We start from the raw sequence: 57671 nt of genomic DNA, 5'->3' as shown, positions 1-57671 counted from the left end.
TCCGCAGTCCGGCGAGGCGCGCGGCGTGGACAGCCAGGGGCAGCCGCCGGTGACCTTTGTCGATTTTATCCAGAACCACGATCAGGTCGGCAACCGGGCGCAGGGAGACAGGCTGATCTCCCTGGCCGGGGCCGACCGCAGCAAAGTGATGCTCGCCATGCTGCTGCTGTCCCCGCACATTCCGCTGTTGTTTATGGGGGAAGAGTACGGTGAGACCCATCCTTTCCTGTTCTTCACCGACTTCCACGGCGACCTGGCCCGAGCGGTACGCGAAGGCCGGGCAAGGGAGTTTGCCGGCCACGCCGGGCATGAAGGTGAAAGCGTGCCCGATCCGAATGCGGAACAAACCTTTATTGCTTCCAGGCTCGACTGGCACAAGCCGGAAACCCCGGAAGGTCAGGCGTGGATGGCACTGACCCGCCAGCTGCTGACGCTGCGTCAGCAGTATATTGTGCCGCTGCTGGCCCGCGCGGGCGGCCATAGCGGAAACGTGGTGAAAACGGCATCCGGCTTCCTCGCCGTCAGCTGGACGTTCCCCCAGGGGACGCTGTCGATGGCGGTAAATATCGCTGCCACTCCGCAGCCGCTGCCGGATTTGCCCGGCGAGACGATCTTTGCCTGGCCCGATCGGGGCGAGGATCTGCCGCCGCATTCCATTCTTGTTCGCCTTCTACCGGGAGATGCAACGTGACTATACCTGTCGCCACTTACCGTATTCAGTTTCGCAACGGCATGACCTTTGACCGGGCGGCGGCCCTGGTGCCGTACCTGCAGCAGTTGGGTATCTCGCATCTTTATGCCTCGCCGATCTTTACCGCCACCCGCGGTTCCACGCACGGCTATGATGTGACCGATGCCAACGAGATTGAGCCGTCCATCGGCGGCCGGGCGGGCTTCGACCGCATGGTCAGCACGCTGAAACAGGCGGGGATCGGCCTGATCCTCGACATCGTGCCCAACCACATGGCCGCCTCGCTGGAAAATGCCTGGTGGCATGACGTGGTTGAACATGGCGAAAAAAGCCGTTATGCCCGGCATTTTGATATCGACTGGTCGCGCCGTCTGACGCTGCCGTTCCTCGGTGATGACTTTGAAACCGTGCTGGACAACGGGGATATAGCGGTTAAAGCCGACCCGGTAACGGGCAGGCCCGCCCTCGCCTGCTATGATGCCTTTTACCCGCTGACGCCTGACAGCTGGCAGGGCCGCGAGGCGGGCGTGCTGGCCATCACCGATAAAGCAGACATCAACGCGCTCCACCAGCAGCAGCCGTGGCGGCTGATGTGCTGGCGGGACGCCGCGCAGGATCTCTCCTACCGGCGCTTCTTTGAAATCACCGGTCTGGTGGGGGTCCGCGTAGAAGACGAAGGAGTCTTCGAAGATACCCACCGTCTGATCCTTGAGCTGGTGCATTCCGGCGCGGTTGACGGCCTGCGGGTGGATCATGTCGACGGGCTGGCCGATCCACAGGGCTATCTTGACCATCTGCGTCAGCAGGCCGGAGCGGACTGCTATATTACCGTGGAAAAAATCCTCGGCGAGGATGAGCACCTGCCTGACGACTGGCCGGTCTCGGGCACTACCGGCTACGAATTTATGGCCGCGCTCTCCGATGCACTGGTGGACGGCAGTCAGCTGGCTAACCTGCGTAAAATCTATAATGAGGTGGTCGATCGCCCGGTAAATATGGCCGCCGAGCTGCGCGCTGCCAAGCTGCTGATGGCCGATAAGAACTTCGCCGGAGAGTTCTCCACCCTGCTCACTCTCGCCGTCGGCCTGGCCGGGACTGAACGCGCCACGCCAGATGAGAATGCCCTGCGTCAGGCGCTGCGCGAACTGCTGGTTGCCTTCCCGGTGTACCGGACTTACGGTACCGCCAGCGGCATGCCGGACGCCGATCGGCAAAGGCTGCACACCGTGGCCACCAGAGTCAAAAGCAGCGCCAGCGCGCCCGATCCTGCGGCGCTGGATTTTCTTCTGCGTATCCTGACCGGCGAAGTCTCTGACGCATCCCACCAGCAGGCCACAACGTTCCGTACCCGCTTCCAGCAGCTGACAGGGCCGCTGATGGCGAAATCCGTCGAAGATACGCTGTTCTTCCGCCAGCACATGTCGCTGGCGCTGAATGAAGTGGGTGCTGAACCGCTGCCGCGTTCGTTCTCTCCGGCGCGTTTTCACCGGGAAATGGCGACCCGCCTGGAGCGCCAGCCGGATGCGCTCTCCGGCACCACGACCCATGATACTAAACGCGGAGAGGATGCCCGTGCGCGGCTGTATACGCTGTCGGAAGCGCCGGAACACTGGGCGGCCTGCGTAACGCGCTGGCGCGAAATGAATCAGGAAAAAGTGGCCCATCTGAATGACGGCCCGGCACCCCGGCCCGCCGTCGAGTGGATGCTCTATCAGGCGCTGGCCGGCGTCTGGCCCGCCACGCTGCAACCAGGGGACACGGCCGGTCTGGCCGCGCTGGAAGAACGCTTTCTCACTTACGTGCAGAAGGCGCTGCGGGAGGCCAAACAGCGCACCAACTGGACCGCCGTGAACGATGATTATGAGAATGCGGTGCTCGACTATGCCGCTCACCTGCTCGCGCCGTCAAATCAGGCTTTTCTGCGTGACTTTACCGCCGCGCTTCAGCCATTTATTCGCGCCGGGTTGATCAACAGCCTGACCCAGACCGTGGTCAAGCTGACCGCGCCGGGCGTGCCGGATATCTACCAGGGCAGTGAGACGCTGGACTTCAGCCTGATCGACCCTGACAACCGTCGTGAACCTGACTTTGCCACGCTGCAGCAGATGCTGGCAGAGCACCGGATCCCGCTCGACACCTCTGCGCCGCGCTGGCTGAGCGGTCAGCTTAACCAGCATGTGATAACCAGCCTGCTGCGTTTACGTCAGGCCCGTCCACAGCTGTTTCGTCGGGGAAATTACCTGCCGCTGCACGCGGAAGGCCAGGGCGAAGAGCACATCATCGCCTTTGCCCGCTGCGACAGCGCGGACGCGCTGATTGTGGTCGCTCCCCGTCTGATGCTCAGTCTCAGCGGGAAGCCGGCGACCGCTGGTGACAGCACAATCGCGCTGGATGCGCCTCTCGCCCGGCGACGTTACCGTAATATTCTTAACGGGGAAGTCACTTTCCTGACGGACCACCTCAGCCTGCAGCCGGACAGCCAGGGCGTACCGCTGATACTGGCCAGTGAATAATGACTTTGAACCATGGACGTCATGCCTTACCGCTGGCGATTCACTCTGCAACAGGATAAAAAAACACCATGTCAGATAATCAACCTTTTGCAATAGAACCGGGACTAAGCCACCAGCTGGGGGCCAACTTTGATGGTGAAGGGGTGAACTTTGCCTTGTTCACCGCGCATGCCGAGCGCGTGGAGCTGTGCCTGTACGATGAGAGCGGTACGCAGGAAATTGCCAGGCTGACGCTGCCTGAATACACCCATGAGGTGTGGCATGGCTATGTGCCAGGCCTGCGGCCGGGGGCGCTGTACGGCTACCGGGTTTATGGCCCGTACGATCCGGAAAACGGACACCGGTTTAACCCGAACAAGCTGCTGATTGACCCCTATGCGCGCGAGCTGTCGGGCGACATCGAGTGGAACGAAGCCCACTTTGCCTATGACCTGTACGATGATGATAAAGATCTGACCTTTGATACGCGCGACAGCGGGCCGTTTACGCCCAAATGCCGCGTTATCGATCCGGATGAATTTCACTGGCATGATGAAAACCGCCCGGTTATCCCCTGGTCACACACGGTGATTTATGAAACCCACCTGAAAGGGTTTACCCAGCTGAATACGGCGGTGCCGGAGGCGCTGCGCGGCACCTATGAAGGCATGGGGCATCCGGCGTCCGTGGAGTATATAAAGAGCCTGGGCGTCACATCGGTCGAACTGCTGCCCGTTCACTGGTTCCCGGACGATCAGCACCTGCTGGACAAAGGACTGAAAAATTTCTGGGGGTATAACACCCTGGCCTTCTTCTCGCCTGCGTCGCGCTATTTCGGCCCCAACGGTATTCAGGGGTTCCGAGATATGGTGCGCGCCTTCCACGATGCCGGAATCGAGGTGATCCTTGATGTGGTTTACAACCACACCGCTGAGGGTAATGAGCTGGGCCCTACGCTCTCCTTTAAGGGCATCGATAACTTCTCCTATTACCGCACCCTGCCCGATCAGCACCGTTACTATATTAACGATACCGGCACCGGTAATACCGTCAACACTTCCCACCCGCGCGTGCTGCAGATGGTGATGGACTCCCTGCGTTACTGGGCGCAGTCGATGCACATCGATGGTTTTCGCTTCGACTTAGGTACCATTCTCGGCCGTGAACCGGGCGGTTTCGATCCGCGCGGCGGCTTTTTTGACGCCATCATGCAGGATCCGGTGCTGTCAAAGCTGAAGCTGATCGGAGAGCCGTGGGATATTGGTCCGGGCGGCTATCAGGTGGGCGCTTTCCCGCCGGGCTGGGCCGAGTGGAACGACAAGTATCGTGATACGGTGCGGGAATACTGGAAGGGAGACAATGTGTCGACCGAGTTTGCCGCCCGCCTGCTGGGATCGGGCGATCTGTACGATCAGCGCGGCCGACGCCCCTGGGAGAGCGTGAATTTTATTACCGCACATGACGGTTTTACGCTGAATGATCTGGTCTCTTACAACGAAAAGCATAACGATGCCAACGGTGAGGACAATAACGACGGTCATAATGATAACCGGTCATATAACTATGGTGCGGAAGGCCCTACGGAGGATGAAGGCATTAATGCGGTGCGTGAACGTCAGAAACGTAATTTTCTCGCCACCCTGCTGTTCTCTCACGGTACCCCGATGCTGCTGGCCGGGGATGAGTTTGGCCGCAGCCAGGCCGGGAATAACAACGGCTACTGCCAGGATAACGAAATCTCGTGGATCCACTGGGACGCGGTGCCGGAAAGTGGTGAAGCGCTGCGCGAGTTTACCCGACAGGTGATTGCGCTGCGCGCCGCACAACCGCTGCTGCGCCGTGAAAGCTGGCGTGATGATATGGAAATCAAGTGGTTCAACGCAGGCGGTGGTTTTCAGCAGCCAGAGCAGTGGGACGAAGGGTCAACGCTCGGGGTCTATATTGGCCGGGCGGATCTGGCCGACCAGGAAGGGATATGGCATGACGTGCTGATGCTGTTTAACCCGTATGAGGGCAATGTGCCCTTCCTGATCCCACAGTTTGGTGAAGGGGGCTGGGTGCTGGAACTCAGCACCTCAGACCGGGCCAGGCCCGGTAAGGTGATCACCAAAGAGAAGAACGTGGAACTGGAAGGTCGCAGCATTGCCCTGTACCGCAGGCCATAACGCGTCAGTCGTATTGATGCACAGGTCAGCTTAGCGGCTGACCTGATGCCCGATCACCCCGCCGATAGCCGCGCCCCCCAGGGTGCCCCAGGTACTGCCCCCGGTCAGAACAGCCCCGCCTACTGCACCCACACCCGCACCAATGGCCGTATTTCTGCCACGGTGAGACATGCCACAGGCCGTGACCGAAAGCGTAATCAGTAATACCATGGCTATTGTACCGCTGCGTTTTAAAAGCATTAAAAACCTCGCCACCATCATGTTGATGGAATGCAAAAAAGTGAGTCTTATTGGTTTTTTACCCTTCTCCGGGTAACAACGGGCGTCCTTCGCAGCAGAATATAATCGTTACCCTGGAAATCCGGCAGGTAAATATTCTTATAAAAAAGCACTATTTTTCAGACCGCCTCCCCCCACTTTATGCCCTGCGGCAGCGCTAAGGTTCGCCCCCCTCTGCCAGATGCTGCAAAATCACCCCTGCTTCCGCCGGTAATCTTCGCTGTGAAACAGCTCACGCTCTGATATGAAACCGGTTGCAGAAATGGATCGCACTGATAGCATGAAATCGGTTTCACCCTCTGTTACATCACTCTCTACCCATAAAAAAAGGTCGAAATAAATGGCAGTTATCAGGGATTACAATAAGTTAGCAACTGATATACTTCACGAGGTTGGTGGCGAAAATAATATCAGTACCTTTTCACGTTGCGCCACCCGCCTGCGGCTGGTGTTAAATGAAACGCCGGAGGGCGCGAAGGCAAAAGTGCAGGGGCTGGCGGGCGTGATTGCGGTCGTGGAGAGCGGCGGCCAGTTTCAGGTGGTCATCGGTACGCACGTGGCCGATGTTTTTAATGCCCTCTCTTCGCTGATAGGTGAGCAGCACGGTGGCGGCCAGGCAAAACAGAAAACACGCTGGCTGGATGCCGTGATTGGCACCATGTCGGCGGTCTTTGCCCCGATTGTCTATATTCTGGCGGCGGCGGGGATCCTGCAGGGAATATTAATCGTCGTCGGCCTGATTGATGCGGATATTAAAACCACCGGCACCTTTGCCATCTTCAACTTTATGTCATGGACGCCCTTTGCTTTCCTGCCGGTGTTTATCGCCATTACCGCCGCCCGACACTTTAAATGTAACCCGTTTATTGCCGTGCTCTGCTGCTGCGCCCTGATCAACCCGGAGTGGACCGCGATGGCAGGCCGCATCGCCGGGGGGGAAACCATCAGCTTCCTGTTTATCCCGCTGGCAAAAACGGTCTATACCTCCTCGGTGCTGCCACCGCTGTTCCTTGTCTGGGCGCTGTCATGGCTTGAAAAGCGCGTTGAACGGCGGCTGCCCGAGGTAGTCAGCGCGCTGTTTACGCCGCTGATTTGCTTCGTGGTGATCGTCCCGCTCACGCTTATCGTCATTGGCCCCATCACCACCTGGGCCGCGATGGGCGTGGCCAGCGGTTATAACGCGCTGTTCGCCTTTGCTCCGGCCGTGGCTGCCGCCGTGATTGGTGGGGTATGGCAGATCATTGTCATTTTTGGCGTTCACTGGGGGATCACCCCGGTGATCATGGCCAACTTCGATACCCAGGGTTATGACTCCTTCCAGGCCTATCAGACCATCGCGGTGATCGGACAAATGGCTGCGGTGTTCGGGGTTTTCCTGAAAACGCGCAACAAAGCGCTCAAGGCGACCTCCCTGTCGGCAGGCGTGACCGCGATATTCGGCATTACCGAACCGGCGATATACGGGGTGACGCTGCGCTTTAAAAAACCCTTTATCTGTGGCTGTATTGGCGGGGCAATCGGCGCGGTCGTCGCCAGCCTGTTTGGCTCACTCTACTATGCCTACGCCGCCCTGCCGGGCCTGTTCACCCTGGTCAATGCCATCAGCCCGGACGCGCCGATGTCGTTTATCGGCGAACTGGCAGGCAGTGCGACGGCGATTATCCTGACTATTGTCATGGTACAGTTTGTGGGCTTTGACGATCCGCTGGCTGAAGAGACGCTAACCGAAACGACGACGTCCCCGTCCCCGGCTCCGGCCGCCGCCGTGCCAGCCCAGACCCGCAGCCTGGATCTGATGAGCCCGCTGCCGGGTACGGTGATATCACTGGAAAGCGTTGCCGACGAAACGTTCGCAGGAAAAATGCTGGGCGACGGCATCGCTATTCGCCCCAGTGAAGGCCAGGTGGTGGCACCGTGCGATGCCGTGGTCGCCACGCTGATCGACTCTCACCATGCAATTGGCTTACTCTGCGATAACGGCGCTGAGCTGCTGATCCACGTCGGGCTGAATACCGTTGCGCTGGAGGGCAGGTACTTCCACCCGCTGGTGAAAGAAGGTGACAGAGTGACGGCCGGGATGCCGCTGCTGGCATTTGATAAGGCTGAAATCGAAGCGGCGGGTTACGACCTCACCACCCCGGTGCTGGTGGTGAACAGCGATGAATTCCGGCTAAAAAAACACCAGTCGCAGGGCGCAATAGAACCGCTGATGCCGCTCATGAGCCTTTCCTGATGATCTCTCGGCAGAGCATACCCGCTCTGCCGTCTCCTGCTTAATGCTTTACGCCTCGCGTACGCCTTCTGCTCATCCCCATTTATTTTCTCTCACCCGCAGATTTACCATGAACGCGTAAAAGAAAATGATTATGATAATGATTACCATTGAACTTTAGCTGAGCCGCCCTGTCCCTCCGCGCTTCTCGCCGCCGGAGGACATGATAAAAAACGGCGATGCTGCATACCCACCTTATTGAAGGGATCTTTCTATGCCGCTCTGCTTCAGGCTTTCGTCCCCCCGTGAAAGTCGTGCCCCGCTGCGCGCTCCGGGTCGCCAGACAGCCCTGTCCGTTTCACTTCTGGCGCTGACGATCCACGCCCTGCTTACCCCGGCCCAGGCCCGCGAGGCCAAGCTGTCAGAAGATCTGGTGGTCGACGCTTCCGTGGACGACACGGCCACGGGCAATCAGCAGGACTATGCGGTGCAGACCACCCGTGCCGGCACCAAAATGCTGATGACCCCGCGCGATGTCCCGCAGTCATTAAGCGTCGTCACTGAGCAGCGGATGCTGGACCAGAATCTGCAAACCGTAGGCGAGGTGCTGGATAACACCACCGGGATCGCCACCCAACTGGTCGACAGCGAACGTTCCAGCTATTTCTCACGCGGTTTCCAGATCACCAACTACACCTTTGATGATATCCCGACGTCGGCGGCAGATAACTGGAACTACGGCGATGCCGGGGAAGACACCGCCATCTATGACCGCATCGAAGTCGTGCGCGGCGCCACCGGGCTGATGAGCGGTGCGGGCAGCCCGTCGGCGTCGGTCAATATGGTACGCAAACATGCCGACAGCAAGACGGTGACCGACAATCTGAGCGCCAGCTATGGCCGCTGGAATACCCAGCGTTACGTAGCCGACCTCTCTGCCCCGCTGAACGAAAAAGGCACCGTACGTGGCCGCGTTATCGCCGGTTACCAGGATCAGGACGGCTGGCTGGATCGCTACCATAAAAGCAAAAAGTTCCTCTACGGCGTGCTGGATGCCGATGTGACCGACAATACCACGGTGTCGCTCGGCTACGACTATCAGGAGAGCAACACCGGCAACCCGACCTGGGGCGGATTGCCGACCTGGTACAGCAACGGTTCGCGCACCCATTACAGCCGCAATCTCAATCCGTCGGCCGACTGGGCGCGTTACAGCCTCGATTCGCGTAAGGTTTTTGCCAACGTCAAACATGACTTTGATAACGGCTGGACCTTCCGCGTCAATGCCACGCACGCTGAGCAGACTTTTGCTGACAAGCTGCTGTATGTGATGGAGTTCCCCGATGCGGTGACCGGTAGCGGAGTCAGCGGCTATGGCAGTCTGGATCGCGGTAAGCGCACGCAGGAATCCATTGATACCTATGCCAGCGGTCCGTTTGAACTGCTGGGGCGTCATCATGAGTTGATGGCCGGCGTCAGCTACAGCCGCCAGCATAACCAGACCTACAGTGTGGACGGTGCGCTGGATTATGCACAGATGGGCAGTTTTGATAACAACTGGAACGGCAACGTTCAGGAGCCGGAATGGGGTAACTGGTATCTGAATGCCGATGACGTGATCCGCCAGAAATCGGCCTACACCGCCGCCCGCTTCTCGCTGGCCGACCCGCTGTCGCTGATCCTCGGCGCGCGTTATACCCAGTGGAGCACCGACGGCAGCAGCGGAACAATGGCCAAAAACCATATCACTCCCTACGGCGGGCTGGTGTACGACATCGATGACACCTGGTCGGCTTACGCCAGCTACACCTCGATCTTCCAGCCACAGACCTACCGTGGCACTGATGGAGCCTATCTGTCGCCAGTGACCGGGAAAAACTATGAAACCGGACTGAAGTCTGACTGGTTTGATGGGCATCTGACCGCCACCTTTGCGGTATTCCGTATTGAGCAGGAGAACGTGGGTCAGGAACTCAGCGGCACCTTTGTGAATGGTTCCAGCGAGCAGGCGTATGTTGCGGCTAAAGGCGCGGTGAGTAAAGGCGCGGAGTTTGAGCTGAACGGTGCCGTCACCGACAACCTGCAAATGACCTTCGGGGCAACGCGCTATGTGGCGCGAGATACCTCCGGCCGCTTCAACAGCAATATGCCGCAGACCTCATTTAAACTCTTCTCCCGCTACCGTTTACCAATGTTGCAGGACCTGACCCTCGGCGGCGGGCTTAACTGGCAGAATCGCACCTTCCAGGACGCCACTGGCCCGGATGGAGAAGTCCAGCGCGTTTACCAGGGAAGCTATCCACTGGCCAGCCTGTTTGCCCGCTATGAGGTCACGAAACAGCTGGCGGTGCAGGCGAACGTCGATAACCTGTTTGACCGCTCTTATTACTCATGGGGCAGCGATTATGTGGTTTACGGCGAACCGCGTAGCTACTCGGTCAACCTGTCGTACGCCTTCTGATAAAAAAGCCCCGGCACGATGCCGGGGCTGATCATGCAGACAGCGCGATGACTGCTGTAATCCCTTTTCTCGTTTACCAGGCCGCGCCTTATCAGCGTGGTAACAATCGATGCGCTGAATCCTTATAACCGACGTGAACACAGTGTGACAGGATGGTGTTATCCGCGCCAATGCGCCCTGTCACCGTCATTAAGGAGTGCCTGTGTCTGCTATCGAATCCCTGGCTGAAGCCACTGAATTTTATGTTAACTCCCCGGAACACTTTGCTCCGCTGCCGCGACCGTCACAGCCTGCGCATATCATAACCAGCGATGCTGAAGCGATTACTGTCGCGAAACGGCTGGCGGAACAGTTTGCACCGGGCGCTGCCCGCCGCGACCGTGATGGTATTTTACCGGTGGCCGAACTGGACGCGTTCTCTCAAAGCGGCCTGTGGGGCATCAATATCCCACGGGAATACGGTGGCGCAGGTGTTTCCTATGCAACGGTCGCGAAGGTGATTGCCATTATCTCCGCTGCGGACTCGGCGCTGGGGCAGATCCCGCAAAACCATCTGGCGGGTGTTGCCCATCTGCTGGAGGACGGTACGGAAAACCAGAAGCAGACGCTGCTGGCCGGCGTCTTGTCCGGATTACGCTGGGGCAACGCCTTCTCAGAAAAAGGCACCGCCACGGTGGCCGATTTCAAAACAACGGTGCGCCAGCATAACGGTGAACTGGTAGTGAATGGCGAGAAGTTCTACGCCACGGGCGCGTTGCTGGCGCATCTGGTGCATACCGTGGCGGTAGATGAAGAGGGTCGCGCCAATCTGGTGGTGCTGGATCGCGATGCAGCGGGCCTGACTGTGATCAACAACTGGTCGAGCTTCGGCCAGCGCACTACTGCGTCCGGCACCGTGCTGCTGGACAATGTTCATGCACCGCAGGAACGACTGATTCCCGTCTGGCAGGCATTTGAACGTCCTACTGCCGCTGGCCCGATTTCACAAATTATTCAGGCGGCGGTGGATACCGGCATCGCACGCGGCACGCTGGCCGATACGCTGGCGTTTGTGCGCGAGAAATCACGCCCGTGGATCGACAGCGGCCAGGAACGCGCCAGCGACGATCCATTCACCATTGCAGCCATCGGCGACCTGCAAATCCGTCTACACGCGGCCGAAGCGCTGCTGTGCCGCGCCGGCGAGCTGATCGACGTTGCTATCACCACACCCAGTGAAGAAACAGTGGCCGCCGCTACCGTCGCCACGGCGGAGGCCAAGGTGCTGTCGACCGAGATCGCCATTCTTGCGGGTAACAAGTTGTTTGAACTGGCCGGCACCCGCTCCACGCTGGCGGAATATCAGCTTGATCGCCACTGGCGCAATGCCCGCACGCACACGCTGCACGATCCAGTGCGCTGGAAGTATTTCCATGTCGGAAATTACTATCTGAACGGCGTTAACCCACCGCGCCATGCGTGGAGTTAATGCAGAAAAAAGCCCGCATCAGCGCTGAGGTATCCCCACAAAAATGAATGGCTGATCATTCGGTTTCAGGTCTGAGGCCAGTTTGCGCAAGCCGGATCGGCAACTGCCGCATCCATGCGGGCCTCGGCACGCGGCGTCCCTGCCGCGTGACGTCCGGCTTACCTCAAACGGGCCCCATCCCCGCAGAACGTCTGCTCGCTGTGGGTACCCACCTTGTGACAGCCTCTGCGGATTGATTTGAATCAGGATTTTGGATCTGGGTTTTGACCTGGATTTTGACGTTGAGGCGGTATTCAGCAGCGCTGAGGAAGCACAGTGAACCAGGACGAACCGCCACGACGGCGGTGAGAGGGAGAGCCGGCACAGGGATGTGCCGTCACGAACGGTGCATCGGTGAACGACGCTTGCGAAGGCATCCACGCAGTGGACGCAGCGCCTGCCGCAAAGCCCGGGTCCCCAGGGTGGGGGCGACTGCCCACCCTGGGTCGCTCAGCCCGCGCAGCGGGAAAGCGAAACGCCCTTGACGTTGACCTGAACCTGGCCATCGTGCATGCCCGCTTCACTGGCCGACCGGAAAAGAAGGTGGCTGCCAAGAATGCAGGTCTTGTTTTGTGGGGATCCCTCAGCGCATCAGCGGGCTTGATGATCAGACGGCGCGTTTCTGACGCAGGGCATTAAGATGTTGCTGTATCCCCTCCTCAAGACAAAACACGCAATTCAGATGTGAGCAGTCTTCCAGTATCTGGAACCGCAGATGAGTGTTGCCATGCTGTTTAGCAAATACCGCCATCGCCTGCGCACTGAACAACTCATCGTCGCCAGCGGCAAACCACGAGGTGGACAACGGTAGCGCCGCCAGCTGTTTTGCAGGATGACGTGGGGTCAGCGCATTCGCCATATTGACACTGTAGTGCTGCACAAAATCCAGCGCGGTAGCCTTCACTTTATCCGGGAAATTCAGCCGCACCGCCGGGTAGTTGCCCAGCAGCCAGCCACCACTCAACGCGTTGATGATAAAAGGCCACTGGCTTACCCTGGCAAAGGGCGCTGAGGTCGTGCGCTGACGTACTTCCGGGGCAAAAGGACCCAGTTCCGGGGCCAGAAAAATCAGGCTGTCAGTTCTTTGTTGCGGAAGGTGCCGCGTAAAATAGTTAATCAGCATACCCGCCCCGCTGGAGTGCCCAAGCAAATGCATCGCGGTATGTGGAAAAAGGGTTCGCATCCAGCTCACCAGCGTATCGACATCACGCCAGACCGAGGCAACGTTCGCCAACTGGCCTTTCGCCCCTGTCGATCCGCCGTGGCCGCGAATATCCACCAGACAAACTGCGATGCTTTCATCCTGTGTTATCTGCCGGGCAAGAATGTCATAGCCAGCATCCAGATGAACGCCGCCACCATGATAAACAATGATCAGATCATTTGGCGTCTGTTCTGACCGATAAAGGCGATAACGCAACCCTTCTCTTTCTAAGGTATTGACCTGCGAAGGCAGCGGTAATGTCGCAGCAAGGTGCTTTGCCTGATCGATAAAATAATCGAAATTAATCATGTTGATCACTCCCTGTGAGATGTCTCAGCTGGGATGCCATCATACGCGACACTTAAAATCATGCCTATTGCCGATGCTGCGTGTTCAAACTGGCTTCAGCCTTTGTCACACCTTTTTACGGTTATACATCGCCAGCCCCCCGCCTGTGAGAAGCAATGCAACAATCGATGTACCGATCACCGAAACAAAGCCACGGCTAAGTTCGATATCTTACTCCGGCAGACGGAAGGATTATCTCGGCTGATCGACGATCTTCGCGTACTCAGCCTGTCCGACAGCGGCCAGCTCTACCTCTACCGTGAAACGCGGCATCTTAAAAAAATACTGACGTTATCTGTCGATTCTTTTCGTGACAAGCTTAAGCAACGTGGGCTTGAGCCGGTGATTAAAGCCGAAGATATTGTCTGTTTTGTCGATGAAGTGCGCCTGCGCCATATGCTGTCTTAGCCTTTTTACGTTGAACATAAAATGTGCGAAGGACAACTTAATCAAAAGTATTCTGAGAAAAAATATGCGTACCGCTAACACAGACGTCTTTTTTTTACGATTTATCGCCTGTAACGCTGTCCCGCACCAAACAGCCTTTCGCGCAGGGTCAGCGGCTGCGCAGGTCGGGGTGCAACGCGTCCGCGGGCTTTCAGCTCCGGTATCACATAGCGGGCAAAATCCTCAAAGCTGCCGGGACTGATGGCATAGCCGATGTTAAAACCGTCCACGCCCGATGCCGCGGCAAACTGTTCCAACTGGTCGGCCACCGACTGCGGGCCGCCCACCAGCGTGGGATGCAGCCCCCCAATCCCGATATAGTGTGCCGCTTCACGCAGCGTCCACTGTCGGCCACCGTCAATACGCGTCAGGCTGGCGAGCGCCGAGCGGCAGGCATCAGTTTCGATATATTCCAGCGGGCGATCAGGATCATAGTCGGCCCAGTCCACCCCCGTCCAGGCGGAGAACAGCGCCAGCGCTGCTTCTTCACTGATGTAACGCTGAAAATCGGCATAGCGTGCCTGGGCCTGTGTGTCATCCGGCCCGGTCACCACGGTGACGGCGGCAATAAAGCGCAGAGCATCGGGATGCCGCCCCTGCTCCACCGCCAGCTGGCGAATGGTGGCAATATCATGGCGAATGGCCTCCGGCGTCAGCCCCGCCATAAAAATCACCTCGGCGTTGGCGGCGGCAAACAGGCTACCACGTGCGGAGGTACCCGCCTGAAACAGCACCGGGGTACGCTGCGGGCTGGGTTCGCTGAGATGCGCATCCGGCACCTGGTAGTAACGACCCTGGTGACGAATGGGGTGAACTTTATGCGGATGGCTGTAAATCCCGCCCTGCTTGTCACGGACGACGGCATCCTCCTCCCACGAGCCTTCCCACAGTTTGCAGGCAACATCGACAAACTCCTGCGCACGATCGTAGCGCTCGTCATGAGGGATCTGCTGAGTCAGGCCGAGATTGCGCGCGGCGGAGTCCAGCATTGAGGTGACGATATTCCACGCCACCCGCCCGTTGCTGAGATGGTCCAGGGTGGTGAATTTCCGCGCCAGCAGATAAGGATGTTCGTAAGTGGTGGAAACGGTCACGCCAAAACCCAGATGCCGGGTGGCGGCCGCCAGCGCGGAGACCAGCAGCAGCGGATCGTTGACCGGCATCTGGGCGGCACCGCGCAGCGCCGCATCCGGCTGCTGTTGATATACATCCAGCTGCCCCAGCGCATCCGCCAGGAACAGCGCATCGAACCCCACCTCGTCCAGCAGCTGCGCGATCTCCACCCAGTAGCGGATATCGGTGTAGCGTGAGGCCTGATCCTCAGGATGACGCCACAGCCCGGCAGAGATATGCCCGACCACATTCATCATAAAACCAAACAGGATCAGCGGCGGCTTCGGTGCACTCATCATGCCCCTCCGCGCTGGCGACGGTTCAGCGCTCCGGCGGCCAGCACCACGAAGATCAGCACCCCGGTCGCCACCTGCTGCCAGTAAAAGTTCCAGCCGATCAACAGTAACCCATTGGCGACAAAGCTGAGCAGGACAACGCCAAGCAAGGTGCCCGGCACGCTGGGCCGCCGCGAGCGGGAGAAGGTGCTGCCAATAAAGGCCGCGCCGATGGCATTCAACAGATAGGCAGTGCCCGACAACGACACCCAGGCTTTCACATTCGATGCCAGCATCAGTCCCACCAGACCAGCGGTAACGGCGCTGATCACAAAGGCCAGCATGATCAGCCGTTTGGTATGGATACCAGAATAGTGCGCCACGCTACTCTGGCTGCCGAAGACGTTCAGCGCCCGGCCATGACGGCTGCGCTGCAACAGCAGATGTAAACCTGTCGCCAGCAGCGCAACGACCCACAGCGGCAGCGGAATACCCAGCCAGCTGCCGTGGCTGATCGCGGAGAAGCCCGGTGGCAGCACCTGAGTCAACAGGTAGATCGGCTGACCGCCGTTCGATGCCAGCTGCTGCACGCTCTGACCAATAAACAGCGTGCCCAGCGTGGCCAGAAAGGGTTCCACCCCGAGTACCGCAATCAGAAATGCGTTAAACAATCCCACACAAAGTGCCGCCAGCAACGCCGCACCGATCGCCAGCGGCAGCCCGACCTGATGCAGCACCAGGGTCACCAGCACCAGGCAGGAAAAATCGATCGCGGTGCCGACGGAGAGATCCACCGCCCCCATCGAAGCCACCACCGTCATCGCCAGGGCGACAATCGCCAGCGGTGCAACATTATTCAGCAGCACACTTTCGATATTACTCAGGGTAAAGAAGCCGGGTGCCGTCAGGCTGAACAACAGCAATAACAGGGCAAAGGCCAGCAGCATCAACAGGCTGAGCAGGTTGCCGCCTGCTCTTGCCGCCACAGGACCTACAGTTAACTCAGACACGGACTTTTCTCCTTTGCTGGCGCTGGCGCAGCAGTGCGGTCAGTGAGACCACCGAGAGGATCAGCACCCCTTCCACACCGTTAATCCAGTAGCTGGACACATTAATTAACTGGAAACCGTTGGCAATCAGGCTGAGAAACAGCACGCTGACCAGGGTTCCAGCCACGGTCGGCACCAGACGCCGTGAAAACACCACGCCCAGCAGCACGGCGGCAATCACCATCAGCAGGTTATCGCCCGCCCCCGGCGAACTGCCGCTGAGCACGGTCACTGAACCGAAAGCGGCTAATGCCGACGCTACGCCACACAGCACATAGCTGGCAGCGATATAGCGCCACACGACCAGGCCATTTGCTCGCGCCGCCAGGGGATGGCTGCCCACTGCCTGTAAGCGCAGCCCGAAGCGGGTGCTGTGTGTCAACAGAATTGCCAGCAGCGCCAGCAGGGCAAAGGCCCAGGCCAGCCAGGGCAACGTCAGCGGACCTGCCGCCAGCAGAGCATCAAACAGCGGCCCACTCACCGGAATGGTGGAGTTCTGCGTCAGCACCATCTCCAGCCCGATGGCGATATTCATGGTGGTCAGCGTTGCCAGTAGCGGCAGAATACGCAGCCACACTACCGCCAGCGCATTCAGCGAGCCGAGGGCGGTACCGCTTAACAGCGCCAGGCCCAGCGCCACTGCCAGGGAATGGCCTGCCGCCAGCTGCGTGGCAAAAACCGCCGCACTCAGCCCCATATTAGCCGCCACCGACAGATCAATCCCCCCGGTCAGAGAATGGCTGCCGCCGCCGGTCAAAACCAGCGTCAGACCAAAGGCCAGCGTTCCGGTCACCGCGGCCTGTTGCAGCACGTTACCCAGATTCCCGAGGGTGAGAAATATCGGTGACAGCACGGCAAACACGGCCAGCACCGCAATAATGATCAGCAGAGCACCGCCCTGCAGCCACTGCGTGGCCTGCCCGGATACCGGCGCCGCAGAGGCAGGCGGGGTCAGCACGGCGTCTTGTGATGTGAGTTCTGTCATGCGGCAGCTCCTTTCGTCAGGTCCTGTGCTGCACCCGAAGCCCAGGCGAGGATGTCATGATGGTCGGCGGAAGCAGTGTCCAACGTTTTGACCAGTTGCCCGCGTGCCAGCACCAGAATACGGTCACACAAGGACTGCAGCTCCAGCAGGTCCGTTGAGAAGACGATCACCAGTGCCCCCTGCGCAACCAGCTGTTGCAGCGCCTGATAGATCTCGGTTTTTGCGCCAATATCGACCCCGACCGTCGGTTCATCAAGCAGGTAGAGCTGTGCATCGGTGTTCAGCCATTTCGCCAGCACCACCTTCTGCTGGTTGCCCCCGGAGAGCGACCGCAGCGGTGCCTCCGCACCCGGCGTGCGGATACCGAGTTGCTGAATATTGCCCGCGACCAGCGCCCTCTCGCGCCCGCGATCGATAAACAGCCGCCGGACCAGGCTTTTCAGTGAAGTCAGCGCAATATTCTCCCGCACGCTGAGATCAGGTGCGATGCCGTTGGCGCGGCGATCTTCCGGTACAAACGCAATGCCCTGCTGCACCGCCTGATGGGGTGAACGTGGCAACAGGGGCCGATCGTTCAGGGTGATGCTGCCGCTCAGGCCACTCTCCAGCCCAAACAGTGAGCGCACCAGCGCTTTACCGCCGGACCCCAGCAGCCCGGTGACGCCGATAATCTCGCCGCGTTGCGCACTGAAGCTGACATCACTGAAACGCCCCGGAGCCGACAGATTGTCCACGCGCAGTAGCGTCTGTTCACGACGCGTTGACGTCGGCCGGGACTGGGTTTGCAGCGCATCGCCGAGCATATCGTGGATCAGCTGCGGGCCGGTGACCTGGCTGACCTGATGCAGTGCCACGTTTTGCCCGTCACGTAATACGCTGACCTGCTGGCACAGTTCGGTGATTTCATTGAGGTAGTGTGAAACGTACAGCACCGCCAGCCCCTGGCCGCGCAGCGTGCGGATAGCGCGAAACAGTGCGTCCACTTCATGGCGGGCCAGCGCCGCCGTGGGTTCGTCAAACACCAGTACGCGCGGCGAGTGCCGCAGCGCACGGGTGATCTGCACAATTTGTTGTTCTGCCACGCTGAGGTCGGCAATCAGGCTGTCCGGATTGATCTCCAACGCAAAATGCTGGCGGATCGCCCGGCGCGCAATCTGGCGCAGGCGACGACGATTCAGCAGACGCACGCCGGGATAAACCGGCTCCTCGCCCAGCAGCAGCGTTTCCGCCACCGTCAGGCTGGGGGCCAGCAGGCGCTCCTGATGCACAATCTCAATGCCCAGCGTCTGCGCCCTGCCCGGCGAATCAATGCGCACCGGCTGACCGTCGAAGCGGATCTCTCCACCATCGGCGGGTTGCAGCCCGCCGAGGATCTTGATGAGCGTCGATTTTCCTGCCCCGTTATGGCCAATCAGGCCGTGAATCTCCCCCGGCGCGAGGCTGAGAGACACCCCGCGCAGGGCCGGTACGCCGTCAAAGGCTTTATTAATCTGATGCAGCGCTAACAGCGGCGGTTTATTTGGCATCGCTCTGACCCAGCGTTTTCTGCACCTCGGCGGCGTTCTCTTTGGTCACCACCAGCGAAGGCACATAGGTTGCTGGCGGCAGGTTACGGTCGCCCGCCAGATAACGTGCGGCGTTTTGTACGGCGGTTTTACCAATCAGATAAGGCTGCTGGGCCACCACCGCCGCTGCGCTGGATTTTGGGTCTTTCACCAGCGACACCACATCCGGGCTGCCGTCGACGGCATAGGTTTTAATCTCACTGCGCCCGGCGGCATCCACCGCCTGCGTGGCACCAATCTGTGGTACATCCCAGGCGGCCCAGATCGCCTGTACCGAGCCTTTCGGATATTTATTTAACAGCTGGCTGATTTGTGAATAAGCATCCTGCACGGTATTCGGGATCACATCGCGCAATTCCGGTTCAATGATTTTAATTTTCGGATACCATTTCAGTACCGCTTTTAACTGGTCGTAACGCATTGCCACCACCGGCACGCCATAAAACCCGTTAAATACCAGGATATTTCCTTCGCCGCGCAGATCGTTAACCAGTTTCAGCGCCAGCTGTTCACCAATATAAAAATTATCTGAGGTGGTGACGTTAATACTGGAGGGGCTGGCGGTGTCCACGGTAAACAGCGGAATACCCGCGGCGCGGATTTTTTTCAGCCAAGGTTCGAGGACCGATGCGGTACCGAGGGTTTCAATAATGGCATCCGGCTTCTGGGCAATAAGCGTTTGAATCTGAGAGATTTGCTGCGCCTCTTTACGCCCGCCATCCAGCGCGATTGGCGTGCCGCCCAGGCGTTTCACTTCATCAATCTGACCCTGATAGGCCTTCAGATCCCAGTAGTGATCGGTGCCCGCCACGGTAATGCCAATGCGTTTCCCTTTTAATGACGGCACATCGGCATCATTATTTTCTGCCTGTGCCGGCAAGGCCATGAATATCGCCGAAGCGACCAGCGCGGCCAGTGAGGCTTTAATCAGTGAGACGATTTTTGTTTTATTATTCTTAGCCATTTTTATGGTATTCCTGTCAGATGAATGAATGCCAAAGTAGCACAGTCATCTGACAGGAATAATGCCGATTTCAACTAAGGATCCGGCAACTTTGGTTATTAAGAAAAACTGAACTTATCTGCTTCTGCGCAGCAGTTCAGCAAGGTCAATCCCTGCACGCAATAAGTGCTGACAGTCCTGTCGGCCGATATAGTGTTGAAGATAATCACGCAACATGCCTAAATACGGCCGTCCCGGAACAAACATCGTGGAGATTGCCTTCAAATGCCTGCGCACTTGCTGCAACTTTTCCTGATAAGTCTCCTGGTCTTCCCTCGCGATCCGATTTAACTCTTTCGCGGGTAAATGTAGAAAATCAATGCGTTCAATCAGGTCATTCAGCACCCTTTTTCGCTCATGAACTAACTCACCACGTTGCAGCGCATAAACGTGGATAGACATGAGCGCCCGCTCATCTCCTGGCGTTCTGGGGTGAATAAGACCTTCTGTATCGTAGGTGAAAAACTGTTCGGGATCGTCCGTGCAGGGATTAATCAGCAGCCGGTAAGATTCTTCAACAAAAACATTTCCCCGATGAGAACGCACGCGGTTGATCTCATTCGATAAGGGAAACTGGCTATCTTTACCGCGCAGCACATGATCAGGCTGGCCGGGAACGCGATGGTCACGCGCCCGGTTACAATCAATACAGGAGATCAGTAAATTGGACCATTCACCCGCCAGCCAGTAGTAGCCCGGTTTAAATGACTGACCGTCCTGTGTCTGTATTTCATTTTTAGGGCGAAAATGTTCAATATCACTGGGAGATACATGGGCAAAAGCGCTTTCACAATAAGCACATTTTTTTTTGAAAATGGTGAATAGTTCCGCCGTGAGTAATTTGTCTTTATAGACTTTAAATGGAAAAGCCGTTGTTGTGAGTTTCTCATTTCCTGCGTAATTAGCCGGATCGGTACAAAATAGGATCGCGCGGTTGCGTTCATCCACCTCACGGGTCATTTTATGGGGTATGCGCCCTTTACTGGCGGTGTGATAGACCGGGATAGCCGGATTTTTCAGGCTACGATTAATCTTTATCATGGTCGGTAAAGGTCTCATTGAGCACGTCATCCCAAAGCGCAGAGATAACCTCTACCACTTCCTCTTTCATCTCATACACCTGAGGGGTTCCACTCTCTCTGTGGTCGGCAATGACCTGATCAACCGCTTCAAACATTAACTGCTCACGTGGGGTGTCTCCCACATAGCGGCGCGCCTTCAGCTCCGATTTGAGTTGCGCCAGTTTTGCATTCTGCGAATCGTCACGTTCGCTCAGAGACAGCAGCGCATAGTATTCGTCAAACAGGACTTCATCCTGCGGATCGCGGGTGGTGTTCAGACCAAAGAACGGCGAGGTAAGAAGCTGATCGACACGTAAATCGGCAGGATCTGGCAAATCCGTATTGGCGGTGACTTTTCCACTATCATCTTTTTCCATCAGGCAGATTTCGCCCTGCTCTAAACCGCGCAAGCAGAGGGGATCGTGGGTGGTGGTAATAAACTGCATACCGGGAAAGGCGCGCCGCAGTCCGCTGACGATGCGCATTTTCCAGGTGGGGTGTAAATGGCAGTCCAACTCATCCAGCAGCACAATACCTTCGGCATTTTCAGGTGAACCCCATAAACGAGTCGCCACACTGATAATATCTACGGTCAGGGCAATTACTGCTTTAAAGCCATCGCTGAGGACCCGTAGCGAGATCTCCTGAGTCGGAGAACTGACCATAATCCGCCCTTTCTGTTTAATGAAAAGAACGCCATCATCCAGCGATAACAGATCTTTTAGCAGCAGCGCTGCCTGGTTAAACAGATGTTCAGGTGCTTTAACAAGCCATTCTTCTGCCGGAATGAGCGTGACAAAAGGATCGAATAAATTATCAATTCGACGATAATCACCCGATGTGATGGCCGGGTATTGATGATTTTTAACAGGCAGTAAACGTGTAGCTCCATAACCCAGCAGCACCTGCTGTTCGTCTTTCGCTTCACGATCCCCGGTAACTTCAGTTTCTCCCTGCTCCCAGGTGACTGTTGCCGTTCGGCCTGCCGGGCGTCTGAACTTGGCTAAACCACGACGTAAAATCAACTCATGCTTGCCGACAAAGCCTGAGAGTTGTATAGAAATAGTGGCTGTGCGCTTGCCCTTTTTAATTAACTCTTGAGGGATGATCAGTTCCTTATCTACCAGATGCCAAAAATGATTTGCACCAGCAATACATAGGGCTATCGCCTGCAACACTGAACTTTTTCCAGCACCATTTTCACCGAGCAGCATTAGCCATTCTGGCTGTACCGATAGCGAAATTTTTTCAATGGATTTAAAGTTGTTAATCTCTATATGTTCAATACTACGTCGTAGCATGCGAGATTTATAATTTCCGATACTATTATTAAGAGAGAAATCTGATAAATAGTCTAAGTAGCCCCTAAATTCATTCTTTACAGATACTATATTTCTTTTACTAATTAATTGGTTATATTCAGACCATTCGAAATGTAGTGAAAAATCTTTTGCTGTGTAAAATCCACTGAGTTCATAAACTAAAAATTGCCGTTTTATCGCGGAATAAGGGGATTTTTTGTCCGTCAAATCCTGAAGATGCCATAGGCAAGTGTTAACAAGTTCTTTATTATCTTCACCATTCTTTTCTGCAAGCAACGCATTTTTAAGTTGTTCTATCCGTGCCAGAATATGCTGAACGGTTTTTTTTCGGTCAATGACAAGTGAAGCACGATTTAAACGTAACTGCGCGATGGTTGTCTGACCTCTTAACGTATCACTGGCAACAAACCCACCTTCATCATAAACGAAATGTTCTGCCGGATTATCAGCCGTAGGATCGAGTAGCAGAGGCTGTTCATAGACTTCGCCCCCGACAATAAAAGCCCGAAGTTTTTCATCTTCAAGCGGGAAACGATTACTCTTAGCGGCGTTACATACCCTGCAAGCCAGAAAAATATTATCCCAGCGGTTGGCCAGCCACCAGTAACCCGGATGCCGGGCATCTTCAGCCACTGACGCCCGCGGTCGAAAATGGTCGATGTCGGCAAGCATACTGATAACGGGGGTTTCACAATAGGCACATTTTTCTGAGAACAGCTGCAAAACAGCGGGGAAAACATCAGTTTTTCGTAAATTACGAAAGTGGAAACGTTGCTGCCGATGCTCTTCTTGCTGGTCAATGAACGTCGATAACTGTGCCAGTTCACGCTCACCCTCCCCACCCGGTAACAGCGAGACAGGGCAATCCACGCTGTTTCTGTCTATGTAAATCATCTCTGTTTCCTGTAGAACAATGCTAATCGACTATTGCGATACATTAGCCGATTTCATCATTTAATTTAATAGCGAAAACACAGATATTTCATCCCATTACGCGATCAACGGTGATTTAACCGCCGCGATAACCGGTCGCCGCACAGCTGTAATACCGTGACCAGCGCCACCAGTACCACAATCACGGTCAGCATCACCTGTGAGTCAAAACGCTGGTAACCGTAGCGATAGGCAAGGTCCCCTAACCCCCCTGCGCCAATCGCTCCCGCCATCGCCGAGGCATTGATCATGGTGACCAGCGTAATGGTAAATCCGCTGACAATGCCCGGGCGTGCCTCCGGCAACAGCACATGCCAGATAATATGCCGTCGGTGAAAGCCCATCGCCTGTGCCGCTTCTATCAGCCCTTTATCCACTTCACGCAGGCTGACCTCCGCAATGCGGGCAAAAAAGGGCGTAGCCGCCAGCGTCAGCGGCACCACGGCGGCCCAGACGCCATACGAGGTACCGACCACCATACGGGTAAAGGGGATCAATGCGACCATCAGGATCAGGAATGGCACCGAACGGAACAGATTCACCACCCAGCCCAGCAGACGGTTCAACAGCGGGTTGGCAAACAGGTTTTGTTTGTCGGTGATCACCAGCACCACCGCCAGCGGCAGGCCCAGCAGCAGCGCGGCCAGTGAGGACACCCCAACCATCATTAACGTATCCAGCAATCCCTGCCATAAACGATCAATCTGCAGTGACATAGCCCAGCACCTCCACACGGTCGGCTAACGATTCAAGTGAGCTGGCGTCAAACGGCGCAGGTCCGGCCGGTTTCAGTACGATCATCTGACCAATCTGCCGATCCTGCACCCACTCCAGCGCACTCTGTATCAACTGCGTTTCACTGCCCACCAGGGCGATAATCGCCGCCAACTGCGGCAGCGCACCCTCTCCGGTCCAGGTCAGGCGCAGCAGCGCCCGGTCATTCGCACTACTGAGTTGCGGACGCAGACGATCGGCCAGCGCGGCAGGCAGCGCATGCTGTTGCGGGCTGAGCAGTACCTGCGTCGTCGGTTGCTGCGGATCGCCGTAAACCTGCCAGACCGGGCCTTGCTCAATCACCTGGCCCTGTTCCAGCACTGCCACCTGATGACAGAGATCGTGTATCACGTTCATCTCATGGGTTATCAGCACAATGGTGATGCCCTGCTGCTGGTTAATCTCGCGCAGCAGCGCCAGAATCGAGGCGGTGGTTTCCGGGTCGAGCGCCGAGGTGGCCTCGTCACACAACAAAAGCTGGGGTTCATGCACCAGCGCACGGGCAATCCCCACGCGCTGCTTCTGCCCGCCAGAGAGTTGGGCGGGCCAGGCATGCTGGCGATCCTCCAGCCCGACCAGTTTGAGCAGCGCATCCACTTTTTGCTGGCGCGCCCGCGCCTCAACCCCGGCGACCTTTAACGGCAGCTCAATATTCTCGCGCACCGTTTTCGCCGACAGCAGGTTGAAGTGCTGAAAGATCATCCCGGTACCCCGCCGCCAGTTCACCAGTTCGCTGTCGCTCAGACGGCCAATATCCACCCCATCCACCACCACGCTGCCTGCCGTCGGGTTTTCCAGTCGGTTAAGGCAGCGGATCAGTGAAGATTTTCCGGCACCGCTGCGGCCAATAATGCCGAAAATGGTGCCACGCGGAATATGCAGATTGATGTTATGCAGGGCATCGGTTTGCTGCCCGGCATAGCGCTTAAACAGGCCGTCGATGGCCACATGCGCCGCTCCCGGCTGACGGGAGACGGTAGCGCTCTGTTCGGCACTGTCCGGCCAGCTCAGGCTGACCATAATTATGGCTTCCAGCCTGGCTGATAGAGCTTGCCGTAAAATTTATCCAGGCTGGCGCGCACCGCCGCGGAATGCTGATAGATATCAACAAACTTTTTCAGACGCGGGTCATCCTGGTGGCCGTCGCGGATAACAAACTGGATCACATACTCCGGGTTTTCCAGCCCGTCGAACAGCAGCGCATTATTCGGGTCAATCACCCCGGACGCGCGCAGATAGTGCGGATAGCCCTGGGCCAGGTCCACTTCTTCCAGTGAACGGGAGAGCTGCACCGCTTCCACTTCAATGATTTTCAGATGCTTCGGATTCTTGACGATGTCATCAACGGTAGATTTCAGGCCAGCCCCCGGTTTGAGAGTAATCAGCCCGGATTTTTGCAGCAGCAGCAGGCCGCGCCCGCCGTTAATCGGGTCATTCGCAATCGCCACGGTGCCACCATCGGGGATCTGGCTGATAGCGGTATGTTTTTTAGAGTAAAGGCCGACATTATTGATGATCGCCGGGGCGTATTTCACCAGGTGGAAACCGCCCTGCTGATTGGCGTTATCCAGGAACGGCTGATGCTGGAACAGGTTCACATCAATGTCGCCATTTTCCAGGCTGACGTTGGGCGCCGTCCAGTCGCTGAACTCGATCAGATCCACCTTCAGCCCCTGCTTTTTCGCCTCTTCAACAGCGGTTTCCAGCGGCGGTGCAAACGCAGCGGTGGTGCCGACTTTCAGCGGCCCGCTGTAGTCGGCAGCATGGGCGCTCACGGTAGTGCTTAACAGTGCCGTCAGCACCAGGGTGTTGAGTAATTTCATTTTTTATCCTTATGTTCCCGGAGGGTTCAGGCATCACGACGCCAGCGCGCCGCCGGGTGGCGAGCGGGCAGACGATCGTGGCTGAACAGTTTGTGACGCAATGTGCCTGGCTGATACGCGGTCTTATAGCGGCCTCGCTGCTGTAATTCCGGCACCACCAGATCAATAAAATCGATATAACTCTGTGGATTGACGATGCGCGTCAGGTTAAAACCGTCAATGCCCGCCTCATCCATCCAGCGGATCAGTGCGTCGGCTACCTGTGACGGGTTGCCGACAATCAGCGGGTAACGCCCGCCCAGGGCGTGCTGCTCCAGCAGGCGACGACGCGTCCAGCCGCTAAAGGTTTTACTGACCGACTCAATGGCGCGCCCCGATCCGCTGTGGATCGGCTCGTCTAACGAGAAGGCGGCCAGATCGAGGCCGATCGAACTGGAAAAGTGGGCGATCCCCGCTTCCGGGCTGGCATAGCGCAAATACTCCTGATGTTTTTCCTGCGCCTCTTTCTCGCTGCCAGCGACGATCACCGACACGCCCATAAACACTTTCAGATCGTCGGCTTCGCGCCCGGCCCCGACCGCAGCCTGACGTAACCGATCGACCTGGCTGCGCATGGCGGCCGGGGTGCTGCCGTTAACAAAGCTGCACTCCGCGTGGCGGGCGGCAAAGCGAATGCCGCGATCGGAACTGCCTGCCTGAAACAGCAGCGGCGTACGCTGGGGAGACGGTGAACTGAGGTGATAGCCTTCCACCTGGTAATACTCGCCGTGATGATGTACCGGGTGGATCTTTGCCGCTTCGGCATAACGCCGCCGCTGACGGTCAGCCAGCACGGCATCGTCCTGCCAGCTTCCTTCCCACAGCTGATAGCTGACATCGAGAAACTCGTCAGCCTGATCGTAGCGCTGATCGTGCCCGAGCAGCTGAGTCTGCCCCATCGCCCGCGCGGCGCTGTCGAGGTAACCCGTGACAATATTCCAGCCCACGCGGCCCCCGGTGAGGTGATCAAGGGTGGAGAAGCGGCGGGCAAAGGGATACGGCGCTTCATAACTCAGGTTGGCCGTCAGCCCAAAGCCGAGATGTTCGGTCACGCTTGCCATGCCGGAGACCAGCATCAGCGGATCGTTGACCGGGAGCTGGATAGATTCGCTGGCAGTGAGGGCAATGCCCTGCTGATAGACGTCATAGACGCCGAGGATATCGGCGATAAACAGCCCGTCGAACAGCCCGCGCTCCAGGGTGCGTGCCAGATCCAGCCAGTAGCGCAGATCGTTAAATTCGGTGGAACGGTCAAGGGGATGAGTCCACATGCCGTGATGAATATGCCCCACACAGTTCATATTAAAGGCGTTAAGCAGGATTTTTTTCGGCTGGCTCATAAGGTTCCCCGGCGCGGCGGCAGTACATCATTCAGCACGTAGTTGCCAATGGCCGGATATTTCCAGCGCACCGGATCATGCAGCGTGTGGGTGCGGGCGTTACGCCAGTGGCGATCCAGATTGTGCTCACGCAGCGCCGAGCGTGTGCCTGAAAGCTCAAACAGCAGGTTGGCGGCTTCCAGCGCCCGTTCGGTGGTCCAGGCTTTTACCGTGGCGACGGCAATCGAGGCCTCGGCCACCGTTCTCTCGCTGGCCTGATGCCGTGCGGCATCCACCGCATCGCCAGCGTCGGCCAGCAGTGCGTCTCCGGCCTGCAAACGCGGGGCCAGCTGGCCGATGCGGTCAATGGTCAGCGGGTCCTGCCCGGCATGATCAACCCCGGCATCCGGCCACGGACGCGCGTGGGTATTGATAAAGTTCAGCATGTCATTAAAGGCGGCGCGGGCGATGCCCTGTTCGATCGCGGCATGGAGGATTTGTGCGAACGGCCCGAGGCGGGTTGGCCGCTCAAAGGCGCTCTGGAACGGGATGATATCGTCAGCCGCCACCGCTACCGCATCAAACTGCACCGTCCCGCTGCCCGTTGTGCGCTGACCAAAACCGGACCAGTCGTCGGTCACGGTCACTCCTGGCTGATGACGCGGCACAAACACCAGTTGCTCTTTACCGTCCTCCCCGCGTGCCGCGGTGGGAATACGGTCGGCAAACAGGGCGCCCGTGGCGTAAAACTTCTGGCCGTTAAGCTGCCAGCCGTCGTCCTGCGGCAGTACCGAGGTGCTGCGCTGGTGGGCGGCGGCCGAACTGAACTCAGCCAGCGCATTGCCAAGATGCACGCCCTCCAGCACTTCCTGATAGAAACGCTGTTGCTGAGCCGTGTTGCCGTTAAGGCGCAGCACTTCCAGCGCATAAAAGTGGTTCTGCGGCACCTGACCAATCGCGGCATCTGCTTCGCTGATCATGGCGATCACCTGCGCCAGCACGGCGGTGGACACATCCGCTCCACCAAATTCCCCGGGCACGGTGATCGCCCCCAGCCCGGAGGCAAACAGCGCCCGCAGAGGCGCGACAGGCAGTTCACGCTCACGGTCACGGCGTGCGGCACCGCTGCGGAATTCCTGCGCCAGCTGCTGTGCAACGTCTATCGCCTGCGCGGCGCTGGTGATACGGCTGGCCTGCTGTTTTGGTTTCACCTGGCTGAGAGGCATGATGGGTTCCTTAAATCCAGGCATGACGCACCGGAAGCTGACCGTTGAGGTAGTAATTACCGATGGCGTGAAACTTCCAGCGGAGCGGATCGTGCAGGGTATGGGTGCGTGCATTGCGCCAGTGGCGGTCAAGGCCATGCTCGCTGAGCGTGGCGCGACTGCCGCCCCACTCCAGCAGCTTTTCGCTGGCTAACAGCGCAATCTCGGTGGTGAGCACTTTGGCTTCGGCTACCGCAATAGAAGCCAGCGCGGCGGTCCGGGCATCCAACTGGGCGGGGTCGATGTTATCCAGCGTGCTGGCCGCCCGGCGCAGCAGGGATTCCGCCGCGACCAGTTCAATAAACACCCGGCCCACATCGGCCTGTAAATGAGGATCGTCAGCGTTTCGCTCTACCCCGGCATCCACCCACGGGCGCGAGTGGCGACGAATAAACTCGCAGCCCTCATCAAAGGCCCCCCGGCCAATTCCGGCATCGATGGCCGCCTGTAACAGCTGCGAGACCGGGCCACGCAGTGACGGTTTGTCGCCCCCTGGCATCGGGATCACCAGTGCGGCATCTACCCGCACCGCATCGAGATGGATTGTTCCGCTGGCGGTGGTGCGCTGACCCATGCCGGACCAGTCATCGACAATCTCCAGCCCGACCGATTCGCGCGGCATAAAGGCCATCACCGCCTGCCCGTCATCATTCAATGCGGTGGTAACGATAATGTCGGCGAACAGAGCACCGGTAGAGTAGAACTTGCTGCCGGTCAGACGCAGGCCATCCGGCCCCTGGACCAGGCGAGCCGTCACTTCACGGGTATGCCGGGTATTTTTTTCCGGGCCGCCGTTGCCGAGGCGCAGCCCCTGCACCACGGCGCTGAAAATAGTCTGCTGTTGGGCGGACGTGCCTTCATCAAGCAGCAACTGGATGAGGGCGAAATGGTTTTGCGGGATCTGCCCCAGCGAGGGGTCCACAGCCGAGATAATGCGGAACACCTCTGCCAGCGTGCGGTACGACAGTCCGCCGCCACCAAAAGCGCGGGGCACAGAAATACTGCCCAGTCCGCTGCGGCTGAACAGCGCCAACGCTTCCAGCGGATAGAGGCGGTCCCGGTCGCGGGCCACCACATCGGAGCGTGCCAGATCGGCAACCGCCTGTGCGGCCTCGATCGCCTGTTCGTGACTGAGGATCACTGCCGCTGTTTTATTCTGGCCGGTAGTACTCGCTGATTGGCTCATGATGTCCCTTAATTAACAGGCAAATAAATGCCAGATGGCGCAGGCCATCAGCAAAGAGATTTTTTCAGATTTCATTAATATAATCAGAGCGATAATATGAAGTAAAGCGCCACACTTATGACAAATATGGCGTTGGATTGCTGATATTTAGCTATGGCAACATTCACCCCTGATTAAAATAATAGCCGTACCGTATTTAGTAGGGATCGACCTTTTTTTCCGGTCGATCCGCGCCGAGAGTTTGCAAAATCACTGAGGGATCTTTGTCGCTTTTTATTTGCTGGAAGCGGTGAGTCAGGTCCGGGGCCAGTTTGAGCACGCCGGATCGGCAAAAACCGCATCCCTGCGGGCCTCGGCACGCGACGTCCTGTCGCGTGACGTCCGGCTTATCTCAAAAAGGCCCCATCCCCGCAGAACCGTTGCTCGCTGTGAGTTTGAAAACCCCGACGCGATTACGATCTTGCGTAGGGATCGATCACTGAGGGATCCCCACAAAATAAAACAGGCATCAATCCGTAGTGGCTGATCTTCTTTTCCGGTCAGCCAGTGGCGCAGACCTCGCCCGTGGTGCAGACAATCAGCCCGGTTCGACCGGAAAAAAGGGTCGAACCCTACGAAAGCGCGTATGCAGTGACGGTTTTAACCCCACAGTGCGCACTCTATTTTCGGGCCGGAGGCCAAATTATCAGCGACTGACATTTGTGGGGATACCTCAGGGATCGATCATCTTTTCCGAACGACCCGTGCTGATGACGGGCAAAGGCAGCATTCTGGACGTTTTCCCCGATAGTGGTATCATCCCTGCGCCGCAAAAACTTCAATGGAGTCAAGCATGTCCACACTGCGTTTACTGTTATCGTTTAACTAAAAACCATGAGTTTTTTGAATATTTAATTGAATTTTTTAAATAAGGCATGGCAAGTGAAAAAACAATCAAGCGGAATATCAAAGTTCATTTTCGAACTGGTTATAACTATAACAATGATAATGTGCATCTATATGATGCTGAAATATTTTTACTTCAAAAATTATAAACCTCTGGATTTAGGTACTCTCAGTGATGCCGTAATTGCCATCAGTAATGCAATTATGGCTATTGCCGCTATCTATGGTGTTATAGCAGCAAGAAACTGGTTAATAAACAAAAAAAAAGCGCGGCATTTGAGCATGCAATTGAACTAATGACAGAGTTAGATAGCATCAAGGGGAGAACAGATCGGATCTATATTGATTTTTGTAATTTAGAAAAACACTATACCAATACAACCCTCATTGATGCAATTAAAACTGATGCCCAAAACCTTTCATGTGACATCAACGCATTACTAAGAAAGTTTGCACACATAAAGAGATTAGGAATCATTGACACGAGTGATGAAATTAAAAGCATTAGACCTTTCCTATCCGATTTTGGAAACTCAATCTGGCCTTATTTGAGTTTTTTTAATAATGACTCAAACACAATTAATGCATTAATTAGGCTTGGTGAACTGGGCGAAAAAAAGAAAAACCTTGTTAACGCGTGGGAAGGAATCTCAACGAGACATGATACTTTAAAAAATCGATCAATTGAAGAGATGTTCATCTTTTCATAATAACAACAGCATGGTGAGCAGTTGTTTATTTAAGTTGCTCACCAGGTTTTTTCATAGTTATGCTAATGAGCTATTTTTAGATAATCTATTAATTCACTTACCTGCAACAACTTATTACCTCGATGTACCATTGCATGACAGTTTGGGCATAAAGGAATAAGATCTTTTACAGGGTTTAGTTTATAACCCTCCCCTAACGTACTTAACGCTTTAACATGGTGGACATGAATAAAGCCTTTCCCATGCTCTCCATAGACCTCTTCAAAATCGAACCCACAGCACTGACAAGTAGTACCATAATGAGCTATGCAAGCAAGCCTGGCTTCAGGATCTCTTTCATAAGAATTCACTGTAACTCTCTTCTTCGCACCCTCTATAAAAATTTCAGAATCGGTAATTTCATCTGGAAAAACTGTACTCATACTCTCAATTGTCGCATACCAAACGCCATTCTCATTTAGGAGGTTTCTTGTGTGCAATTTTTGATCAAAATTTTTAATTTTCGCAACTTCTGAATCAGGGCCTCTTTGATTATAAACCATCCGAAAGATACGAAGTTCATAGCCTTTATTTATTATAAGATCTATGTGTTCTAATGCTTGATAAAATCCGGGTGCCTTTCTACTTACCCCGGTTTTTCGATTGGTCTGCATAATCCATATGTCTTTTAAAATAATAGATTTAGTCATGAATGGCTCCTCATCCCAAGTGCCAAAGATTACAAACCTCTCATCGTGATTAACAAATGACCAGCTCCAATTCCAGTTTTTACATGTAGCTCCCTGTTTTTCAATGAACTTCTTCCTACTTATTTTTATATCCATATTCAAAACCTCTTTATCATATATTTTTTGATATCTTCCCCATAAATAATGGAAAATGTCAACCACGCAGAAATAAAAACCGCCCTCTATCTGAATATCAATACGCAGTACTCGATCACTAAAATACATATTACTATATAGTTATGGTGTATTGATGTATTTTTGATATTTCCTCCGTGGATCCTTCATCTTTTCCGATCGACCCGCGCTGATGACGGGCACAGGCAGCTTTCTGGATGTTTTAGCCGATGGTGGTATTATCCCTGCGCCGCCAAAACTTCAATGGAGTCAAGCATGTCCACACTGCGTTTACTGTTATCGGATTCCTGGGACCCCTGGTTTAACCTGGCCGTGGAAGAGTCTATTTTCCGCCAGATGCCGGCGACTCAGCGAGTGCTGTTTTTGTGGCGCAATGCCGAGACAGTCGTCATTGGCCGTTCGCAGAACCCGTGGAAAGAGTGCAATACGCGGCGCATGGAAGAAGATGGCATCCGCCTGGCGCGACGCAGCAGCGGCGGTGGCGCGGTGTTTCATGACCTCGGCAACTGCTGTTTTACTTTTATGGCCGGGAAACCGGAGTACGACAAAAGCGTGTCGACCGGGATTATTCTACGGGCGCTGGCGTCACTGGGTATTCAGGCTGAAGCCTCAGGCCGTAATGACCTGGTGGTGAATACGGCCGACGGGGTGCGTAAAATTTCCGGTTCTGCTTACCATGAAACCCACGATCGCGGTTTCCATCACGGCACCATCCTGCGCGATGCCGACCTCTCCCGCCTGGCCGATTACCTCAATCCTGACGTCAAGAAATTGCAGGCCAAAGGCATTACCTCCGTGCGCTCGCGCGTGGCGAATCTGGAAGAGCTGGTGCCGGGTATCACCTTTGAAGCGATTTGCAGCGCGGTGACGGCGGCCTTCTTCGACCATTTTGGCGAAGCATGCCAGCCCGAGCATATCTCCCCGACGTCCCTGCCCGACCTGCCCGGCTTCGAGGCGCAGTTCGCCAAACAGAGCAGCTGGCAGTGGAATTTCGGCCAGGCACCGCAGTTCCAGCATCTGCTGGATACCCGTTTTAGCTGGGGTGGCGTGGAGATCCACGTCGATGTTGAGCGTGGCAAGATCAGCCGCTGCCAGATTTTCAGCGACAGCCTGAACCTGACGCCGTTAGAACAGCTGGCAGAGCAGCTGCCCGGCACCGAGTATCGGCCGGAGGCGCTGGCAGCCAGGGTGGCACGGCTGAGGGAGGTGTTCCCTCAGCAGGCGGTGGAGCTGACGGAGCTGGAGCAGTGGCTGGCAGAAAGTATCCGCTAGCCGGGGCGGATGAAACGGGCCGGCCGGAAAAACAGGCCGCCCCGTGCGCCCGCCGTGATTACACCGCCATCACCACCACACACTGTCCGGCACGGACCGTCGACCCGGGCTCTACCCTGACTTCCTCGATCACACCATCGCACGGCGCCAGCAGCGGTATCTCCATTTTCATCGCTTCGATAATCACCAGTACATCACCTTGCGTGACACTGTCACCCACTGCGCACTTCACCTGCCACAGATTGCCCGCGATCGCACTCTCCACGGCCAGCAGCCCGGCGGCTAACGGGGCGTCCTCGCTCAACCCGGCGGCGGCCTCCTGGCTGTCAAAATGCGCCTGGCCGCTGGCGATCCAGCGTTCACGTTCGGCGTTGAACGCCGCGCGCTGATGCTGACGGAAATCGCTGATGCCCGTCGCCTGCTCCGCCAGGAACTGCTGATAGTCGGCCAGCGCCAGTTCGGTCTGCTCAATGCGTAACGGATAGCGCCCCAGCGGAAAATCGCGGCGAATACGCAGCAGCTCCTCTGCGGAGACCGGGTAAAACCGGATCTGGTCGAAGAAGCGCAGCAGCCAGGGTTTACCGCCGAAGTCGGCCACCTCACGGTAGCGGTTCCACATCTGCAGCGTGCGTCCGACAAACTGGTAGCCTCCCGGCCCTTCCATCCCGTAAACGCAGAGATAAGCGCCGCCAATCCCTACCGAGTTTTCCGCCGTCCAGGTGCGTGCCGGGTTATATTTGGTGGTCACCAGCCGGTGGCGCGGGTCAAGGGGAGTTGCCACCGGCGCGCCAAGATAGACATCCCCCAGCCCCATCACCAGATAGCTGGCGGCAAATACCGTGTCGAAGACCGCGTCGATATCCGGCAGATCGTTAATGCGGCGGATAAACTCCAGGTTACTCGGGCACCATGGTGCATCCCGGCGCACCGTGGTCATATATTTATCAATTGCCTGCTGGCAGGCGGGATCGTCCCACGACAGCGGCAGCCAGACGACCCGCGACGGTACGCGCAGATCCTGCAGTCCGGTTACTTTCTGCCACAGCCCGTCGATAATGCCGAGCAGTTCCTGCTGCGGCAGACGATCGGGTTGATAGTGGATTTGCAGTGACCGGATACCCGGCGTCAGGTCAATGACAGCCGGATGATTCAGGGCTTCCAGCGCCTGCATCAGCGCGTGGCCGCGAAAGCGCAGCACCAGATCCAGCTCCGGCGAGCCGATTTCCAGCAGCAGGTGGGTATCGCCGGACAGGCGTGCCACCAGGCGAGCGTCCTTTTCCCCCCGATCCAGCACCACCGGCGAGGTCAGCGCCGCCGGCTGCCACGCGGGCTCTGACGGAATAAGATCGGCCAGCTCCGCCTGACGCCCGGCGTAAAGCTGCCGGGCAGTGGCGATATCGACCGGCACAAAGCGCAGCCGGTCGCCAGCCTTAAGCTGGCCAATCTGCCACAAGTCGGCTTCGATCACCGTCACCGGGCAGACAAACCCGCCGAGGCTCGGGCCGTCCGGGCCGAGGATCACCGGCATGTCGCCGGTAAAGTCCACCGCGCCCACCGCATAGGGGTTGTCATGAATATTGGACGGATGCAGCCCGGCCTCGCCGCCGCTGTCGCGCACCCACTCCGGTTTCGGGCCGATCAGGCGCACCCCGGTGCGGCTCGAGTTAAAGTGAACCTCCCAGTCGGTCGCAAAAAAGGTATTAATATAATCTGCGGTGAAATACTCCGGTGACGCATGGGGGCCATAGATCACCCGCAGTAGCCGGCATGCCGGCAAATGTGGCACCAGCGCCGGTGGCAGGGTAACACCAGCACCAGGGTCAGTCAGGGTAGAGAGGTGCAGTACGTCCCCGGTGCGCAGTGCCCGCCCCGCATGGCCGCCAAACTGGCCCAGGGTAAAGGTGCTTTTACTGCCGAGGTAGTCCGGTACCACAATTCCACCGCGCAGGCAGAGATAGCTGCGCACCCCGGCGTCTTCCATACTGCCCAGCGTTAAGGTCGCGCCCGCCGGAATGGCGAACGTGCAGTTCATCGGCAGGGTTTCCCCCTCAAGCATCAGCGTCACCGGCGCGCCGCAAACCACCGCCACGCTGGCAGTATTGAAGCGCAGCGTCGGGCCTGTCAGCGTGATCTCCAGCGCGGCGGCGTCGGGAGGGTTATTCAGCAGGCGGTTGCCAAAGCGCAGCGCCCGGTCATCCATCGGGCCGGACGGCGGCACGCCCACGGCCCAGTAGCCGAGACGACCGGGATAGTCCTGTACCGTTGTCTGCGTCCCGGCACTCAGCACCTCGACCGTGGTGGCCTGGTAGCTTAGCCCGTCAAGGAAACGCGTCCAGGGTTCGCCGCGGACAAAAGGCGCTGAGTGGAGGATCTGCCGCAGATACTGACGATTGACCTCCACCCCGTACAGCCGCGTTTCACGGAGTGCGTCATCCAGCGCGGCCATCGCCAGCTCACGGGTAGCGCAGCAGGTGATGATTTTCGCCAGCAGGGGGTCGAAGAACGGCGGGATTTCGCAGCCGGACTCCACCCAGGTATCGATGCGCAGCCGTCTGCCGTCGGCGGGCGGAAAACTGACGTCGGTCAGCAGCCCCGGTGAAGGCTGGAACTGGCGACCGGGATCTTCGGCATAGACCCGGGCCTGAATGGCATGACCTTTAGGTGACAACGTCACTTTCAGCGCCGCCAGCGGCGGCAGTTCCCCGGCGGCCAGAGCAATCATCCAGCGTACCAGATCCACCCCCCACACCTGTTCCGTGACGCCGTGCTCCACCTGCAGGCGGGTATTCACTTCCAGGAACCAGAACTGCTCTGCGGCCGCGTCGTAAACGAACTCTACCGTTCCCGCGCTGCGGTAGCGGACGGCTTTGCCCAGCGTGATGGCGGCGGCACAGAGCGCCTCCGCCATGCCGTCGGGCAGGTTCGGGGCGGGGGTTTCTTCCATCACCTTCTGATTGCGCCGCTGCACCGAGCAGTCGCGTACGCCCAGGGCAATCACCTCGCCCTGCCCGTCGCCAAAAATCTGCACTTCCAGATGGCGGGCGCGCGCGATATATTTTTCAATAAATACCCCGGCATCGCTGAAGTTGTTCTGGCCCAGACGTTTTACCGCGTCAAAGGCCTGCAGCAGGCTGTCATCATCATGGCAGACGCGCATGCCGATGCCGCCGCCGCCGGCGGTACTTTTCAGCATCACCGGATAGCCCACCACGCGGGCCGCTGCCAGCGCAGCATCCACATCATCCAACAGGCCCGTCCCTTCCAGCAGCGGCACCTGCTGCTGTTTCGCCAGCGCCCGGGCGGTGTGCTTCAGGCCAAACAGGCGCAGCTGTTCGGCCGTCGGGCCGATAAAGGCAATGCCCGCCGCTTCACAGGCGTCGGCAAACGCGGCGTTTTCCGAAAGAAAACCGTACCCCGGATGGATGGCCTCTGCGCCACTCTCCCGCGCCGCAGTGATAATCTTCTCCACGTCCAGATAGGTCTGCGCCGCCGGGCCTTCTCCCAGACTGATGGCGCTGGCGGCCTCGCGGATGTGCAGGCTGCTGGCATCCGATTCGGAAAATACGGCAATCCCCGTCACGTCCATCTCACGCAGGGTACGTAAAATACGGCACGCAATCGCGCCACGGTTAGCAATCAGCAGTTTTTTGAACATCAGGAAGACTCACACCAGGGCGGGCCGTCCCGCCAGAATCATGGCCGCCTGAGGTCGTCCTCAGGGGATAAAAGCGTTTGATCAGCCGATCAGTTCCACACCAGCACTTCGGCAGCAGTCGGGTTCCAGCCGTTGCAGGGGTTATTGAGCTGAGGACAGTTGGAGATCAGCACAATGACATCGCATTCGGCGCGCAGCTCGACATACTTACCGGCGGCGGAAATGCCATCTTCGAAAGTCAGCCCCCCCTCTGGCGTTACCGGTACGTTCATAAAGAAGTTGATATTGGCGGTAATATCCCGCTTATTCAGCCGCCCGTCGTGCAGGCAGGCGCAGAGAAAATTGTCGCGGCAGCTGTGCATATGCCGGGTCCCGGCGTGGTAACGCACGGTGTTGCTCTCCTGAGAACAGGCACCGCCAAGCGTGTCGTGACGGCCACAGGTATCGGCAACAAGGGTCAGCAGCGGGTTGCCCAGATTGGAATAGAGCACGCTGCCGGTGGTCAGGTAGGCATTGTTCTGGCGGCGCAGGGTACGCTGGGCGTCATAGCGCTCCCGCGGGCTGGCCGCGCGGTAGAACAGCGTATCCACCGCCTGGTTGCCCTCCAGATCGTGCAGCCGGACGGTCTGGCCTTTTTTCACCTCAAACAGAAAGGGTTCCCCGGCCGGGATGGTGTGGCGATATACAGCCTCAGCGGGCTGTTTTTCACTGGCAGTTAATGTCATCGGGGGCTCCTTAAAGGGCAAAGCGCGTCATGTTGTCGAAGGCGCGCTGGTTTTCCGGGCGGGACGTTTTGCACCCTGCGGTCACCGCATCGCTGGCATCGTGCAGGCTTATCTGCACCGGACGCGGGCGGTATGCCGGGTTCGGATCCATCGGGTGCGGCAGCGCGGTCAGCACCACCAGCACGTCCATCGGGGCATACAGTTCTACCGTGCTGCCCGGCGCGGAGTGACGGTCGTGGAAGGTGAATGCGCCTTGCGCATCAACGGTGACCTTGCTGAACAGATTAAGCACCATGTGCAGATCCTCCAGACCGAGGTTCCATTTGCCCATTTCAACCAGCAGGTTATCCAGCCCGTTGCGGTGGAAATCGTTGCGCCGCTCCTGATAGCGCCCCTGGCCGTATTTTTCTGCCGTTTCACTGGCGTTCAGTACGCCGCCGAAGCTGTCATGCCAGCCGCAGGTGTCGGTGACGATCGCCGTCAGCACGCGGCCCATATCAGAATAGAGACAGTGCCCGGCCGTCAGTCTGGCGGTGTGCTGCCCTTTCAGCGTGTCCGGCAGATTCAGCCGTTCGCTTTTCTCATGGGCGTTAAACAGCATCAGGCTGACGTTGGCCCCACCTTCGGTGTCAGTGAGGCGCAGAAGCTGGCCTTTTTTTATCACCAGCGAGGTGTGACCGCCGCCGGGTAACGTTTCTTCACAGGGATGGGTCATGGGATATCTCCTGATTCAGGGAAAGTGTCGCCAGTGCCGGGTGCGGGATCACCGTACCGGGCGACTGACGCTGCCGCAGTCGGGTTTCGTTCAGCGGCAGATCGTAAGTAATGCGGGCCCCCCAGGCGTTCGGCTCGTGCGGGTCAATACGCACTTTGTCGAACACCAGCAGCCGGGTACCGAGGTTGAACCCCTCTGACAGGTCGTGGGTCACCATAAACACCGTCAGCTGAGTTTCCTGCCACAGCGACAGCAGCAGCGCATGCATATCTTTGCGGATGCCGGGGTCGAGCGCGCCGAAGGGTTCGTCCAGCAGCAGGATGCGCGGGCGCATAATAAATGCCTGCGCAATCGCCAGCCGCTGCTGCATCCCGCCGGACAGCTGGGCAGGATATTTCTCCAGAGCATGATCTAACCCCACGCGCACCAGCATCTCCGCCGCCTGCTCGCGCGCCGCTTTTTTTCGCCGGCCAAAAAGACGTCCGATCAGCGGTGCCTGCGACAGTTCCAGACCGATGGCGACGTTATCCAGCACGTTCAGATGCGGAAACACCGAGTAGCGCTGGAAGACCACGCCCCGGCTGGGGTCCGGTTCGGCCTTCAGCGGCTGCCCCTCCAGCAGGAGGCGGCCACGGCTGGGTTTTTCCTGCCCCAGCAGCAGGCGCAGAAAGGTGGATTTACCGCAGCCGGAGGCACCGACGAGGGTGCAGAACTCCCCTTCACTGATGCTCAGGTTGAGGTTTTCCAGCACCACGTGGTTGCCGTACTCCTGCCACAGCTGTCTGACTTCGATAAAACTCATGATTTTTCTCCCTGAGCCCAGGGGAAGCACAGCCGGTTAAGGCGACGCAGCCCGAGATCCATCAGCCAGGCCAGCAGCGTGATCCAGATGACGTACGGCAGGATCACGTCCATCGCCATATAGCGGCGCACCAGAAAGATGCGGTACCCCAGTCCGGCGGTGGCGGAGATCGCTTCGGCGGAGATCAGAAACAGCCAGGCGGAGCCCAGCAGCAGGCGCAGCGAGGTCAGCAGCCGGGTCAGTAACTGCGGTAACACCACCCGCAGTACCACCGTCCAGCTGCTGGCACCGAGGGTCTGAGCCTTGATCAGGATCTCTGGCGGGATCTCCCGCGCCCGCTGCTCCAGGTCACGTGCCAGCATCGGCGTGATGCCAATGACGATCAGCATGATTTTCGACAGCTCATCCAGCCCGAAGACGATAAACAGCACCGGGAGAATGGCCAGCGGCGGCACCATGGAAACCACCGTCATAAACGACGACAGCGGCGATCGCCACAGCGGAAAAACCCCGGAGGCAATGCCGAAGGCCAGCCCCAGAACGGAAGCGATCCCCAGCCCGATCAGCAGACGCCCCAGGCTGACGGCGGTATCCATCCACAGCAGATAGTCGCCGCTGCGTTTATCCGGCGTGAACGCCATACGCTGTACCGCATCAATCATCTGCCCCAGCCCGGGCAGCAGCTTGTCGTGCGGATTGGCGTCCAGCCGCACTGCCGAGCCGATAAAATAAGCCGCGATGACCAGCACGAACGGCAGCAGGACCAGCATCACGTGCATGCCCCGGTCAGGGTGTCGGTTAATTTGCCGCATGGTGCAGGCTCCTCAGGGGTGAATTACAGGGTGCCGGCCGCCGCCATTTTCAGGTAGCTGTCGTCAAAGCGCAGTTTGATGTTGCCGCTGTCACCCTGCGTGACGTTGCCGGGGAAGCTCATGCCGATAAAGTCAGCGCTCAGTGCGCCGTCACCGAGCAGGCCCTTTTCAAAAGAGAAGTCCGCCACGCGCTGCATGGTTTTCGCCAGCGCCGTGCCACTGACAAACGCAAGATTATCGGCCGGGGTGTAAAACAGGTGGGTGGTTTTTAACTGCGCCTGGTAGCCGCTGAGGTCAGTGCCGGAGGCTGAAGCCATGGCACTGAGCGCGGCGTGATCGCCCGCTTTCATCTGCGCCATCACTTCATACCACGCGCCGGTCAGGGCTTTACCGAGGGCCGGGTTATCTTTCAGCACCGCGCTGTTGACCACCATCATGTCGATCAGCTCGCCGGGCACCTGGGAAGACTCAAAGACCTCGGTGGTATCGGGGGTGTTTTTGATCACCGACAGCTGCGGATTCCAGGCCACGGCGGCCTGCACGCTGTTGGTGGCAAAGGCAGAGACAATATCGGCGTCCGAGGTGTTTACCACGGTGACATCTTTTTCCTGCAACCCGGCTTTTTCCAGCCCGCGCACCAGCAGATAGTGGGATACCGACAGCGCCGGCAGGTAGACTTTCATTCCTTTCAGATCCTTCAGGGTTTTACCTTTGCCCTTCAGTACCACGCCGTCGTTGCCTTCGGAATAGCTGCCGAGGATCAGCGCGGTAGAGTCCACGCCCCCGGCCGCCGGAATGGTCAGCGCATCCATATTGGTCATGGTACAGCCGTCAAACTGGCCAGCGGTGTACTGGTTAATGGATTCGATATAGTCGTTGAGCTGGGTGACGTGAATTTTAATGCCGTATCTGGCCGCCCATTTGTCGATGATACCGGCGCTGGCAATCTGGCCCCAGGGCATCCATCCGGCATAAATGGTCCAGCAGACGTTAAATTCTTTTTTTGCGGCGGCCTGGGAAGGCACGCTGACCAGCGCTGTCACGCTGAGAAGGCAAATGCTGAGGATGCGGGCAAGTTTCATTGTAACCTCGGTGTTGGCGGAAAAAACGGGGCAGCGCGACACCAGAGGTGTTGCTGTCTCCCGGGCTTTTATCCCGCCGTGTAACCCCAACCGAGGTCGCCAGCTCTCGGACCAGTCATCCACCGTGTGGACCGGAACCCTAGCCTGCTATTGTGATCAGTTATCGGTGTAACGCTGCTGCTGTTAGTAACAGAGCAAAAGTTGTGCCAGAACGCTTTTAGCAGTAAAACAGTGAGTTATCGTTAACGCTTTGCGTAAAACGATCGCCGATGGGGCATCATTTTCTGGCAGAGTGCATCAGAAGTGTGCAGTGTGGAAATAAACGCCCGTCTCATCTTACCTGCAGGCCGGAGAACCATGACACAGTCTCACTCGTTACGAAAAAAAGCGCTGATTGCCGGTGCCGTCGGCAACTTTATTGAGTGGTATGAATTCGCGGTTTACGGTTTTCTTGCCACGATCATTGCCCGCAACTTTTTTACCCTGCAGGGTGAATCAGCACTGACGGGCATTATCCTGACCTGGGCCGCCTTCGCCATTGCCTTTTTCTTCCGCCCGCTCGGCGCAATGGTGTTCGGCCGCATCGGTGACAGAATAGGCCGCAAGCCCACGCTGGTGGCGGTGCTGATCCTGATGACGCTGACCACCGCTGCGATTGGTCTGGTGCCGGTTTATGCCTCTATCGGTCTGGCCGCCCCGCTGATCCTCACCCTGCTGCGCATTCTTCAGGGGCTGTTTGCCGGCGGGGAGTACGGCGGGGCTGTTTCCCTGATGACCGAGTTCGCCCCGAAAGGCAAACGCGGCCTGTATGGCGCCTGGCAGTCGCTGACCGTGGCCTTTGGCCTGCTGGCCGGGGCGGCAATGGTCGCGGTGCTGACGGCGACCCTGAGCGACGAGGCGCTGCACAGCTGGGGCTGGCGGATACCTTTTCTGACGGCGCTGCCGCTGGGCCTGGTTGCCCTGTGGCTGCGTATGCAGCTGGAAGAAACCCCGACCTTTAATCAGGCAAAAACACAGCCTGATGCGCCGCGCGGCGGGCTGCTGTTCCGGGTGATCCTGCTGGGCATTGGCCGGGTGATGGTCTGGTCGGCGGCGGGGTATACCTATCTGGTGGTGATGCCGACCTACTTACAGTCGGTGCTGCACACCGGGCTGAACCAGGCGCTGGTGATTGCCGTGCTTTCGAATGTGGGTTTTGCCCTCACCATCCTGCCTGCGGGGATGCTCAGCGACCGCCTCGGCCGCCGTAACGTGATGGTGTTTGCCAGCGTGATGCTGCTGATCTTTGCCTGGCCGCTGCTGAAAGTGCTGCAGATGCCCGACATCAGTTTGCTGGTGAAGTGCCTGGTGGTGATGTTTGCAGGGGGACTGGTGGGCCTGCTGGCTGGACCGGGGCCCGCCATGCTGTCTGAGATGTTCCCCACCCACGTTCGCTATACCGGGCTGGGGCTGGCCTATTCCCTTTCTAACGCCCTGTTCTCTGGCTGCGCAGGGTTAATTATCAGCGGGCTGATCAAACAGACCGGTAATAATGATATTCCGGCGTTTTACGTGATGGCGACCGCCGTTGTCAGCATCGCCGCCTTGATGACGCTGCGGGCTGACGACCACCGCCGGGCGCTGGATGAGTGATGGCAGCCGTTCGTTCAGGCAGGCTCTGGCGAACGGCAACATCATCATACCTTTAACCGCCACCGGAGTGCCGTTAATAACAAAGCGCTGCCAAGGGTGCAGGCGGCCATGCCGAGCACCCGCAGCGGATGATAGGGAAACCACAAGAAAAAGAGGGCACTGAGAACAGATACACCGACCACACAGCCCCAGCGCCAGGGCACAAAAGCCATGATCAATAATGCCGGGCAGGCAAGGTAATAAAAATAAAAAGAGACAAACATTAATCCCACGCTGCGGTGGGAAACGATCTGATAATGGCTCGCATACCACGTATGTAATGTCTGATAGCCCGCCACCATTAGCACCGCACAGGCAATAAACAGCCCCACCCTGACCGCATGACGTTTCATGACGTAATCCATTTTTCATTCACTGCCGTCAACGCCAGCCGCCGACAGACACCGTGCCGGATTATGCCGGACTTTACCCGGCAAGATCACGCCTGTTTTTTTAACTCAGCGCCGCCGCCGGGACAATATGCTGCCCCGGCGGAGCGTTCAGCGCAGAGGCCAGCAGCGCCCGGGCAATATTTTCCGCCGGGTTAAGCCGCAGGCTTTTGGGCAGGACAGGTCCCGCCACGCTCAGTATCCGCATCATCAGCGATTCCACCGGACGTGGGGCCTGACGCTCACCGCCAATCAGGCCCGGCCGGACCAGCGTCAGCGAGTCAAACCCCAACCGGGCCAGATCGCGCTCCAGTTCCCCCTTAACCCGGTTGTAGAAAAAGCGCGAGTCCACATTCGCGCCAGCCGCTGAGTTCAGCACGCAGGTCGCGGTGCCCTGCGCTCTGACCCGCCGGGCGAAGGCCAGCGGATAGTGGTAGTCGACGCGTGTAAACGCTTCACGGCTTTTAGCCTGCTTCATGGTGGTGCCGAGCGTACAAATCATCGCATCAACCTGCCACCAGTCCGCCGCCTCGGGTAAATGGTCGAAATCCACGATCGGGGCCAGCAGCCTGGGGTGCGCCGGCAGCGTACGCCGCACCGGGGCCACCACCGAGGTGACCCGGGCATCCGCCAGCGCCAGCCGCAACAGGTGCCCGCCCACCAGTCCACTGGCCCCAACCAGCAGCAGTTTCATCTCAGGCTCTCCCGGCGAACTGGTCAATCGCCTGCGCCACCGGGGTGCTGCCATCGGTCAGTTCGATGATTTTGTGCGTCACCTGCGGCTGTCCGACCAGGGTTGCCAGGGCGGCAGCAACGTTATCACGGGAAATGTTGCCATAGGGGATGGCCAGTCCGGCGGTGACGTTGCCGTTTCCGGCATCGTCCACCAGCGTGCCGGGACGCAGGATCACCCAGTCCAGATCGCTGGCAGCCAGATGCACATCGGCCTGCTTCTTCACCGCCATATAGTTTTCAAAGGTGTCCGACCCGGCTTTACCCCGCCCGGCTTCCGGGAAGGCAGACACCAGCAGAAAACGTGCAACACCTGCCTGGGTGGCCGCGGCGACCGCCAGTTCCAGCCCTTTGCCATCGATGGCATTCGTGGTTTCCATACCGCCTTTGCCGCCTGCGCCGGCGGTGAAGACCACACAGTCACAGCCGCGCATCAGCCCGGCAAAGTCAGGCACGCTCAGGGCCGTCAGGTCTCCCTGAACGGTATCCGCGCCCAGACTTTTCAGTTGCTCACCCTGTTCGCTATGACGATGAAGCCCCACCGGCTGATGGCCCTGCTCTGCCAGCTGACTCACCAGACGGCGGCCAATCTGGCCCGCTGCACCAATAATAAATACCTTACTCATCACGATCTCCGGAAAATGAACCTGTCTTACATCTTAGCTTATTCACTGTGACCCGCCTCGCAGTTGGGTGAACGCGCGTACCGTTCAGCTTTCCCCAACGGGGATCGACTGAAAGGGATACACCCTGCGAAAATGGCACGGTAAGAAGGAACTTCTGGAGCAGATCACAAATAATGCAGCGCCGGAACCCGTCCGGCGCTGCTCAGGCAGGTCAGATCAGAGGTGTTTCTTCAGCAGATCGGCCAGCGCCGTCATGCCCTTGATGATTTTTTCATCACTGTGGGTGGAGTAGCTGAAGCGGGCAAAATTATCGCGCTGCACCGTCGGGAAGAAGGTGGCACCCGGCACCCAGACCACTTTCGCCTCTGGCACCGCATGCTCCAGCATAAATTTCGCCGTATCAAAGCCTTCCGGGAACTCCATCCAGGTAAACAGGCCACCGTCAGGATCGGTCCAGCTGATCCCCTGCGGGAATTCGCTTCTGACCACCGACAGCATGGTTTCTTTCTTACGCAGATACTGTGCCTTGATGGTCTGGATATGATCGTCAATATTGTACCTTTCCAGATACATCGAGACTGCGGCCATGTTCAGGGTGCTGCACTGTGTATCTGCCGCCAGCTTCAGCAGGCCCAGCTTCTCGGTGATCTCAGCAGAGGCCACAGACCAGCCGAGACGCAGGCCCGGGGCGAGGATTTTGGAGAAGCTACCGAAGTAAATCACTCGTCCTTGCGTATCCATGCTTTTCAGCGTGGGTACTTTATCCCCCTGATAGCGGACTTCGCGGTATGGCGAGTCTTCCAGAATAATAAAGTCATACTGGTTGGCCAGCTGGATCAGATGCTGTCGACGCGCCAGCGACAGCGTTATTCCGGTCGGGTTATGGAAGTCCGGGACGGTATACAGCAGCTTAATGCGCTGCCCCTCTTTCAGCTTCTGCTCCAGTACGTCGGTCATCAGCCCCTGCTCGTCCATCGGGATCGCCAGATAGCCCGGCTGGCAGGTATTAAAGGCGATCAACGCGCCGAGAAAGGTCGGGGCTTCAGTAGCGATCAGGTCACCGGGGTTAATCAGCAGCCTGGCTGCCAGGTCCAGCCCCTGCTGGCTGCCCTGCAGGATCAGCACCTGATCTTCTTCACAGATGATCCCATCAGCGGCCATACGTTGTGCTATCTGCTGGCGCAGCTTTGGCATCCCGGTGGAGTGGGTATATTGCAGCGAGACTTCGCCAGGACCTGAAAGCAGTTCGCCAAAAATAGCCTGAAGTTCCCGCGCCGGAAACAGGCTGGAGTCCGGATAACCGCCGCCGAAGGAAATAATCGTGGGATCTGCACCGAACTGCAGCAATTGCCTGATGGCAGAAGGCTTTACACCCTCCATTCTGTCCGCGTAACGCGTGGTCATGTTCCGTATTCTCTTTAAGGGTATTGGGCTGGAATAACGTTATGAGAAACGGGTATAAGCTGTCAATTAATTAACTTTTTATTTCAGTTTGATGGCGTTTTTTAACGTCGTTTCTCTTAGAAATAACCGCAGGTTCTCCCTCTTCTGCTTCGACCTCCATGGGGCCACCAGTCGCAGGAAGCGATTTATTTCGCCTGACGAGGCCAGAGAAGTCGCGGACATCAAGGCAATTTTTGTGATGCTCGTCACGCCTCTCTTGTTCATATATTTTGAATATTACTGGCAATTTATTCCGCTATCAGTTGATTATTAGCAGGCGTAGTATTTATCACATCAAGGCGACACGCCTTATCTTATAAAAATACCCTGAGGAATACATTATGAAAACCATCAAAACTTTCGTCGCTGTTGCCGCCCTGTCTCTGATCTCCTTCGGCAGCTTTGCCCAGAGCGTTACCGCCACCGCCTCTACCCTGTCCGCAGCAGAAGCGCAGATTGCCGCGCAGGCCCAGCAGGCGGGCAGCAGCTACAAAATCACCGAAGCCAACTTTAATAACGGCGTGCACATGACCGCTGAACTGATTAAATAAGTGGCCTTCTGATTTAATAAAAAGCCCCGAAAGGGGCTTTTTTATTGACGTTAAAAAGACAGTGTCACTACGCCGACGCCACCCTTTTTTGCACTACCTTCCGCACCACCGCCTCCTGCATCGCATTGCAAGGCGGGTGGTTGAAAGCGCCCGGTAACTCCCTCCCGGCCCATGCGGGTGGCGGCGGCAAAGTCGGTCTCTTTCAGCAGGTGCAAACGGCCGCCAGACACCAGATCGCAGAAAAACTGCAGCCGGTCAGTTCGATCCCGTTCTTCCCGTGTCGATATCAATCCGCTCAGAAGAGGCGCAGCATGAGGCCATGCTTTAGCATGGTCGCCAGACGGGCCTTTCTGCACCAGAATAAACAGGAACGATTGAAATGACGGCGGAGAATGATGATGCGAATACCGATCCTTTTACTGCTTACTTCCCTTTTACCCCAGGCACACGCGGCGGCGGACAGCGGCTGCCCGCAACGGTGTTATGTAGAAAACAGCCGCTGCGACCGGGACAGCGGCAGCGGCTGCAGCAGTACCCTGCAGCGCTGCCTGCAGTCGTGCGGCCGCTAGCGGCAACCCTCAGACGTGATCCCGACTTAACGGGATCACCAGCGGCGTGCCGTAGAATGGATCGTCAATAATCCGGCAGTTGAGGTCAAAAACGGTTTTTACCAGCGCCTCGCTGAGGATCGCCTGCGGTGCGCCTTCGGCCACCACGCCCCGCTGGTGGACGGCGATCAGATGGTCGGCGTAGCGGCAGGCAAGATTCAGATCGTGCAGCACCATAACGATGGTTTTATTCTGCTGCCGGTTAAGGTCGCGCAGAAGATCCAGCACCTCAATCTGATGGGCCAGATCGAGAAAGGTCGTGGGCTCATCCAGCAGCAGAATGCCGGTGTTCTGCGCCAGCGTCATGGCAATCCAGACCCGCTGCCGCTGCCCGCCAGAAAGCGCTTCAACCGGGCGATCCGCCAGTTCGATGGTGCCCGTACGCTGCAGGGCGGCGTCCACTTCCGCCTCATCCTGTGCTGACCACTGCTGCAGCCAGTTCTGCCACGGGTAACGCCCCAGGCTCACCAGCTGGCGCACGTTAATCCCTTCCGGGGCCACCGGACTCTGCGGCAGGATCGCCAGTTCCTGTGCCACGTTGACTGTGGATTTCTGCTGGATGTCTCCCCCGTTGACCCATACCGAGCCGCTGTGAGGTTTAAGCAGGCGGGCAAACGCGCGCAGCAGCGTGCTTTTGCCGCTGCCGTTACTGCCGATCAGGACCGTCACTTTGCCCTTTGGCAGCGAAATGTCCAGATCGTCAATAATGGTCTGATTCTGGTAACTCAGGGTCAGACTGCGGGCGGCGATGGCCGTCATAACTCAGCTTCCTTAGTGACGCTGTGCGATCAGCAGATATAAAAAGAACGGCGTACCAAGCACGGCGACAAAAATGCCCGCGGGCAGATCGGCCGGCAGAAAAAGTACCCGGCCGATCAGGTCAGCCAGCATCAGCACCATGGCACCCACCAGGGCACTCATCAGCGCCTGTCCGGTAAAGCCGGGGGAAACCAGCCGTTTGCCAATGTGTGGGGCAATCAGCCCGACAAACGCCATCGCCCCGCCCCAGGCAATGGCTACGCCAGCCAGCGCCACGCTTACCAGCAGCAGCCCGCCGCGCTGCCACTCTACGCGTACGCCAATCCCCCCCGCCAGGCCCGGATCCAGCTGCTGCACGATCGCCTGTCGCGCCAGCCAGACCAGCAGCGGCAGGATCGCCAGCAGCCACTGTGCCAGCGCTGTTGCCTGCGACCAGGTGGCACCGTAGACGCTGCCCGTCAGCCAGAGATACGCCGACAGCGTGGTGGTCAGCGGGCTGAAGACCAGCACCAGCGTAGTCACCGCCCCCAGCAGCGCCGAAATGCCCACGCCGATCAGCACCAGCCGCAGCGGTGAAGCACCCTGCTTCCAGGCCAGCAGCCAGACGCAGCCGGTTGCCAGCCCGGCCCCGGCCATGACCGCCAGCGGCAGCAGACCGTCGCCCCATGTCAGGCTGAAAAAAGCCAGATAGAGCACGGCGGCCGTTCCGGCACCGCTGGTGATGCCCAGCAGGTCGGGCGAGGCCAGCGGATTACGGATGATACTTTGCAGGATCAGTCCCGACACTGCCAGCGCGCCGCCCACCAGTCCCGCCAGCACGATGCGCGGCAGGCGCAGCTGCTGAATAATAAACGTCATACCGCCCGGATCGTCGCTGACCAGCAGTCGCAGGACGGTTAACGGTGACATTGTCACTTTACCCTGGGTCAGCGACAGCAGCATGACCAGCAGCAGTGCGACCGTCGCCAGCAGCACCCGCCCTGCGGTACTCAGGTTGATCTGCCGGGAGAAGCCGCCGCGCCGGAAGGTGATCATCTTATCCATAACGTCCTCCGCGCCGTGCCAGCCAGATAAAGAACGGCGCGCCGAACAGCGCGGTCATCACCCCGACCGGCACCTCCTGCGGCAGGATCACCACCCGCGCCAGCATGTCGGCCAGCAGCAGCAGCAGCGCCCCGCCCACCGCACAGCCCGGCAGCAGCCAGCGGTGGTCGATGGAAAGGGTTCTGCGCACCATATGTGGTACCACCAGACCAATAAAGCCAATGCTACCGGCCAGCGCCACGGCGCAACCGGCCAGCACCACAATCAACCCTGCCAGCAGCAGCCGGATGCGTCCGGCGTGCTGTCCCAGCGCGGTGGCGATGTCGTCTCCCGCGTTCATCACATTCAGCTGTCCGGCAAACAGCAGTGCCATACCCAGCCCCAGCGCACTGAGCGTCAGAACGGGCCAGACTGCCGACAGTTCGCGTTCGGTCAGCGATCCGGCCAGCCAGAACAGCACCGTATCCAGGCCCTGCTGATCGATAACCAGCAGGGCCTGGCTGAAGGCGGTAAACAGGGCGGTGATCGACGCCCCCGCCAGCACAATGCGCAGCGGATTTAAGCTGCCGCGCCCCGCCGTGCCGATGGTCCACACCAGCGTGCCTGCCAGCGCCGCGCCGGCAAAGGCGCACCACAGTAAGCCGTTCAGGGAGGCAACGGAGAACAGCGAGCTGCAGAGAATAATCAGAAAAGTCGCGCCGGCATTGATGCCAAACAGGCCGGGCGAGGCAAGAGGATTACGCGTCAGCGCCTGCATCAGCGCCCCGGCTACCGCCAGGCTGGCCCCCACGGACAGCGCCATCAGGGTACGCGGCAGGCGGGAGGTGGTAACGAGGATATGCTGCAGGTTCATGGCATCATGGCGGACCAGCGCACCCCAGACCTGCGGCAGAGAGATCCAGCTGGCCCCGGTCATCAGACTGAGCACCACCGCGCAGGCCAGAAGCAGCGTCAGCAGGCCGAGCTTCAGCGCGGGGCTCATGCTGCCGTCTCCGTCAGTAACAGACGTTCAATGTCGTCCAGTACCGCACTGGCGGCGATAATTCCGCCCGACAGTACCCAGGTCACACTGTCCACCTGCCACACCCGGTGATGCTGCGGTGCCTGCATTTGCCGCCACAGCGGATGCCTGACCAGACTTTGATAGTTTTCCCGCACCACGGCTTTTTCCGCGTGCAGCATCACGAAGAACAGGTCTGCGTTGACCACCGGCAGGCTCTCGCGTCCGCTCAGTTTGATCGACACGCCTGTTCCCTGCCGGGCGGCCTCATTCCAGGTGAAACCCAGCTCGTTGAGGATCGTACCGGGAAAACTCTGCGGCAGGTAGCTGCGCAGGTGGTCAGCCCGGATATCGAGCACCGAAACGGTCAGCGGCCAGCGAGCAGCAAAATGCTGTGCCAGCAGGCCGCGCAGCCGGGTGACACGCTGCGTGAAGCGGGTCAGCAGATCCCGTGCCCCCTGCTGACGATTGACCGCCGCGCCCACGGCGCGGACGGTCTCTCTGAATTCAAAGACGTTATCCAGCATGACCAGCGGCGCGATCTGTTTCAGCAGCGGTGCCAGCGCCTGATGGCGAAATCGGGAGGCGATAATGACGTCCGGCCGCAGCAGGACGATGTCTTCCAGGCTGGGCTGGGTTTCAAGCCCGACGTGCGGCACGTTCTGAAGCGCCGCACGCAGATAGCGGTAAGTGGGTTTTTCACTCCATGAATCCACGACCGCACAGGGGATCACCCCAAGGGCCACCGCGGCGTCTGTGGCCCCCTGGAACAGCGTGATCACCCTGAGCGGTGCTGGGGTGGCGCGGGCCGGAGCCAGAAAACAGGCGGCCACAACCCCCGCCCCCAGCCGCAGCAGATAGCGTCGTTCAGGACAGGGTAAGACCTCAGAAATCAACGTTGTAACCCAGCGTCACCGTGCGTCCACGACCGGAGAAGTAGCGGTCAGGCTCCACCAGCGCGCTCTGCGAATAATAGGTCACATACTGTTTATCAAACAGGTTGGAGACCGCCAGGTTAATCCGTCCGCGCGGCAGCTTGTAGCCCACGGCAGCATCAATCAGCGCGTAGCCGGTAAAGTCTTTATCTTCCTCATCAAATTCGCGGCTCAGCGCCCAGTTGGCCTGAATAAACGAGGTCCACTGGGGTGACCAGTTGGCAGACCAGCTGGCGATAATGCGGTCGGGAGAGACGTTAAGGCCGTCGAGTTTCGCATCCAGGCTGCCGTTATCATCGCTGTCATAGCGGCCGCGCATGTGGGAATAGCTCAGTTTCAGACGGTGATCGTCGTTCACTGCATAGCCCAACGTGCCTTCAAACCCGTCTATTTTCGTTTTCTCACGGCGCGTGACATACATATCCCCGACGCGGTCAACGCGGCTGCCAAGTTTCGACTTTGACTCGTAGTAGCTGAGTTCAAAGTCAAACGGCTGCTGATCCACGCGGAAGCCGTATTCGGTATTCTCCGTCACAATCGGCTGCAGATTCAGGAAGGTGCCGGCGCTCATGCCCGGCTGATTGATACCGCGCAGCACGCGGCCCACGTCCGGCATGGCAAAGCCCTGCGAATAGTTGGCAAACAGGCTCAGCGGCGCTATCGGCGTCCAGACGGCACCGACGTTGTACAGCGTTTTATCAAAGTCCGGCTTGCCCCCTTCCACCGTGACGCTGTTAGCGCTGGCAATGGTCTGGTAACTGTCGATATCCAGGCGGGCATACTCATAGCGCACGCCGCCCGACAGTTTGAGCGATTCGACAGGCGTCACTTCCAGCTGTAAGAACGGTGACAGGTCGGTGTACTTGATTTCCGGGACATAGGTACGCCCGGTTCCCCACAGATCCTGCTTTGACTGGTCAAACAGCGTATCGAAGCCCAGCGTTACCTTCAGATAGTCGTCCCAGATATCCGCTTTGGTCAACGCCATCTTGGTACCGTACTTGGTGGTGACCGCACGCGACTGATCGTACAGCGTACCGACAGGCGCAATGCTGGGATCCTGGAATGAACCGGACAGCGCAGAACCGAACAGGGCTTCATAATGCTGATAATACGCCAGCGCCGTCAGCTGCATGCCGGCCAGGTTGTAGTTGTCATAGGTCACTGCGGTGTTCCACACGCTGTTATGCGGCGCATCGCCTTCCGGGGTACCCTTGATCGAGGTGGTGGGAATGCCGCGATCGCGATCCCCGGTGACGCTCAGGTAGTCATTCTTGCCCTTAAGCTGGTAATAGCTGGCACTGAGCTGGATACGCTGATCGTCGTCCAGCCAGTAGCCCACCTTCCCCAGCAGGTCATAGGCGCGTGAATCCATCAGGTCACCCTGGGTGTTATCTACACCGACCGGACGGTTGTTGCCGTCAAGGTACAGGCCCTGATCCTCATAGCTCGCCGAGAACAGGTAGTCGAGATACTCTTCGCGGCCATTCACGCTGTAGGTGGACTTATAGCTCATGGTATCGCCCTTCAGCTGCGAGGTGGGCGATGAGGTTTCGATGCCAAAATGCTGATTCAGCGCCCCCGGCTCCGGTCGTTTGGTGATCAGGTTGATCACCCCGCCCGCCGCGCCAATGCCGTTGCTGGCGTTTGCGCCGTGGATCACCTCAATGCGTTCAATCATCGAGGCATCAATGGTGTGCATTTCCCGCCCGGTGGGACGCAGCGGGTTCGACTGCGGAATGCCGTCAATCATCACCAGCGGCGTGCGGCCGCGCAGGGTTTCACCGCTGCCGCTCATTTTCTGCCGGCTGGGCGAGAAAGAAGGCAACAGGTTGCTGAGGATCTGCGAGGTGTCAGAAGTGATCTGTCTCTGCTGCTCAATCTGCTGCTTTGTAATGATGGTGACGACCTGCGGTGAATCTTTCTTTTCGCTGGCGGTACGGCTGGCGCTGACCACCATATCCGCACCGTCGCCCGCCGTCTCTTCTGCATACAAAGGCCCTGCCAGCAGCAGTGGCATCAGCGAATAAAGCGCCCTGACTTTCATCTCACGATCCTTTTACCTGGGGAAAACCCGCCCTTCGGGCAGGCTAAATGCGCCTGACGGCACCAGTGAAAATGCGAATGGGATTATTATCATTATCATTTACGGTAACAACCGGAATAATTAGACATTTTTCCTTACGCCTTGCTTACACTGTGAAAGAGAACCGATTCCACCCTGCACAACCCACTGAATTAAAATAATAAAAAGAGATTAAGCACGCATTTCTCACTGCCCGACCCTTGCCGTTCTTTTGCTTTAAAATGTGATCATCATCACACGTTACCGTCTCAAAATTAGCGTAACCGAGTCTAAACGCGCCGGTAATACAGACTTAATCCTGACAAAAGCGGCGATTAATGAGTTCAGCTCATGACGTCTAGATGCCCGGCGTACTCAATTCGCCTGCGGGAATGGCCTAAGATGAAAGCTCACAACACGAGGAAGAAGTCATGATTGAGATTATTAAAAGCGGCAGTCAACCTGCTGTCGCAGGCCCGGCCGACTATTTCACCGGCACGGTCAGCATCGATGCCCCGTTTAACGCCAGCGCACCGGCCCGTACAGGCGGTGCAACCGTGACCTTTTCAGCCGGTGCGCGTACCGCCTGGCACACCCACCCGCTTGGGCAGACGCTGATTGTCACAGCAGGTCAGGGCTGGGTGCAGGAATGGGGCAAAGAAGCCCAGGCGATTGCCTGCGGAGATATTGTCTGGATCCGTCCCGACGTTAAGCACTGGCACGGTGCCGGGGCGGATGCCGCGATGACCCATATTGCCATTGCCGAAGCGCAGGAGGGCAACGTGGTGGACTGGCTGGAACACGTCAGCGAGGCGCAATATCCGGGTTAATGCGGCTTTTGCCGCAAAGACGGAGCCCCTGCCGCCGGAATGTTTAGCGTCATGACTTATGAATTTTTCGCATCAGTCAAGGGGAAGGCTTACACTGCCGGTACCAAGCGAACGGCGTGCCGGAGTAAAACGTGTTAAAAGAAAACGTTAACGATCTCATCTCTCTGATGGTGGTCGCTCAGGAGCGCAGCTTTACCAAAGCTGCAGCCCGACTGGGCGTATCGCAGTCGGCCCTCAGCCATTCGATCCGCGCGCTGGAGGAGCGTCTGCAGCTTCGTTTACTGACGCGTACCACGCGCAGCGTGGCTCCGACCGAAGCGGGCGAAAAGTTAATTAATGCTATCGCTCCCCGCATGAATGAGATTGAATCCGAACTGATTGCCTTGACGGAAATGCGCTCCGTCCCGGCCGGCAACCTTCGCCTCACGGCCGGTGAACACGCGGTCACCACCACGCTGTGGCCCGCCCTTCAGCCCTTTTTAGCGCACTATCCCGAGGTGAATGTCGAGATCGCCGTGGACAATACGCTGACTGATATTGTCAGCGGCCGCTTCGATGCCGGGGTCCGCCTGGGTGAACAGGTGGCGAAAGACATGATTGCGGTGCGCATCGGTCCCGCCTGGCGTATGGCGATCGTCGGGTCACCGGCGTATTTTTCCCGCCACGGCCGCCCGCAAACGCCACAGGAACTGCAACATCATCGCTGTATTAACCGGCGTCTGCCGACCATGGGCGACCTGTATGCCTGGGAGTTTAAGCAGGGTCAGCGGCAGATCCGCGTGCGGGTAGAAGGCCAGCTGGTCGTTGACAGCCTTGAACCCCGCATTGCTGCGGCAATCGCCGGCCTGGGCCTGGCCTGCGTACCGGAGGACAGCGTAGAGACAGCATTGGCCAGCGGCAGCCTGGAGCAGGTACTGGTCGACTGGATCGAGCCGTTTACCGGGTATTATTTATATTATCCCAGCCGTAAGCAGCATACGGCGGCTTTTTCCCGCCTGATCGAGGCTCTGCGTTATCCACGTCAGGAATAAGCCCTTCCCGCTGCTCACTTCAGACAAGATAGCGGTTAAACCAGGCAATCGTCCTCTCCCACGCCAGGTCAGCAGCGGCTTTGTCGTATCGCGGCGTCGAATCATTGTGGAAGCCGTGATCCACCCCTTTATACACGTAGCCTTCATACACGTTATGATTCGCCTTCAGCGCGGCCTCATACGCAGGCCACCCTTCATTAATGCGCGTATCCCGCTCCGCATAGTGCAGCAGCAGCGGAGCCTTAATTTTCGGCACATCTTCGACTTTCGGCTGACGACCATAGAACGGCACGGCGGCCGCTAATTCAGGCCAGGCCACCGCTGCCGCATTCGCCACCCCGCCGCCATAGCAGAAGCCGATGATACCCACTTTGCCGCTGGCCGCCGGGAACTGCATCATAAATTCGATCGCCGCAAAAAAGTCATTCATCAGCTTTTCCGGGTCAATCTGCTGCTGCAGCTCGCGCCCTTTTTCATCGTTGCCCGGGTAGCCGCCGACAGAGCTTAATCCGTCAGGGGCCAGGGCGATAAACCCGGCTTTTGCCACCCGCCGGGCCACGTCTTCGATATAGGGATTCAGGCCGCGATTTTCATGCACCACCACCACCGCCGGCACCCGCCCGGTGACCTTCGCCGGGCGCACCAGGTACCCTTTTACGCTGCCGTGGCCCTGGGGTGACGGGTAGTGAATATACTCCGCACGGATATCAGGATCGGTAAATTCAACCTGCTGCGCCAGGGCATAATTCGGCGTCAGCAGGGTCCCCAGCGCTGCCGCTGACAGGCCACCGACGACAAATTTTGCGGCGAGATCGAGAAACTCACGCTTGCTGATTTTTCCATGGACGTAGTAGTCAAAATAGTTGAGCAGTTCAGGCGGGAAGTCTTTTGCCGTCATACGTGTCATGCGTCAGGCTCCGTTCGGGGCGGGTCAGAGGGTGCCGTCCTGTGCAGGTACGGCGCGGATCCAGGGTCGACCTGTCACAGTCGTACCCTGTTTAAAGGTAGGCCCGGCACGGCTCGGCCGCAACGCTAATCGTCAGCGGCTGCGGAATAAACCGGGCGGCGAGCAGATCGTCCGCCTGCCGCTGCTGCTCGGACAGCAGCGCTGGCGTCACGCGGTGGATGCCCCAGGCCTGGTTGCGGATGGCCGCCAGCCAGCGGTCCACGCCCGGTGAACCCGGTAAATGGTGATGAATAATCCCGGCAGCCTGCTGGCGATTCCCGGCTATCCAGCGGTCATTGTCCGCCAGCACCGTCAGCAGCACCTCCGCCTGCGGCCGCGACTGACGCAGCCAGCGCTCACGACACCAGACCAGCGCCCGGCTTCGTACCGCCTCACCTGACTGCGCAAGACAGCGTATTTTTTTTGCCTCCTGCGCAGCGGTAAGCCAGGGATCGATCGCGGCCCACAGATCGACGCGCCCTTCGCGCAGCGCGCGGGCGGCATCGCTGCCGTTAAGATCGACCAGAGTGATATCGTCCAGCGTCAGCCCGTGCTGTAACAGCAGCCCGGCCAGAAACGGTTCAGTCACGGTTCCGCGCATCCCGGCAATACGCGCCCCCTGTAGCGCCCGCGTATTCCGGTGTGCGCTGTCTTTCATGGCCAGCAGCGCGCAGGGTGCCGCCCGGTCAGGCGATGCTGCCAGATAAGCGACATCCAGGCCGCCGCTGCGGGCCAGAACGGGCAGCGTTGAGCCGGTGCCGATCACATCCAGTGCCTGCTCTGCCAGCAGGACAGCGCCGTCACCGGCGTGATCATAATCTGTCCATACCACGCCGCCGTGCGCGGCCAGCGCGGTTTCCAGCACCCCGCGATGGCGCAAAATAAACAGGGAGAGAAGATGGGGGTGACTGCCAATACGTAAGGTCATCCGCGCTTGCCCTCCTCACGCTGCGCCTGCGTGAGGTCAGCACCGCCGTGCCTGCGGTAAAACCCGTCGATATCCATTAAGCCTTCCTTCTTTTGCCAGAGGTCAATGACAGCAATAACAAAGCTGCCCTGACAGAACAAAGAAGAAATCGGAGAATGTTCAGCGTGAAATCGCATTTAGCGCTCTGGCAATGCCCCCGCCCACCCGTCGCGGGGGTTTATTTTTTACGCGGGCGCTGAGTGTAGCGGTCCCTTTAAGGTACACTTGGGCCTGTTTTTCGCTGCGGAAAGTAACGTTTATTGCCTGAGGAGGTGACCTGCTGTGAGTCAATTACCTGTTGTAACCATACACTACTGTTCCCAGTGCAACTGGATGCTGCGCGCCAGTTGGATGGCGCAGGAACTGCTGCATACGTTCAGTACCGACCTCGGCGCGGTCACGCTGATCCCGGGTACCGGTGGGGTATACGAAATCACCGTGAACCAGCAGGTGATCTGGAACCGTAAAACCGATAACGGCTTCCCGGATGCTGCTGAAATCAAGCGCCGCCTGCGCGCCGTCTGTTTCCCGGAGCGTGACCTCGGGCACATTGACCAGCACGCGAAGCCCGCGGAATAAAGGATGAAACGGGATGACCGCAATCGGTCATCCCGTGCCGGAGGCTGGCGGCTATCCCCCTCAGAAGTCGACGTTCACCCCCAGCTGGAAGTTACGCCCCGGCATCACCGCCAGCGCCCGATCGTTAGCATCGCGGGCGGTGACGTCCGTCAGATCGCGGCTGCTGAGGTAATCCCGGTACTGGCGATCGGTCAGGTTATACACGCCGCCACTCAGCTTAACGTTTTTCGCCACCCTGACCCACGCCGTCATATCCAGCATGCCGTAACCCGGCACGCGGGTATATTCTGTGGTGCTGTCGGCCAGCGCAGTGCCGCTGTTCTGATAGCTGTTGCGGCTGGTGCTCTGTGCCTGCTTGCCTTTCACAAAGGTGGCGGTCAGTGCCGTACCGAAGCGCTGTGCCGGATCATCCCACGCGACGCCCACGACGGCTTTCATTGGGGCTACGCTGTCGAG

The 57671-nt window shown here is 58.1% G+C and carries 50 protein-coding genes and 1 riboswitch (2 of these 51 running past the window's edge); of the genes, 15 read left to right on the top strand and 35 right to left on the bottom strand.

What is annotated here, in order from left to right; genetic code table 11:
- The 3 genes from treZ to glgX all read left to right on the top strand — a co-directional run.
- Positions 1–691 carry the end of a malto-oligosyltrehalose trehalohydrolase gene (gene treZ, locus IFU29_RS01560; protein WP_191932362.1) on the top strand. It extends 1097 nt beyond the left edge of the window, so the window shows 691 of its 1788 coding nt (coding positions 1098–1788); its start codon lies off the left edge, out of view; the stop codon is at positions 689–691.
- Positions 688–3204: a malto-oligosyltrehalose synthase gene (treY, locus tag IFU29_RS01555; protein ID WP_191932361.1), complete on the top strand. Its 2517-nt coding sequence runs from the start codon at positions 688–690 to the stop codon at positions 3202–3204. Before treZ ends, treY begins: the two co-directional genes overlap by 4 nt.
- A 68-nt stretch (positions 3205–3272) precedes the next feature.
- Entirely contained in the window at positions 3273–5348 is a 2076-nt protein-coding gene (gene glgX, locus IFU29_RS01550) for a glycogen debranching protein GlgX (protein WP_191932360.1), read from the top strand.
- Positions 5349–5378: 30 nt separating this feature from the next.
- Here glgX and IFU29_RS01545 read toward each other — a convergent pair whose 3' ends face one another.
- Positions 5379–5588, bottom strand: coding sequence for a glycine zipper 2TM domain-containing protein (locus IFU29_RS01545; protein ID WP_062743284.1), 210 nt, complete (start codon positions 5586–5588; stop codon positions 5379–5381).
- 379 nt (positions 5589–5967) lie between these two features.
- Here IFU29_RS01545 and IFU29_RS01540 point away from each other — a divergent pair, with 379 nt between their 5' ends.
- The 3 genes from IFU29_RS01540 (at position 5968) to IFU29_RS01530 (ending at position 11768) form a co-directional block, all read left to right on the top strand.
- Positions 5968–7860 carry a beta-glucoside-specific PTS transporter subunit IIABC gene (locus tag IFU29_RS01540; RefSeq protein ID WP_191932359.1) on the top strand — a complete coding sequence of 631 codons (1893 nt, stop codon included), beginning with the start codon at positions 5968–5970 and terminating at the stop codon, positions 7858–7860.
- A 253-nt stretch (positions 7861–8113) separates the two neighbouring features.
- Positions 8114–10300, top strand: a complete 2187-nt coding sequence (fhuE, locus tag IFU29_RS01535; RefSeq protein ID WP_191932358.1) for a ferric-rhodotorulic acid/ferric-coprogen receptor FhuE — start codon at positions 8114–8116, stop codon at positions 10298–10300.
- A 211-nt stretch (positions 10301–10511) separates the two neighbouring features.
- Entirely contained in the window at positions 10512–11768 is a 1257-nt protein-coding gene (locus IFU29_RS01530; protein ID WP_423244808.1) for an SfnB family sulfur acquisition oxidoreductase, read from the top strand.
- Between the two features lie 646 nt (positions 11769–12414).
- Here IFU29_RS01530 and IFU29_RS01525 read toward each other — a convergent pair.
- Positions 12415–13320 carry an alpha/beta fold hydrolase gene (locus IFU29_RS01525; protein ID WP_191932356.1) on the bottom strand — a complete coding sequence of 302 codons (906 nt, stop codon included), beginning with the start codon at positions 13318–13320 and terminating at the stop codon, positions 12415–12417.
- Positions 13321–13422: 102 nt separating this feature from the next.
- Between IFU29_RS01525 and IFU29_RS01520 the strand changes: the two genes are divergently transcribed.
- Positions 13423–13767 carry a hypothetical protein gene (locus IFU29_RS01520; protein WP_191932355.1) on the top strand — a complete coding sequence of 115 codons (345 nt, stop codon included), beginning with the start codon at positions 13423–13425 and terminating at the stop codon, positions 13765–13767.
- A gap of 101 nt (positions 13768–13868) precedes the next feature.
- Here the strand turns inward: IFU29_RS01520 and IFU29_RS01515 are convergent, their stop codons facing one another.
- The 13 genes from IFU29_RS01515 to IFU29_RS01455 all read right to left on the bottom strand — a co-directional run bounded on the left by IFU29_RS01515 (position 13869) and on the right by IFU29_RS01455 (position 29518).
- On the bottom strand, positions 13869–15218 hold the full coding sequence (locus IFU29_RS01515) for an LLM class flavin-dependent oxidoreductase (protein WP_244633604.1): 1350 nt from the start codon (positions 15216–15218) through the stop codon (positions 13869–13871).
- Positions 15215–16204: an ABC transporter permease gene (locus IFU29_RS01510; RefSeq protein ID WP_342214436.1), complete on the bottom strand. Its 990-nt coding sequence runs from the start codon at positions 16202–16204 to the stop codon at positions 15215–15217. The genes IFU29_RS01515 and IFU29_RS01510 overlap by 4 nt, the downstream gene beginning before the upstream one ends.
- Positions 16197–17228, bottom strand: coding sequence for an ABC transporter permease (locus IFU29_RS01505; protein WP_191932354.1), 1032 nt, complete (start codon positions 17226–17228; stop codon positions 16197–16199). Before IFU29_RS01505 ends, IFU29_RS01510 begins: the two co-directional genes overlap by 8 nt.
- On the bottom strand, positions 17225–18754 hold the full coding sequence (locus IFU29_RS01500) for a sugar ABC transporter ATP-binding protein (protein WP_191932353.1): 1530 nt from the start codon (positions 18752–18754) through the stop codon (positions 17225–17227). The genes IFU29_RS01505 and IFU29_RS01500 overlap by 4 nt, the downstream gene beginning before the upstream one ends.
- On the bottom strand, positions 18744–19757 hold the full coding sequence (locus IFU29_RS01495) for a sugar ABC transporter substrate-binding protein (protein ID WP_191932352.1): 1014 nt from the start codon (positions 19755–19757) through the stop codon (positions 18744–18746). Before IFU29_RS01495 ends, IFU29_RS01500 begins: the two co-directional genes overlap by 11 nt.
- A 114-nt stretch (positions 19758–19871) precedes the next feature.
- Positions 19872–20837 carry a hypothetical protein gene (locus IFU29_RS01490; protein ID WP_191932351.1) on the bottom strand — a complete coding sequence of 322 codons (966 nt, stop codon included), beginning with the start codon at positions 20835–20837 and terminating at the stop codon, positions 19872–19874.
- A complete protein-coding gene (locus tag IFU29_RS01485; RefSeq protein ID WP_191932350.1) occupies positions 20824–23073 on the bottom strand; it encodes an AAA family ATPase in 2250 nt (749 codons plus the stop codon). Before IFU29_RS01485 ends, IFU29_RS01490 begins: the two co-directional genes overlap by 14 nt.
- Before the next feature lie 104 nt (positions 23074–23177).
- Positions 23178–23828, bottom strand: a complete 651-nt coding sequence (locus IFU29_RS01480) for a methionine ABC transporter permease (protein ID WP_191932349.1) — start codon at positions 23826–23828, stop codon at positions 23178–23180.
- Positions 23812–24906 carry a methionine ABC transporter ATP-binding protein gene (locus IFU29_RS01475; protein ID WP_191932348.1) on the bottom strand — a complete coding sequence of 365 codons (1095 nt, stop codon included), beginning with the start codon at positions 24904–24906 and terminating at the stop codon, positions 23812–23814. Before IFU29_RS01475 ends, IFU29_RS01480 begins: the two co-directional genes overlap by 17 nt.
- Positions 24907–24908: 2 nt before the next feature.
- Positions 24909–25709, bottom strand: a complete 801-nt coding sequence (locus IFU29_RS01470) for a MetQ/NlpA family ABC transporter substrate-binding protein (RefSeq protein ID WP_191932347.1) — start codon at positions 25707–25709, stop codon at positions 24909–24911.
- 26 nt (positions 25710–25735) lie between these two features.
- Positions 25736–27088, bottom strand: coding sequence for an LLM class flavin-dependent oxidoreductase (locus IFU29_RS01465; RefSeq protein WP_191932346.1), 1353 nt, complete (start codon positions 27086–27088; stop codon positions 25736–25738).
- Positions 27085–28293, bottom strand: a complete 1209-nt coding sequence (locus tag IFU29_RS01460) for an SfnB family sulfur acquisition oxidoreductase (RefSeq protein ID WP_191932345.1) — start codon at positions 28291–28293, stop codon at positions 27085–27087. The genes IFU29_RS01465 and IFU29_RS01460 overlap by 4 nt, the downstream gene beginning before the upstream one ends.
- 10 nt (positions 28294–28303) lie before the next feature.
- The gene (locus IFU29_RS01455; protein ID WP_191932344.1) at positions 28304–29518 is read right to left on the bottom strand and encodes an SfnB family sulfur acquisition oxidoreductase; all 1215 of its coding nucleotides are present in this window, start codon (positions 29516–29518) and stop codon (positions 28304–28306) included.
- Between the two features lie 999 nt (positions 29519–30517).
- Between IFU29_RS01455 and IFU29_RS01450 the strand changes: the two genes are divergently transcribed.
- Entirely contained in the window at positions 30518–30700 is a 183-nt protein-coding gene (locus tag IFU29_RS01450) for a hypothetical protein (protein WP_191932343.1), read from the top strand.
- Positions 30700–31113 carry a hypothetical protein gene (locus tag IFU29_RS01445; protein ID WP_191932342.1) on the top strand — a complete coding sequence of 138 codons (414 nt, stop codon included), beginning with the start codon at positions 30700–30702 and terminating at the stop codon, positions 31111–31113. Before IFU29_RS01450 ends, IFU29_RS01445 begins: the two co-directional genes overlap by 1 nt.
- Before the next feature lie 62 nt (positions 31114–31175).
- On the opposite strand, the gene IFU29_RS01440 is transcribed toward IFU29_RS01445, so the two are convergent.
- Positions 31176–31802: an HNH endonuclease gene (locus IFU29_RS01440; protein WP_244633603.1), complete on the bottom strand. Its 627-nt coding sequence runs from the start codon at positions 31800–31802 to the stop codon at positions 31176–31178.
- Between the two features lie 429 nt (positions 31803–32231).
- Here IFU29_RS01440 and IFU29_RS01435 point away from each other — a divergent pair, with 429 nt between their 5' ends.
- A complete protein-coding gene (locus IFU29_RS01435; protein WP_191932341.1) occupies positions 32232–33248 on the top strand; it encodes a lipoate--protein ligase A in 1017 nt (338 codons plus the stop codon).
- 58 nt (positions 33249–33306) lie between these two features.
- Here IFU29_RS01435 and uca read toward each other — a convergent pair whose 3' ends face one another.
- The 6 genes from uca to IFU29_RS01405 all read right to left on the bottom strand — a co-directional run bounded on the left by uca (position 33307) and on the right by IFU29_RS01405 (position 41039).
- Complete coding sequence (gene uca / locus IFU29_RS01430) at positions 33307–36903, bottom strand: urea carboxylase (protein ID WP_191932340.1); 3597 nt, start codon at positions 36901–36903, stop codon at positions 33307–33309.
- Positions 36904–36992: 89 nt separating this feature from the next.
- On the bottom strand, positions 36993–37628 hold the full coding sequence (locus tag IFU29_RS01425) for an urea amidolyase associated protein UAAP2 (protein WP_191932339.1): 636 nt from the start codon (positions 37626–37628) through the stop codon (positions 36993–36995).
- Positions 37629–37638: 10 nt separating this feature from the next.
- Positions 37639–38343 (bottom strand): urea amidolyase associated protein UAAP1, encoded by a 705-nt coding sequence (locus IFU29_RS01420; RefSeq protein WP_191932338.1) that lies wholly within the window; start codon positions 38341–38343, stop codon positions 37639–37641.
- Positions 38327–39145, bottom strand: a complete 819-nt coding sequence (locus IFU29_RS01415) for an ABC transporter ATP-binding protein (RefSeq protein ID WP_191932337.1) — start codon at positions 39143–39145, stop codon at positions 38327–38329. The genes IFU29_RS01420 and IFU29_RS01415 overlap by 17 nt, the downstream gene beginning before the upstream one ends.
- Positions 39142–39957 carry an ABC transporter permease gene (locus IFU29_RS01410; RefSeq protein WP_191932336.1) on the bottom strand — a complete coding sequence of 272 codons (816 nt, stop codon included), beginning with the start codon at positions 39955–39957 and terminating at the stop codon, positions 39142–39144. The genes IFU29_RS01415 and IFU29_RS01410 overlap by 4 nt, the downstream gene beginning before the upstream one ends.
- A 23-nt stretch (positions 39958–39980) precedes the next feature.
- Entirely contained in the window at positions 39981–41039 is a 1059-nt protein-coding gene (locus tag IFU29_RS01405) for a putative urea ABC transporter substrate-binding protein (protein ID WP_191932335.1), read from the bottom strand.
- A gap of 55 nt (positions 41040–41094) precedes the next feature.
- A riboswitch (guanidine-I (ykkC/yxkD leader) is annotated at positions 41095–41193 on the bottom strand.
- Positions 41194–41396: 203 nt separating this feature from the next.
- Between IFU29_RS01405 and IFU29_RS01400 the strand changes: the two genes are divergently transcribed.
- Positions 41397–42671, top strand: a complete 1275-nt coding sequence (locus IFU29_RS01400) for an MFS transporter (RefSeq protein WP_191932334.1) — start codon at positions 41397–41399, stop codon at positions 42669–42671.
- A gap of 44 nt (positions 42672–42715) precedes the next feature.
- On the opposite strand, the gene IFU29_RS01395 is transcribed toward IFU29_RS01400, so the two are convergent.
- From IFU29_RS01395 to IFU29_RS01380, 4 genes are all read right to left on the bottom strand, one after another.
- Entirely contained in the window at positions 42716–43063 is a 348-nt protein-coding gene (locus tag IFU29_RS01395; protein WP_191932333.1) for a hypothetical protein, read from the bottom strand.
- Between the two features lie 100 nt (positions 43064–43163).
- On the bottom strand, positions 43164–43793 hold the full coding sequence (locus IFU29_RS01390) for an NAD-dependent dehydratase (RefSeq protein WP_191932332.1): 630 nt from the start codon (positions 43791–43793) through the stop codon (positions 43164–43166).
- 1 nt (position 43794) lies between these two features.
- Positions 43795–44457, bottom strand: a complete 663-nt coding sequence (locus IFU29_RS01385) for an SDR family oxidoreductase (protein ID WP_191932331.1) — start codon at positions 44455–44457, stop codon at positions 43795–43797.
- Between the two features lie 216 nt (positions 44458–44673).
- Positions 44674–45861, bottom strand: a complete 1188-nt coding sequence (locus IFU29_RS01380) for an aminotransferase-like domain-containing protein (protein WP_191932330.1) — start codon at positions 45859–45861, stop codon at positions 44674–44676.
- 380 nt (positions 45862–46241) lie between these two features.
- Here IFU29_RS01380 and IFU29_RS01375 point away from each other — a divergent pair, with 380 nt between their 5' ends.
- Positions 46242–46451 (top strand): YdgH/BhsA/McbA-like domain containing protein, encoded by a 210-nt coding sequence (locus IFU29_RS01375; protein WP_062743301.1) that lies wholly within the window; start codon positions 46242–46244, stop codon positions 46449–46451.
- A 578-nt stretch (positions 46452–47029) separates the two neighbouring features.
- Here the strand turns inward: IFU29_RS01375 and IFU29_RS01370 are convergent.
- The 5 genes from IFU29_RS01370 to IFU29_RS01350 are packed head-to-tail and all read right to left on the bottom strand — an operon-like array spanning position 47030 to position 52844.
- A complete protein-coding gene (locus tag IFU29_RS01370) occupies positions 47030–47818 on the bottom strand; it encodes an ABC transporter ATP-binding protein (protein ID WP_191932329.1) in 789 nt (262 codons plus the stop codon).
- Positions 47819–47830: 12 nt separating this feature from the next.
- Entirely contained in the window at positions 47831–48862 is a 1032-nt protein-coding gene (locus IFU29_RS01365; protein WP_191932328.1) for a FecCD family ABC transporter permease, read from the bottom strand.
- Positions 48855–49844, bottom strand: a complete 990-nt coding sequence (locus tag IFU29_RS01360; protein ID WP_191932327.1) for a FecCD family ABC transporter permease — start codon at positions 49842–49844, stop codon at positions 48855–48857. Before IFU29_RS01360 ends, IFU29_RS01365 begins: the two co-directional genes overlap by 8 nt.
- Positions 49841–50758 (bottom strand): ABC transporter substrate-binding protein, encoded by a 918-nt coding sequence (locus IFU29_RS01355; protein WP_191932326.1) that lies wholly within the window; start codon positions 50756–50758, stop codon positions 49841–49843. Before IFU29_RS01355 ends, IFU29_RS01360 begins: the two co-directional genes overlap by 4 nt.
- Positions 50748–52844: a TonB-dependent receptor gene (locus IFU29_RS01350; protein ID WP_191932325.1), complete on the bottom strand. Its 2097-nt coding sequence runs from the start codon at positions 52842–52844 to the stop codon at positions 50748–50750. The genes IFU29_RS01355 and IFU29_RS01350 overlap by 11 nt, the downstream gene beginning before the upstream one ends.
- A gap of 452 nt (positions 52845–53296) precedes the next feature.
- Between IFU29_RS01350 and IFU29_RS01345 the strand changes: the two genes are divergently transcribed.
- Positions 53297–53692, top strand: a complete 396-nt coding sequence (locus tag IFU29_RS01345; RefSeq protein WP_342214445.1) for a (R)-mandelonitrile lyase — start codon at positions 53297–53299, stop codon at positions 53690–53692.
- 131 nt (positions 53693–53823) lie between these two features.
- Complete coding sequence (locus IFU29_RS01340; RefSeq protein ID WP_191932323.1) at positions 53824–54723, top strand: LysR substrate-binding domain-containing protein; 900 nt, start codon at positions 53824–53826, stop codon at positions 54721–54723.
- A gap of 19 nt (positions 54724–54742) precedes the next feature.
- Here IFU29_RS01340 and yghX read toward each other — a convergent pair whose 3' ends face one another.
- From yghX to IFU29_RS01325, 3 genes are all read right to left on the bottom strand, one after another.
- Complete coding sequence (yghX, locus tag IFU29_RS01335) at positions 54743–55630, bottom strand: YghX family hydrolase (RefSeq protein ID WP_191932322.1); 888 nt, start codon at positions 55628–55630, stop codon at positions 54743–54745.
- A 91-nt stretch (positions 55631–55721) separates the two neighbouring features.
- A complete protein-coding gene (locus IFU29_RS01330; RefSeq protein WP_191932321.1) occupies positions 55722–56597 on the bottom strand; it encodes an ABC transporter substrate-binding protein in 876 nt (291 codons plus the stop codon).
- Positions 56594–56773: a hypothetical protein gene (locus IFU29_RS01325; RefSeq protein ID WP_187509186.1), complete on the bottom strand. Its 180-nt coding sequence runs from the start codon at positions 56771–56773 to the stop codon at positions 56594–56596. Before IFU29_RS01325 ends, IFU29_RS01330 begins: the two co-directional genes overlap by 4 nt.
- Before the next feature lie 145 nt (positions 56774–56918).
- Between IFU29_RS01325 and IFU29_RS01320 the strand changes: the two genes are divergently transcribed.
- Positions 56919–57215: a SelT/SelW/SelH family protein gene (locus IFU29_RS01320; protein WP_062743311.1), complete on the top strand. Its 297-nt coding sequence runs from the start codon at positions 56919–56921 to the stop codon at positions 57213–57215.
- 60 nt (positions 57216–57275) lie between these two features.
- On the opposite strand, the gene IFU29_RS01315 is transcribed toward IFU29_RS01320, so the two are convergent.
- Positions 57276–57671: the final stretch of a TonB-dependent receptor domain-containing protein gene (locus tag IFU29_RS01315; protein WP_191932320.1), read on the bottom strand. 1995 nt of this gene lie beyond the right edge of the window; the window shows 396 of its 2391 coding nt (coding positions 1996–2391); its start codon lies off the right edge, out of view; it ends in the stop codon at positions 57276–57278.

The sequence above is a fragment of the Erwinia persicina genome, from assembly GCF_014838825.1.
In the GTDB taxonomy this organism is placed as follows: Bacteria; Pseudomonadota; Gammaproteobacteria; order Enterobacterales; family Enterobacteriaceae; genus Erwinia; species Erwinia persicina_A.
The sequence above is the reverse complement of the archived record's forward strand: the minus strand, read 5'-3'. Positions and strand labels throughout refer to the sequence as shown.

Bases quoted from the DNA above. Each gene is read 5' to 3' on its own strand.
- IFU29_RS01490 (WP_191932351.1), bottom strand. From the start codon at position 20,837: ATGATAAAGATTAATCGTAGCCTGAAAAATCCGGCTATCCCGGTCTAT.
- IFU29_RS01375 (WP_062743301.1), top strand. From the start codon at position 46,242: ATGAAAACCATCAAAACTTTCGTCGCTGTTGCCGCCCTGTCTCTGATC.
- IFU29_RS01545 (WP_062743284.1), bottom strand. From the start codon at position 5,588: ATGCTTTTAAAACGCAGCGGTACAATAGCCATGGTATTACTGATTACG.
- IFU29_RS01395 (WP_191932333.1), bottom strand. From the start codon at position 43,063: ATGAAACGTCATGCGGTCAGGGTGGGGCTGTTTATTGCCTGTGCGGTG.
- IFU29_RS01360 (WP_191932327.1), bottom strand. From the start codon at position 49,844: ATGAGCCCCGCGCTGAAGCTCGGCCTGCTGACGCTGCTTCTGGCCTGC.
- IFU29_RS01540 (WP_191932359.1), top strand. From the start codon at position 5,968: ATGGCAGTTATCAGGGATTACAATAAGTTAGCAACTGATATACTTCAC.
- IFU29_RS01465 (WP_191932346.1), bottom strand. From the start codon at position 27,088: ATGAGCCAGCCGAAAAAAATCCTGCTTAACGCCTTTAATATGAACTGT.
- IFU29_RS01500 (WP_191932353.1), bottom strand. From the start codon at position 18,754: ATGCCAAATAAACCGCCGCTGTTAGCGCTGCATCAGATTAATAAAGCC.
- IFU29_RS01445 (WP_191932342.1), top strand. From the start codon at position 30,700: ATGACAGAGTTAGATAGCATCAAGGGGAGAACAGATCGGATCTATATT.
- IFU29_RS01365 (WP_191932328.1), bottom strand. From the start codon at position 48,862: ATGGATAAGATGATCACCTTCCGGCGCGGCGGCTTCTCCCGGCAGATC.
- IFU29_RS01505 (WP_191932354.1), bottom strand. From the start codon at position 17,228: ATGACAGAACTCACATCACAAGACGCCGTGCTGACCCCGCCTGCCTCT.
- IFU29_RS01440 (WP_244633603.1), bottom strand. From the start codon at position 31,802: ATGACTAAATCTATTATTTTAAAAGACATATGGATTATGCAGACCAAT.
- IFU29_RS01370 (WP_191932329.1), bottom strand. From the start codon at position 47,818: ATGACGGCCATCGCCGCCCGCAGTCTGACCCTGAGTTACCAGAATCAG.
- IFU29_RS01455 (WP_191932344.1), bottom strand. From the start codon at position 29,518: ATGAGCCAATCAGCGAGTACTACCGGCCAGAATAAAACAGCGGCAGTG.
- uca (WP_191932340.1), bottom strand. From the start codon at position 36,903: ATGTTCAAAAAACTGCTGATTGCTAACCGTGGCGCGATTGCGTGCCGT.
- IFU29_RS01485 (WP_191932350.1), bottom strand. From the start codon at position 23,073: ATGATTTACATAGACAGAAACAGCGTGGATTGCCCTGTCTCGCTGTTA.
- IFU29_RS01515 (WP_244633604.1), bottom strand. From the start codon at position 15,218: ATGATGAGTGCACCGAAGCCGCCGCTGATCCTGTTTGGTTTTATGATG.
- IFU29_RS01460 (WP_191932345.1), bottom strand. From the start codon at position 28,293: ATGCCTCTCAGCCAGGTGAAACCAAAACAGCAGGCCAGCCGTATCACC.
- IFU29_RS01495 (WP_191932352.1), bottom strand. From the start codon at position 19,757: ATGGCTAAGAATAATAAAACAAAAATCGTCTCACTGATTAAAGCCTCA.
- IFU29_RS01435 (WP_191932341.1), top strand. From the start codon at position 32,232: ATGTCCACACTGCGTTTACTGTTATCGGATTCCTGGGACCCCTGGTTT.
- IFU29_RS01420 (WP_191932338.1), bottom strand. From the start codon at position 38,343: ATGACCCATCCCTGTGAAGAAACGTTACCCGGCGGCGGTCACACCTCG.
- IFU29_RS01325 (WP_187509186.1), bottom strand. From the start codon at position 56,773: ATGCGATTTCACGCTGAACATTCTCCGATTTCTTCTTTGTTCTGTCAG.
- IFU29_RS01425 (WP_191932339.1), bottom strand. From the start codon at position 37,628: ATGACATTAACTGCCAGTGAAAAACAGCCCGCTGAGGCTGTATATCGC.
- IFU29_RS01450 (WP_191932343.1), top strand. From the start codon at position 30,518: ATGATGCTGAAATATTTTTACTTCAAAAATTATAAACCTCTGGATTTA.
- IFU29_RS01380 (WP_191932330.1), bottom strand. From the start codon at position 45,861: ATGACCACGCGTTACGCGGACAGAATGGAGGGTGTAAAGCCTTCTGCC.
- IFU29_RS01480 (WP_191932349.1), bottom strand. From the start codon at position 23,828: ATGTCACTGCAGATTGATCGTTTATGGCAGGGATTGCTGGATACGTTA.
- IFU29_RS01390 (WP_191932332.1), bottom strand. From the start codon at position 43,793: ATGAAACTGCTGCTGGTTGGGGCCAGTGGACTGGTGGGCGGGCACCTG.
- IFU29_RS01330 (WP_191932321.1), bottom strand. From the start codon at position 56,597: ATGACCTTACGTATTGGCAGTCACCCCCATCTTCTCTCCCTGTTTATT.
- IFU29_RS01350 (WP_191932325.1), bottom strand. From the start codon at position 52,844: ATGAAAGTCAGGGCGCTTTATTCGCTGATGCCACTGCTGCTGGCAGGG.
- IFU29_RS01525 (WP_191932356.1), bottom strand. From the start codon at position 13,320: ATGATTAATTTCGATTATTTTATCGATCAGGCAAAGCACCTTGCTGCG.
- fhuE (WP_191932358.1), top strand. From the start codon at position 8,114: ATGCCGCTCTGCTTCAGGCTTTCGTCCCCCCGTGAAAGTCGTGCCCCG.
- IFU29_RS01410 (WP_191932336.1), bottom strand. From the start codon at position 39,957: ATGCGGCAAATTAACCGACACCCTGACCGGGGCATGCACGTGATGCTG.
- glgX (WP_191932360.1), top strand. From the start codon at position 3,273: ATGTCAGATAATCAACCTTTTGCAATAGAACCGGGACTAAGCCACCAG.
- IFU29_RS01470 (WP_191932347.1), bottom strand. From the start codon at position 25,709: ATGAAATTACTCAACACCCTGGTGCTGACGGCACTGTTAAGCACTACC.
- IFU29_RS01415 (WP_191932337.1), bottom strand. From the start codon at position 39,145: ATGAGTTTTATCGAAGTCAGACAGCTGTGGCAGGAGTACGGCAACCAC.
- IFU29_RS01385 (WP_191932331.1), bottom strand. From the start codon at position 44,457: ATGAGTAAGGTATTTATTATTGGTGCAGCGGGCCAGATTGGCCGCCGT.
- IFU29_RS01400 (WP_191932334.1), top strand. From the start codon at position 41,397: ATGACACAGTCTCACTCGTTACGAAAAAAAGCGCTGATTGCCGGTGCC.
- yghX (WP_191932322.1), bottom strand. From the start codon at position 55,630: ATGACACGTATGACGGCAAAAGACTTCCCGCCTGAACTGCTCAACTAT.
- IFU29_RS01405 (WP_191932335.1), bottom strand. From the start codon at position 41,039: ATGAAACTTGCCCGCATCCTCAGCATTTGCCTTCTCAGCGTGACAGCG.
- IFU29_RS01475 (WP_191932348.1), bottom strand. From the start codon at position 24,906: ATGGTCAGCCTGAGCTGGCCGGACAGTGCCGAACAGAGCGCTACCGTC.